At 71.1% G+C, this 56,006-nt stretch carries 52 protein-coding genes and 1 pseudogene (1 of these 53 running past the window's edge); 21 read left to right on the forward strand and 32 right to left on the reverse strand.

The window, feature by feature from the left end:
• Nucleotides 1-108: 108 nt before the first annotated feature.
• Both ACWC21_RS36240 and ACWC21_RS36245 read right to left on the reverse strand, forming a co-directional pair.
• On the reverse strand, nt 109-660 hold the full coding sequence (locus ACWC21_RS36240; RefSeq protein ID WP_450888321.1) for a hypothetical protein: 552 nt from the start codon (nt 658-660) through the stop codon (nt 109-111).
• A 209-nt stretch (nt 661-869) separates the two neighbouring features.
• Nucleotides 870-2,141, reverse strand: a complete 1,272-nt coding sequence (locus ACWC21_RS36245) for an MFS transporter (protein ID WP_450888323.1) — start codon at nt 2,139-2,141, stop codon at nt 870-872.
• Between the two features lie 46 nt (nt 2,142-2,187).
• On the opposite strand from ACWC21_RS36245, the gene ACWC21_RS36250 reads away from it, so the two are divergent.
• From ACWC21_RS36250 to ACWC21_RS36260, 3 genes are all read left to right on the forward strand, one after another.
• The gene (locus ACWC21_RS36250) at nt 2,188-2,586 is read left to right on the forward strand and encodes a MerR family transcriptional regulator (protein ID WP_450888324.1); all 399 of its coding nucleotides are present in this window, start codon (nt 2,188-2,190) and stop codon (nt 2,584-2,586) included.
• 76 nt (nt 2,587-2,662) lie between these two features.
• Nucleotides 2,663-2,860, forward strand: coding sequence for a DUF4236 domain-containing protein (locus tag ACWC21_RS36255; protein ID WP_450888326.1), 198 nt, complete (start codon nt 2,663-2,665; stop codon nt 2,858-2,860).
• Between the two features lie 64 nt (nt 2,861-2,924).
• Entirely contained in the window at nt 2,925-4,454 is a 1,530-nt protein-coding gene (locus ACWC21_RS36260; protein ID WP_450888328.1) for a helix-turn-helix domain-containing protein, read from the forward strand.
• Between the two features lie 166 nt (nt 4,455-4,620).
• Here the strand turns inward: ACWC21_RS36260 and ACWC21_RS36265 are convergent, their stop codons facing one another.
• From ACWC21_RS36265 to ACWC21_RS36275, 3 genes are all read right to left on the reverse strand, one after another.
• Nucleotides 4,621-5,223, reverse strand: a complete 603-nt coding sequence (locus ACWC21_RS36265; protein WP_450888329.1) for a DUF4291 domain-containing protein — start codon at nt 5,221-5,223, stop codon at nt 4,621-4,623.
• Nucleotides 5,220-5,678 (reverse strand): hypothetical protein, encoded by a 459-nt coding sequence (locus tag ACWC21_RS36270; RefSeq protein ID WP_450888331.1) that lies wholly within the window; start codon nt 5,676-5,678, stop codon nt 5,220-5,222. Before ACWC21_RS36270 ends, ACWC21_RS36265 begins: the two co-directional genes overlap by 4 nt.
• 107 nt (nt 5,679-5,785) lie before the next feature.
• A complete protein-coding gene (locus tag ACWC21_RS36275; protein WP_450888415.1) occupies nt 5,786-6,007 on the reverse strand; it encodes a hypothetical protein in 222 nt (73 codons plus the stop codon).
• Here ACWC21_RS36275 and ACWC21_RS36280 point away from each other — a divergent pair.
• A pseudogene (locus ACWC21_RS36280) lies at nt 5,967-6,273 on the forward strand (UDP-N-acetylglucosamine 1-carboxyvinyltransferase); the annotation flags it as partial. The gene ACWC21_RS36275 and the pseudogene ACWC21_RS36280 sit on opposite strands and share 41 nt — an antisense overlap.
• An 85-nt stretch (nt 6,274-6,358) precedes the next feature.
• On the opposite strand, the gene ACWC21_RS36285 reads toward ACWC21_RS36280, so the two are convergent.
• The gene (locus tag ACWC21_RS36285; protein WP_450888333.1) at nt 6,359-7,693 is read right to left on the reverse strand and encodes a glycoside hydrolase family 68 protein; all 1,335 of its coding nucleotides are present in this window, start codon (nt 7,691-7,693) and stop codon (nt 6,359-6,361) included.
• A gap of 498 nt (nt 7,694-8,191) precedes the next feature.
• Between ACWC21_RS36285 and ACWC21_RS36290 the strand changes: the two genes are divergently transcribed.
• Nucleotides 8,192-10,753, forward strand: coding sequence for a GH32 C-terminal domain-containing protein (locus tag ACWC21_RS36290; RefSeq protein ID WP_450888335.1), 2,562 nt, complete (start codon nt 8,192-8,194; stop codon nt 10,751-10,753).
• Nucleotides 10,754-10,766: 13 nt separating this feature from the next.
• Here the strand turns inward: ACWC21_RS36290 and ACWC21_RS36295 are convergent, their stop codons facing one another.
• The 3 genes from ACWC21_RS36295 to ACWC21_RS36305 all read right to left on the reverse strand — a co-directional run bounded on the left by ACWC21_RS36295 (nt 10,767) and on the right by ACWC21_RS36305 (nt 12,772).
• Entirely contained in the window at nt 10,767-11,594 is an 828-nt protein-coding gene (locus tag ACWC21_RS36295) for a class I SAM-dependent methyltransferase (protein WP_450888337.1), read from the reverse strand.
• A 90-nt stretch (nt 11,595-11,684) separates the two neighbouring features.
• Complete coding sequence (locus ACWC21_RS36300; protein WP_450888338.1) at nt 11,685-11,876, reverse strand: DUF397 domain-containing protein; 192 nt, start codon at nt 11,874-11,876, stop codon at nt 11,685-11,687.
• Nucleotides 11,873-12,772 carry a helix-turn-helix domain-containing protein gene (locus ACWC21_RS36305; RefSeq protein WP_450888339.1) on the reverse strand — a complete coding sequence of 300 codons (900 nt, stop codon included), beginning with the start codon at nt 12,770-12,772 and terminating at the stop codon, nt 11,873-11,875. The genes ACWC21_RS36300 and ACWC21_RS36305 overlap by 4 nt, the downstream gene beginning before the upstream one ends.
• A gap of 173 nt (nt 12,773-12,945) precedes the next feature.
• On the opposite strand from ACWC21_RS36305, the gene ACWC21_RS36310 reads away from it, so the two are divergent.
• Nucleotides 12,946-13,395: an ATP-binding protein gene (locus ACWC21_RS36310; RefSeq protein WP_450888341.1), complete on the forward strand. Its 450-nt coding sequence runs from the start codon at nt 12,946-12,948 to the stop codon at nt 13,393-13,395.
• Nucleotides 13,392-13,529: a hypothetical protein gene (locus tag ACWC21_RS36315; RefSeq protein ID WP_450888417.1), complete on the forward strand. Its 138-nt coding sequence runs from the start codon at nt 13,392-13,394 to the stop codon at nt 13,527-13,529. Before ACWC21_RS36310 ends, ACWC21_RS36315 begins: the two co-directional genes overlap by 4 nt.
• Nucleotides 13,530-13,560: 31 nt before the next feature.
• On the opposite strand, the gene ACWC21_RS36320 is transcribed toward ACWC21_RS36315, so the two are convergent.
• The 4 genes from ACWC21_RS36320 to ACWC21_RS36335 all read right to left on the reverse strand — a co-directional run bounded on the left by ACWC21_RS36320 (nt 13,561) and on the right by ACWC21_RS36335 (nt 17,269).
• Nucleotides 13,561-14,928: a hypothetical protein gene (locus ACWC21_RS36320; RefSeq protein WP_450888343.1), complete on the reverse strand. Its 1,368-nt coding sequence runs from the start codon at nt 14,926-14,928 to the stop codon at nt 13,561-13,563.
• A gap of 273 nt (nt 14,929-15,201) precedes the next feature.
• Nucleotides 15,202-15,630, reverse strand: a complete 429-nt coding sequence (locus ACWC21_RS36325) for a DUF6299 family protein (RefSeq protein WP_450888344.1) — start codon at nt 15,628-15,630, stop codon at nt 15,202-15,204.
• A 116-nt stretch (nt 15,631-15,746) separates the two neighbouring features.
• Nucleotides 15,747-16,145, reverse strand: coding sequence for a RidA family protein (locus tag ACWC21_RS36330; RefSeq protein ID WP_450888346.1), 399 nt, complete (start codon nt 16,143-16,145; stop codon nt 15,747-15,749).
• Nucleotides 16,142-17,269, reverse strand: coding sequence for an acyl-CoA dehydrogenase family protein (locus ACWC21_RS36335; protein WP_450888348.1), 1,128 nt, complete (start codon nt 17,267-17,269; stop codon nt 16,142-16,144). The genes ACWC21_RS36330 and ACWC21_RS36335 overlap by 4 nt, the downstream gene beginning before the upstream one ends.
• A gap of 143 nt (nt 17,270-17,412) precedes the next feature.
• On the opposite strand from ACWC21_RS36335, the gene ACWC21_RS36340 reads away from it, so the two are divergent.
• Nucleotides 17,413-19,014: an AMP-binding protein gene (locus tag ACWC21_RS36340; RefSeq protein ID WP_450888350.1), complete on the forward strand. Its 1,602-nt coding sequence runs from the start codon at nt 17,413-17,415 to the stop codon at nt 19,012-19,014.
• 15 nt (nt 19,015-19,029) lie between these two features.
• Nucleotides 19,030-19,875, forward strand: a complete 846-nt coding sequence (locus ACWC21_RS36345) for a PaaX family transcriptional regulator (RefSeq protein WP_450888352.1) — start codon at nt 19,030-19,032, stop codon at nt 19,873-19,875.
• A 13-nt stretch (nt 19,876-19,888) separates the two neighbouring features.
• Here ACWC21_RS36345 and ACWC21_RS36350 read toward each other — a convergent pair whose 3' ends face one another.
• Together ACWC21_RS36350 and ACWC21_RS36355 are read right to left on the reverse strand one after the other, a co-directional pair.
• Nucleotides 19,889-22,210, reverse strand: a complete 2,322-nt coding sequence (locus ACWC21_RS36350; protein ID WP_450888354.1) for a bifunctional salicylyl-CoA 5-hydroxylase/oxidoreductase — start codon at nt 22,208-22,210, stop codon at nt 19,889-19,891.
• A gap of 1 nt (nt 22,211) precedes the next feature.
• Entirely contained in the window at nt 22,212-23,039 is an 828-nt protein-coding gene (locus ACWC21_RS36355) for an enoyl-CoA hydratase family protein (protein ID WP_450888356.1), read from the reverse strand.
• A gap of 308 nt (nt 23,040-23,347) precedes the next feature.
• Between ACWC21_RS36355 and ACWC21_RS36360 the strand changes: the two genes are divergently transcribed.
• Nucleotides 23,348-23,800, forward strand: a complete 453-nt coding sequence (locus ACWC21_RS36360; RefSeq protein WP_450888358.1) for an ATP-binding protein — start codon at nt 23,348-23,350, stop codon at nt 23,798-23,800.
• On the opposite strand, the gene ACWC21_RS36365 is transcribed toward ACWC21_RS36360, so the two are convergent.
• The 3 genes from ACWC21_RS36365 to ACWC21_RS36375 form a co-directional block, all read right to left on the reverse strand.
• A complete protein-coding gene (locus ACWC21_RS36365; RefSeq protein WP_450888360.1) occupies nt 23,760-25,199 on the reverse strand; it encodes an amino acid permease in 1,440 nt (479 codons plus the stop codon). The genes ACWC21_RS36360 and ACWC21_RS36365 overlap by 41 nt on opposite strands.
• Nucleotides 25,200-25,333: 134 nt before the next feature.
• A complete protein-coding gene (gene argF, locus ACWC21_RS36370; RefSeq protein ID WP_450888362.1) occupies nt 25,334-26,341 on the reverse strand; it encodes an ornithine carbamoyltransferase in 1,008 nt (335 codons plus the stop codon).
• A gap of 129 nt (nt 26,342-26,470) precedes the next feature.
• A complete protein-coding gene (locus tag ACWC21_RS36375) occupies nt 26,471-27,694 on the reverse strand; it encodes an arginine deiminase (RefSeq protein WP_450888364.1) in 1,224 nt (407 codons plus the stop codon).
• A 124-nt stretch (nt 27,695-27,818) separates the two neighbouring features.
• Between ACWC21_RS36375 and ACWC21_RS36380 the strand changes: the two genes are divergently transcribed.
• Together ACWC21_RS36380 and ACWC21_RS36385 are read left to right on the forward strand one after the other, a co-directional pair.
• Complete coding sequence (locus ACWC21_RS36380) at nt 27,819-28,856, forward strand: SPFH domain-containing protein (protein ID WP_389149199.1); 1,038 nt, start codon at nt 27,819-27,821, stop codon at nt 28,854-28,856.
• On the forward strand, nt 28,853-29,752 hold the full coding sequence (locus ACWC21_RS36385; RefSeq protein WP_450888366.1) for a hypothetical protein: 900 nt from the start codon (nt 28,853-28,855) through the stop codon (nt 29,750-29,752). Before ACWC21_RS36380 ends, ACWC21_RS36385 begins: the two co-directional genes overlap by 4 nt.
• Nucleotides 29,753-29,758: 6 nt before the next feature.
• Here ACWC21_RS36385 and ACWC21_RS36390 read toward each other — a convergent pair whose 3' ends face one another.
• Together ACWC21_RS36390 and ACWC21_RS36395 are read right to left on the reverse strand one after the other, a co-directional pair.
• Nucleotides 29,759-30,301, reverse strand: coding sequence for a DUF5825 family protein (locus tag ACWC21_RS36390; protein ID WP_450888368.1), 543 nt, complete (start codon nt 30,299-30,301; stop codon nt 29,759-29,761).
• Nucleotides 30,298-32,181: a RiPP maturation radical SAM C-methyltransferase gene (locus ACWC21_RS36395; protein ID WP_450888370.1), complete on the reverse strand. Its 1,884-nt coding sequence runs from the start codon at nt 32,179-32,181 to the stop codon at nt 30,298-30,300. The genes ACWC21_RS36390 and ACWC21_RS36395 overlap by 4 nt, the downstream gene beginning before the upstream one ends.
• Before the next feature lie 329 nt (nt 32,182-32,510).
• Here ACWC21_RS36395 and ACWC21_RS36400 point away from each other — a divergent pair, with 329 nt between their 5' ends.
• Nucleotides 32,511-33,185 (forward strand): hypothetical protein, encoded by a 675-nt coding sequence (locus ACWC21_RS36400; protein ID WP_450888372.1) that lies wholly within the window; start codon nt 32,511-32,513, stop codon nt 33,183-33,185.
• 6 nt (nt 33,186-33,191) lie between these two features.
• Here ACWC21_RS36400 and ACWC21_RS36405 read toward each other — a convergent pair whose 3' ends face one another.
• The 4 genes from ACWC21_RS36405 to ACWC21_RS36420 form a co-directional block, all read right to left on the reverse strand.
• On the reverse strand, nt 33,192-35,762 hold the full coding sequence (locus ACWC21_RS36405; protein ID WP_450888374.1) for a polynucleotide kinase-phosphatase: 2,571 nt from the start codon (nt 35,760-35,762) through the stop codon (nt 33,192-33,194).
• The gene (locus tag ACWC21_RS36410; RefSeq protein ID WP_450888411.1) at nt 35,759-37,234 is read right to left on the reverse strand and encodes a 3' terminal RNA ribose 2'-O-methyltransferase Hen1; all 1,476 of its coding nucleotides are present in this window, start codon (nt 37,232-37,234) and stop codon (nt 35,759-35,761) included. The genes ACWC21_RS36405 and ACWC21_RS36410 overlap by 4 nt, the downstream gene beginning before the upstream one ends.
• Nucleotides 37,235-37,296: 62 nt before the next feature.
• Nucleotides 37,297-38,166: a hypothetical protein gene (locus ACWC21_RS36415; RefSeq protein ID WP_450888375.1), complete on the reverse strand. Its 870-nt coding sequence runs from the start codon at nt 38,164-38,166 to the stop codon at nt 37,297-37,299.
• A 50-nt stretch (nt 38,167-38,216) separates the two neighbouring features.
• The gene (locus tag ACWC21_RS36420; protein ID WP_450888377.1) at nt 38,217-39,377 is read right to left on the reverse strand and encodes a glycoside hydrolase family 16 protein; all 1,161 of its coding nucleotides are present in this window, start codon (nt 39,375-39,377) and stop codon (nt 38,217-38,219) included.
• A gap of 160 nt (nt 39,378-39,537) precedes the next feature.
• Between ACWC21_RS36420 and ACWC21_RS36425 the strand changes: the two genes are divergently transcribed.
• The gene (locus ACWC21_RS36425; protein WP_450888379.1) at nt 39,538-39,777 is read left to right on the forward strand and encodes a hypothetical protein; all 240 of its coding nucleotides are present in this window, start codon (nt 39,538-39,540) and stop codon (nt 39,775-39,777) included.
• Nucleotides 39,778-39,934: 157 nt separating this feature from the next.
• Here ACWC21_RS36425 and ACWC21_RS36430 read toward each other — a convergent pair whose 3' ends face one another.
• The 3 genes from ACWC21_RS36430 to ACWC21_RS36440 form a co-directional block, all read right to left on the reverse strand.
• Nucleotides 39,935-40,855: an LLM class F420-dependent oxidoreductase gene (locus ACWC21_RS36430; protein ID WP_450888381.1), complete on the reverse strand. Its 921-nt coding sequence runs from the start codon at nt 40,853-40,855 to the stop codon at nt 39,935-39,937.
• 280 nt (nt 40,856-41,135) lie between these two features.
• Entirely contained in the window at nt 41,136-41,870 is a 735-nt protein-coding gene (locus tag ACWC21_RS36435) for an SDR family oxidoreductase (protein ID WP_450888383.1), read from the reverse strand.
• The gene (locus ACWC21_RS36440) at nt 41,867-42,133 is read right to left on the reverse strand and encodes an Atu4866 domain-containing protein (protein WP_450888385.1); all 267 of its coding nucleotides are present in this window, start codon (nt 42,131-42,133) and stop codon (nt 41,867-41,869) included. Before ACWC21_RS36440 ends, ACWC21_RS36435 begins: the two co-directional genes overlap by 4 nt.
• Before the next feature lie 141 nt (nt 42,134-42,274).
• On the opposite strand from ACWC21_RS36440, the gene ACWC21_RS36445 reads away from it, so the two are divergent.
• Nucleotides 42,275-43,108: a helix-turn-helix transcriptional regulator gene (locus ACWC21_RS36445; RefSeq protein ID WP_450888387.1), complete on the forward strand. Its 834-nt coding sequence runs from the start codon at nt 42,275-42,277 to the stop codon at nt 43,106-43,108.
• Between the two features lie 404 nt (nt 43,109-43,512).
• On the opposite strand, the gene ACWC21_RS36450 is transcribed toward ACWC21_RS36445, so the two are convergent.
• The 4 genes from ACWC21_RS36450 to ACWC21_RS36465 all read right to left on the reverse strand — a co-directional run bounded on the left by ACWC21_RS36450 (nt 43,513) and on the right by ACWC21_RS36465 (nt 46,728).
• Complete coding sequence (locus ACWC21_RS36450; protein WP_450888388.1) at nt 43,513-43,983, reverse strand: DUF6099 family protein; 471 nt, start codon at nt 43,981-43,983, stop codon at nt 43,513-43,515.
• A gap of 254 nt (nt 43,984-44,237) precedes the next feature.
• On the reverse strand, nt 44,238-44,579 hold the full coding sequence (locus ACWC21_RS36455) for a nucleotide pyrophosphohydrolase (protein WP_450888390.1): 342 nt from the start codon (nt 44,577-44,579) through the stop codon (nt 44,238-44,240).
• Nucleotides 44,576-45,793, reverse strand: a complete 1,218-nt coding sequence (locus ACWC21_RS36460; RefSeq protein WP_450888392.1) for an AAA family ATPase — start codon at nt 45,791-45,793, stop codon at nt 44,576-44,578. Before ACWC21_RS36460 ends, ACWC21_RS36455 begins: the two co-directional genes overlap by 4 nt.
• Nucleotides 45,794-46,341: 548 nt before the next feature.
• Complete coding sequence (locus tag ACWC21_RS36465) at nt 46,342-46,728, reverse strand: cell division protein SepF (protein ID WP_389149147.1); 387 nt, start codon at nt 46,726-46,728, stop codon at nt 46,342-46,344.
• Between the two features lie 313 nt (nt 46,729-47,041).
• On the opposite strand from ACWC21_RS36465, the gene ACWC21_RS36470 reads away from it, so the two are divergent.
• A complete protein-coding gene (locus tag ACWC21_RS36470; RefSeq protein ID WP_450888412.1) occupies nt 47,042-48,730 on the forward strand; it encodes a hypothetical protein in 1,689 nt (562 codons plus the stop codon).
• Nucleotides 48,731-48,740: 10 nt separating this feature from the next.
• Here ACWC21_RS36470 and ACWC21_RS36475 read toward each other — a convergent pair whose 3' ends face one another.
• Complete coding sequence (locus ACWC21_RS36475; RefSeq protein ID WP_450888394.1) at nt 48,741-49,256, reverse strand: YceI family protein; 516 nt, start codon at nt 49,254-49,256, stop codon at nt 48,741-48,743.
• 101 nt (nt 49,257-49,357) lie between these two features.
• Here ACWC21_RS36475 and ACWC21_RS36480 point away from each other — a divergent pair, with 101 nt between their 5' ends.
• The 5 genes from ACWC21_RS36480 to ACWC21_RS36500 all read left to right on the forward strand — a co-directional run.
• Nucleotides 49,358-49,852 carry a MarR family winged helix-turn-helix transcriptional regulator gene (locus ACWC21_RS36480; RefSeq protein WP_450888396.1) on the forward strand — a complete coding sequence of 165 codons (495 nt, stop codon included), beginning with the start codon at nt 49,358-49,360 and terminating at the stop codon, nt 49,850-49,852.
• Nucleotides 49,853-49,966: 114 nt separating this feature from the next.
• On the forward strand, nt 49,967-51,775 hold the full coding sequence (locus ACWC21_RS36485; RefSeq protein WP_450888398.1) for a methylmalonyl-CoA mutase family protein: 1,809 nt from the start codon (nt 49,967-49,969) through the stop codon (nt 51,773-51,775).
• The gene (gene scpA / locus ACWC21_RS36490) at nt 51,775-53,949 is read left to right on the forward strand and encodes a methylmalonyl-CoA mutase (RefSeq protein ID WP_450888399.1); all 2,175 of its coding nucleotides are present in this window, start codon (nt 51,775-51,777) and stop codon (nt 53,947-53,949) included. Before ACWC21_RS36485 ends, scpA begins: the two co-directional genes overlap by 1 nt.
• Before the next feature lie 5 nt (nt 53,950-53,954).
• Entirely contained in the window at nt 53,955-54,950 is a 996-nt protein-coding gene (gene meaB / locus ACWC21_RS36495; protein ID WP_450888401.1) for a methylmalonyl Co-A mutase-associated GTPase MeaB, read from the forward strand.
• A 146-nt stretch (nt 54,951-55,096) separates the two neighbouring features.
• On the forward strand, nt 55,097-56,006 hold the 5' portion of the coding sequence (locus tag ACWC21_RS36500) for a PP2C family protein-serine/threonine phosphatase (protein WP_450888403.1). It continues 425 nt past the right edge of the window; only the first 910 of its 1,335 coding nucleotides appear in the window; the start codon lies at nt 55,097-55,099; its stop codon lies beyond the right edge, outside the window.

Below are 56,006 nucleotides of genomic sequence, written 5' to 3' on the forward strand. Positions count from 1 at the left end.
CCTGATGATCACCGGTCTCGTGCCTGTGCTGTTGCCGCGTCAACTCCCGCTCAACGCGGACGATCCACCCAATCCCGGAACTTGAAACCGCCCTGCACCCGCCCTGGATCAGCCCAAGAGAGAGGTGGCCTCGAGTATCGCCCACCCCCAGTCCGACCGTGATTCGGTTACTTCCACTGCTTGCTCGAACGGCAGCCCCTGAAAGTACTCCCGACTCACACAGTTCACGCCAGGGACAGCACGGATTTCCTGCAACAGATTCGCTTCAACCCTCTCCGGCTGCTGAATCGGAACGGACACCCATGCATCAACCAGGGCGCAGCCGTGCACGGCAGCGATGCTCTCGTGGTGCCGGATGCGCTTCAGCCACTGATCCGGGCCGGCGGGTGAACGGCCGGAGCCAACCCGCCCCACCTTCACATACTGGTCGACACCCTGAAACTCCACCAGGTAGATGCGGCTTCCTCGCAACCAGCGACCATCAGCTGAGACCGCCTCCTTCAGCACCCTTTGGCTCATATTTTGCATGTATTGAGGGAAGGGCGGCCTGATGGGCCCCTTGCGCAGACGGACTACCGCCCGCTTCTTCAGAGCGGCTCGGCGTTCTCGATACGTGGCGGGCATCGCGCCTGGCACGCAGTCACGGATGGTCGAATGCATGGACACAGTGTCGCGGATGATCCCGACAACCAGTGCTCACTACGGTCTTCGGCCGATCTAACGGTCTCAACGAAAATAGTCCGACCAGGTCAGCGGTCGAGGATCGACTCACTTCGTTGAGACAGGACACCCGCTGTCACCCTGTCTCCGTGACAGTGGCCTTCCCGCCGGCACCTCGCCGACGTCACGGAACCGAAGGTCGAGGCCGCTCAAGTCTCCTCAGCGACAGGTCTCGCATACGCCCGGCGCTTCCCCCAGGTCCGTACTCCGGCGGCGACGACGGCGAGAGTGATGGTTGCGAGCCCCGAGGCGGCCAGCACCTGCCGGGGCCCCATGGCGGCGCTGAGAGGGCCGCCGAGCGCGGTGCCCACCGGGGAGGCGGTGAGAAGGGCGGCACCCCGGACGGCCAGGACCGTGGTCAGCCAAGCCGCCGGGGTGCGGTCCTGGAACAAGGTGTAGGACAGTGCGGTGAAGGGTCCGTAGATCATGCCGCCGAGCGCAAAGCACACCAGGGAGATTCCGGCCGACACACCCAGGCCGAAGGGCACGAGCACCAGACCCCAGCCCGCGACGATGCCCAGGGTGACCGGCCACAGCGGAAGCCTGCCCAAAGCACCGGCCGTCAGTCCGCCAAGGACGGCACCCGACCCGAACAGGGTCCAGTACAACCCGAGAAGGCTCGCGCCCGAATGAAGGTCATCGGTGACGTGCAAGGGAAGCGCGACCTCCACCGGCCCGTAGAGGAAGTTGAAGAACCACGTCAACGCGAGAACCCCGAGAAGCTCGGGCTGCCTGCGCAGCAAGTGCAGGCCGGCGGCCGATCGGCCGGTGCCGGCCGGCGCAGGTGCCTCCACCGCCTCGGCCACGTCGGCCGTCCGACCGACCTGGACGGCGAGGACGGCGAAGGACAAGGCGTCGAGGCCGATGATCCAGGCCGGCCCGACGGCCGCCGCCAGGAATCCGGCGAGTGCGGGCCCCACGATGACGGACGCCGAGGAACTCGAACTGACCAGCGCGTTCGCCGCCAGGCGCTGATCCGGCGGAAGCATCCGGGAGAGCAGGGCGTACTTCCCGGCACCACCCCAGGCATGCAGCACCGACGACCCGGCCAGCAGTACGACATAGACGACCGGGTGCAACACTCCGGCCGCCCAGGCCAACGGCACGCACCCGAGAAGCGACGCACGGAGCCAACTGTCCGCGGCCAGTAACCGCCGAGGAGCCAGGCGCCTCAGCCAACGGCCGAAGACCAGCGCTCCAGCGGCCCCCGGAAGGGCATGGGCGGCGACCGCGGCACCGACGACCAGCCCCGACCGGCCAGGAGGCGCGATCACGACGGCCAACCACGCCACGGCGACCACACTCATCCCGTCACCGAGGTCGGAGGCCGCCAGGGCCGGCAAGATCCGCCGGAACCCGGCGTGGGCGAACAACGGCCGATACGTCGGCGGCAACAAGCGGGTTGTCGTGGAAAGAGGCACCGCGTCAGACTCGTGGTTCAAGCGCGCTTGAAGTCAAGGGGGAGCAGTGCGAGAACTGGGCATCGGTGATCTCGCGCGGCAGGTCGGGATGCGGCCCTCGGCGTTGCGCTACTACGAGAGCGTCGGCCTGCTGCCACCCGCCCGGCGCGTCACAGGCCGGCGCGTCTATCCGGCCAACACCCTGCGGCGGATCGCCCTGATCAAAATGGCGCAGCGGGCCGGATTCACCCTCGCCGAGATCCGCCAGTTGCTGGACACCGACGCCAACCGAGGCGCCACCAGGCAATGGCGCACTCTCGCCGAGCGCAAGATCCCCGAACTGGACCGGTTCATCCAGGAGACGCAAGCCCTGCGCAACGCCGTCGCCGACTGCCTCGTCTGCGGGTGCATGAACTTCGACAGCTGTCAGCTGCTCTCGCCCGGCACGCCGGAAGACGACGCCTGAGACCGGCTTCCGGCGACACAGGCGGGGTATCCGGGTTGAGCGGCACTCAGACCGGTGAGCACAGAAGGAGGCAGACATGCCGCTCACGTTCCGCAAGAGCTTCCGGATCCTGCCCGGCGTCCGGCTGAACATCAACCGGCACTCCTGGTCCATCACGACCGGCGGCAGGCACGGCCCGCGCCACACCCACAGCAGTACCGGACGTAATACGACATCCATGGATTTGCCGGGTCCTTTCGGGTGGCGTCGCACCCGCTCGACCAGGGGTGATTGACGGGACATCACCCGAACGGACCCCCCAACGGGCGCCATCTCATATCTGAGATAACCTCAACCCCATGGCAGACGACTACCTCGTACGCATCGGCAAGCTCATCCGTGACGCGCGGCACCACCGAGGCTGGACGCAGGCACAGCTCGCGGAGGCGCTCGGCACCAGCCAGAGCGCCGTCAATCGCATCGAGCGCGGCAACCAGAACATCAGCCTTGAGATGATCGCCCGAATCGGTGAAGCCCTGGACAGCGAGATCGTGTCGCTGGGCTACGCGGGCCCGATGCATCTGCGCGTGGTCGGCGGACGCCGGCTCTCGGGCGCCATCGACGTCAAGACCAGCAAGAACGCCTGCGTAGCGCTGCTGTGCGCCTCGCTGCTCAACAAGGGGCGCACGGTGCTGCGCCGGGTGGCGCGCATCGAGGAGGTGTACCGCCTTCTGGAGGTGCTCAACTCCATCGGGGTCCGCAGCCGCTGGATCAACGACGGTGTCGACCTGGAACTGGTGCCGCCGGCCGAGCTGGACATCGCGGCGATCGACGCGGAGGCGGCGGTCCGCACCCGGTCCATCATCATGTTCTTCGGCCCCCTGCTGCACCGCATGGACCGCTTCAAGCTGCCGTACGCCGGCGGCTGCGACCTGGGCACGCGGACGATCGAGCCGCACATGATCGCGCTGCGCAGGTTCGGGCTGGACATCGCGGCGACCGAGGGTCAGTACCACGCGGTGGTGGACCGCTCGGTGCGGCCGGTCCGGCCGATCGTGCTGACCGAACGCGGAGACACCGTCACCGAGAACGCGCTGCTGGCCGCCGCCCGGCACGACGGCGTCACGGTCATCCGCAACGCCTCCTCCAACTACATGGTCCAGGACCTCTGCTTCTTCCTGGAGGCGCTGGGAGTCAAGGTCGAGGGCATCGGCACCACCACACTCACCGTGCACGGTGTACCGGACATCGACGTCGACGTGGACTACTCCCCCTCGGAGGACCCGGTCGAGGCGATGAGCCTGGTGGCCGCCGCCGTGGTCACCGAGTCGGAGCTGACGGTGCGTCGGGTGCCGATCGAGTTCCTGGAGATCGAGCTGGCCGTCCTGGAGGAGATGGGCCTCGACCACGACCGCAGCCCGGAGTACGTCGCCGACAACGCCCGCACCCGGCTGGTGGACCTCACCGTCCGGCCCTCCAAGCTGGAGGCGCCGATCGACAAGATCCACCCCATGCCGTTCCCCGGGCTGAACATCGACAACGTCCCGTTCTTCGCGGCGATCGCCGCGTCCGCCCAGGGCCAGACGCTGATTCACGACTGGGTCTACGACAACCGCGCGATCTACCTGACCGACCTCAACCGCCTCGGTGGACGGCTCCAGTTGCTCGACCCGCACCGCGTCCTGGTGGAGGGCCCGACCCGCTGGCGCGCCGCCGAGATGATGTGCCCGCCCGCGCTGCGGCCCGCCGTGGTCGTCCTGCTGGCGATGATGGCCGCCGAGGGCACGTCGGTGCTGCGCAACGTGTACGTCATCAACCGGGGGTACGAGGACCTCGCCGAACGGCTGAACTCGATCGGGGCGCAGATCGAGATCTTCCGGGACATCTGAGGATCCTCGGAAAACGCGTCGCCAGTCCCCTGATGACCTGTGAAACGCGGGTGTGGAGGGGACGTGGCGGCGCCTCCGGGACTTTCCCGGGACCATGGGCCCACCTTGAGGACACGTACGGACCGAGCGGAAAGGCCGCCCGACGACGGCGACCTGTCCCGCTCACTCATCGTCGGCCGATCCGGCCCACGAGGTCGTCGGTCAGCGGGTACGGTCGTTCAGCGGGAAGAAGCCCCCGTGCCGCGTCTTCGTCACCTGCGACGACCGCCGCATGCACCGCTTGGGCGAGTGGCGTCACATCCCGGATCGACGTGATCCAGTCGTCCACGTACCGGTCCACGGCCTCGCCCGACAGCCCGATCTGGATGGCACGATGGGGCAGCGGATTCAGCCCGAAGTCACGCTCGGGATCCCATTGGACCCGGACGGGACTGGTCCGCAGCGCTTCCCGCCAAGCCGCTTCCGTGGCGAAGCGGGTGCGGTCGAAATGGCTGAGGCAGGCGTTCGCGAGGGCCCACTCGAAACCCTCTCTCGTGATGTCGATGGCGAGGACCCGCTCCTGGCCGGGCTTGGTCGCCCAACCGCAGCGGTACATCATCCAGAGGAACGACGGCTTGATCCACGTCATGCGCGCCCGTTTGAACGGATCGACGAAGGTGCCAGCCCGAAGGGCGGGCGCGGCGATGCTGTCGGCATACGCCTGGTAGACGGTGATGACCTCGTCGTCGAAGACCGCCCGGACCTGGTGCGAGGGCGTCGTGTCGCTCATGCGGACTGTTCCTGCGCCCAGGAATCGGACTTGGTCACCACCGGGTCGGCGAGGGACTCCGCGCCACAGGTGTACAGGAGCCAGCGCAGTTCCTCCCAGGAGAACGGCTCGCCCCACGTGTCCAGCCATACGTTCAGCCGCCCACTGCCGTCGGCAGAGTGCGTGAGATCCCAGAATGCCCAGCCCCTCGCCTCCAGTTCGGGGTCGAAGCGGGAGAGCCAGTCCTGGATCTCCCAGGGCCCGTCACCGGTCCGCTCGGTGTAACGCTCCCGTCCGTCGACGGCGAACGGGTCGGCGGCAGCACCGCCCTCGCAAATCTGCACGAACCAGCCGGGAAGGGTGTCCACACGCAGCTCGTCCTCGTCGAAGTCCGCGTGCGCGGCAAGGGCGAACACCGCGGCGAAGACACCGCGCCACCTGTTGGCGTACGCCTCGGGATCACCATTCGGTTTCACCGCGACATGGGCGAGGACAGGGGTGTCAGGGTCACTTTCGGGCCGTCCGGAAACCCGGGCGAATTCTCGCTCCACACCCTCGATCCCGTGCAGCACATCTCCTACTTTCACCCGAAATCCTGAACAATTTTACCAGACCCGGGAATGACGACCTTGCGCATTTTGTCGATCACTTCCCCAGGCAGTCCATACAGGTCAGGCCCCATTGTGGGGTCCGATATCTCCGGGTAATACTTCTTCAGCTGCTTCCACTCCTGCTTGGTGAAGCCCCGATCTGGCCGAACGGGTTCGATGCTCAGACGGCCGGCGGTCGACAAGATCCAGCCCATGCCGTTCCCCGGCCTGAACATCGACAACGTCCCGTTCTTCACGGCGATCGCCGCGTCCGCCCGGGGCCAGACACTGATCCACGACTGGGTCTACGACAACCGCGCGATCTACCTGACCGACCCCAACCGCCTCGGCGGACGGCTCCAGTTGCTCGCCCCGCACCGCGTCCTGGTCGAGGGCCCGACCCGCTGGCGTGCCGCCGAGGGACCTCGCCGAACGGCTGAACTCGATCGGGGCGCAGATCGAGATCTTCCGGGACATCTGAAAGCTGCGGGATTCGGTGCTTCGAACGGCCGTGGCGGGCCACGATGGACGTGGCCCGCCACGCGGGTTGCTGGACTGTGGATCGGTTACGGGATGAAGCCGTAGTCCAACTGCTTGACGAGGCTGGTCCTGTCGCCTTTCAGGGACAGCAGGAGCGTGCGGGCCAGGGTGCCGCCGAAGCGGGTCCCGCCGTCGGCGGTCGGGACCGTGTCGATGAAGCTCTCCACCAGCCCGTTGGGCATCACGTAGTGCGAGTACTGCTGCGTCGGGGCGTCCTCCGGGTTGCCCAGGACCAGTGCGCTGTCATTGAGCGGCTTGTAGTCGCTGCGCAGGGACGGACCGGCGAACCCGTAGAGGCCGTCCCAGCCGCTCAGCCCCGGCGCGAACGTGAACTTGTGGCTGATGGTGAACAGGTAGTACTTGCCGTGGCGGATGACCAGGTGAGGCCGTTCGGTCTGCTGGTTCACACAGTTGGCCGACAGCAGCGGGGGCTGCAGCCGCCACTTGCCCATGCTGTCGCTGTCAGCCGTGGCCAGCCCGATGTTGCCCGTGTAGTACTTCGCGTTCTCCGGCACCTCATGGCCGGGCGGGACGTCACCTATGTCGCGCCTGGTGCACCGGTAGCTGCCGGCGACACCGGCCGTATTGCCCTCGAACAAGATGTGGATCTTGCGGTCCCTCGGGTCCCGGAAGACGAACGGGTCGCGGAAGGCGTAGATGATCGGGCCCGCCTGGGACTGTTGCATGGTCTGGTACAGCTTGCCGTCGGCCTCGGCGATGATGCGGTGGTTGCGGAACCCGTCGAACCACACGTGGGTCCTGTCCGCGTGGATCCGGCCGCTCGCCATCGCCAGGCGCTGCAGGGGATCGTTGGGGTCGACCCCACCGTTGTCGCGTCCGGAGGCAGTGTAGAAGGAGTACACCTTGTCGCCGACGAGCGCCGCCGAGCCGGCCCACTGACGTGAGCCGAACGCGGTGCCGGGCTGGAACAGGTCGCCGCCGTACTTCCAGCTCTTGGCGTCACGCGAGTAGTAGTAGCCGATCTTCGCGTACCAGTGCCGGTCACCGAAGGGGACCGAGCGCGGGGCCGTCAGCGCGAAGATGACGTGCCAGCCCTTGTAGGTGGCGGTCTTCGTGTCGAGCCTTGTCAGCGGCCAGGTGTCCCACTGCCACACCTTGTCGCTGATCACCGGAAAGTCGGGCGACACACGGGGGGCGGTGTTGGTCTTGTCCTGCCGGAGCTTCAACGCGTCCGCGCGGGACCAGACGGCGGTGTAGTCGTCGTCCGCGCCGTACTGCCGCGTTCCCGTCCGGGACGAGGCCGGTGTGTCGGCGGAAGCCGGTGTCGCCACACCGCCCAGCGCCGCGATGGCCACTAAAGCCGTGGCCACCCGGAGCAGCACTCTTCGTGCTCTGCGCATGCGTCGTCCTTCCCCAAGAGGGTGGTCGAATGGAACAGAACCGGAAGCGATCGAATGCGCGGTTACCCCCCTTCTCGCGAGGCACTCCCCCCACCTCTCGCCCTCGTCGATGAACTTCCGGTTCCGGGGAGCTGACAGGCAGGCAACTTCCCGACAGGGCAATCACGGGACGGCGTGGAACTGGTTCGACTGCCGACGATCAGGCCCCGGTGGTGGTCGTGCGGCGAGGCACGACCACCAGCCAGGCGCCTTCCGCTTTCCGCACGTGATCGTTTGATTCGGTTCGGCCGGGCTGGGCGGGCCGCGCCGGGCAATTCCGCCTGAACCGTTGACGCGTGGCGGGATCCCGCGCATCATCGGGCCACTCGATGTCATCGTTGACACCAGTCAACGATGACACTCCTGGTCGGCTGCGTGGACGCCGACCGGGTGTCACTTCCGGTCGGTCCGCGCCGAGTTCCAGGCTCGGCACAGTGGAGCCACAGCACAGGAGGCACCATGAGCTCTGGACATGTGTCCCGGGAGGCCTGCGTGCGGATGCTGGCGGCGGTGGCGACCGTCTGCGCCCTGTCCGCCACTCCGCTCACCCCTCAGGAGCTCGCCGCCGACATCCCGCCGTACTCCGAGACCTACCGGCCCCAGTTCCACTTCACCCCGGAGAAGAACTGGATGAACGACCCCAACGGCCTTGTGTACTACGAGGGCGAGTATCACCTCTTCTACCAGTACAACCCCAACGGCAACTCCTGGGGTGACATGTCCTGGGGCCACGCGGTGAGCACGGACCTCGTGCACTGGAAGCAGTTGCCACTCGCCCTGTCGTACGACGACAACGAGATGGTGTTCTCCGGCAGCGCGGTCGTCGACTGGGACAACACCACCGGGTTCGGCACGAAGACGAACCCGCCCATGGTCGCGATCTACACCAGTCACAACAAGAGCACAGGCATCCAGGCACAGTCGATCGCCTACAGCACCGACCGCGGCCGTACCTGGACCAAGTACCAGGGCAATACCGTCATCGACATCGGTTCCAAGGACTTCCGCGACCCCAAGGTCCAGTGGTACGAGCCGACGAAGAGCTGGCTCATGACGGTGTCGCTGTCCGCCGAGCACAAGGTGCGGTTCTACTCGTCGAAGAACCTCAAGGACTGGGAGTTGCAGAGCGAGTTCGGGCCGGCCGGCGCGACGGGCGGCGTGTGGGAGTGCCCCGACCTGTTCCCCCTCGCGGTCGACGGGGACCCGAACAAGGTCAAGTGGGTCCTGATCGTCAACATCAACCCCGGTGGTATCGCGGGCGGTTCGGCCGCCCAGTACTTCGTCGGCGACTACGACGGCAAGAAGTTCACCCCCGAGGACGAGGGCGCCTACACCCCTCCCACCGGCACGGTGGTGCAGGACTTCGAGAGCACGGACTTCGGGTCGTGGACGACCACCGGCACCGCCTTCGGCACGGCGCCGGCAGCCGGGACGCTGGACGGACAGGGGACCGTCTCCGGCTACGACGGCAAGGGCCTCGCCAACAGCTTCCACTCGGGCGACGGCACCACCGGCGCCCTGACCTCGCCCTCCTTCACCGTCGACAGCAAGTACCTGAACTTCAAGGTCGGCGGTGGTCGGCACCCGCACGTGGACGGAACCGTCATGGAGCAGGGCCCGCCACCCGCGGGTCCGGTCCTCGCCGACTTCGAGGGCGGCACCTACGGTGGTTGGACGGCCACCGGGGACGCCTTCGGCACCGCACCGGCCACCGGCACCCTTCCCAGCCAGCAGGAAGTCTCCGGCTTCCTGGGAAGCGGCCTGGTCAACAGCTACCGGAACGGCGACTCCACCACCGGCGCCCTCACCTCACCCGAGTTCACCATAGACAAGGACTACGTCAACTTCCTGGTCGGCGGCGGCAACCACCCCGTCGGCTCCGACAACCCGACCGCCGTCGAACTCCTCGTCGACGGCCAGGTGGTCCGCAGCACCACCGGACAGGACCGCGAGGCACTCGACTGGGCCTCCTGGGACGTCAAGGACCTCGTCGGCAAGAAGGCTCAGATCAAGGTCGTCGACGACAACAGCGGCGGCTGGGGCCACCTCAACGTCGACCACATCATGCTCTCGGACGCCCAGGCCCATCCTGTCTCCCAGGAGACGTCCGTCAATCTGATCGTCGACGGCAAGGTCGTCCGCAGCGCCACCGGCGCCAACAGCGAGACCCTGGACTGGACCTCCTTCGACATGCGCCCCTACGCCGGCAAGAAGGCGCGGATCCAGATCGTCGACATGAACACCACCGGCTGGGGCCACATCCTCGCCGACCGGTTCACCGAAGCCGACGCTCCCGCGAAGTCCGTCGTCCAGCGCGCCAACTGGGCCGACTACGGCAAGGATTACTACGCGGCCGTTTCCTGGGAGAACGCGCCGGGCGGCAAGCGGTACATGATCGGCTGGATGAACAACTGGGACTACAGCGGCGCCATCCCCACCTCACCCTGGCGCGGCGCCCAGAGCATCCCCCGGGAGATGGCCCTGCGCACCGTCGACGGCCGCATCCGGCTGACCAGCCGGCCCGTGAACAGCGTCACGTCACTGCGGCAGGGACCCTCTGCGTCCGCGGTCGGCACCACTGTCAAGGACACCTCCAAGCCCCTGATCGGCGCAGCGGCCGAGGGCAAGGCCCTCGACATCGAGGCGACCTTCTCCCTCAAGGACGCCGAACGCTTCGGCCTGAAGGTGCGCACGGGTGCGAACGGCGAGGAGACCGTCATCGGCTACGACACCACGACACAGGAGCTGTACGTCGACCGCAGCCACTCCGGCGCAGTCGACTTCAACAGCACCTTCCCCGGCGTCCAGACAGCACCGCTGAAGGCGAAGGACGGCAAGGTGAGTCTTCGGATCCTCGTCGACTGGTCGTCCGTCGAGGTCTTCGGCGGCAGTGGCGAGGCCGTGATCACCGATCAGATCTTCCCCGACCCCGCAGGCCAAGGCGTGCAGGTGTTCGCCGAGAACGGCTCGGTGAAGCTGGACAAGGCCGTCGTCTGGCACCTCGACTCCGCCCACCAGTGATGGGTGACCCGCGTCAGTGGACCGCCAGCAGGCTGTACAGCAGGGGGATCCGGGGCTCGGGCAGCCGCCACCAGCCGGACGGTGTACGGACCATGTGCGGCCAGCGCGGCCACGGCAGCTCGTCGTGCTCCCGCAGTCGCCGGATGGTCATCCCCGCCTCTGTCACCGCGTTGACGGCCTCGTCGATGCCGTGCATCCATTCGTAGCTGTCCCGCACGCCCTCGATCGCGGGTCCGTCGGTGTACGTGTACGTCGCATCGCGGTGAACGGGTCCACGGCCGCCGAGGTAGTCGTGGCGCAGCAGTAGCTCGGGTCCCTCACCCGGTGCGGGCTTCAGGCCGAGGGCGTTGAGGAGCGGATGGAATTCGACGACGTACAACCGGCCGCCAGGACGCAGCAGGCGGCTGACGGTATGCGCCCACCGGGGGAGGTCAGGGAGATAGCACAGGGCTCCCTTGCCGGTGTAGACGACGTCGAAGCGCTGCTCACCGAGAGTCTCGACGGCGTCGTAGACGTTCGCCTGTACGTACGTCACGTCGAGCCCCGCCTGCTCCGCGACGGCGCGGGCCGCCACCACGGACGCCGAGGAGAAGTCGAGCCCCGTGGCCCGCGCTCCTCGTTGTGCGAAGGCGATCGTCTCTGTGCCGAGATGGCACTGGAGGTGCAGGACGTCACGTCCGTCAAGGTCCCCGAGATCGTCCCACTCGAAGGGGGCGAACCAGCGGGCGGGGTCAAGGGCCTGGTCGAGGCCGTAGAACCGGCTGGCCACGTGCACCGGGGTGCGCGCGTCCCAGTTCTCCTGGTTGGTGCGCATCAGCCGCTCGTGCTCATCGATGCTCATGGACTCCATCCAAGCGCGAACAGCCGGTGTCAGGCAGTCAATGGGTGGCCAGCGCCCGGGCGTGCCGGCCGCATCCCGGCACGCCACCGCTCAGCGTTCCGAAGCGAACCGCACGAACCGTCCCCAGCCCTCCCGGCCCACCGCGAGGGCGGGGCGGGACACGTCCTTGGAGTCCCTTACGTGGACGGCCTGTTCGGCGATCGCGACCTCCACGCAACTGTCGCCCTGGCTGCCGCTGTAGCTGGACTTGAACCAGGCGAGTTCCGTCGTACCGCTGCTCATAGCTCTCCTCGCAGTCGCTCCAGCAGGGCCCGCGATTCGTTGGGGCTCAGGGCCTGCGAGCGCAGTGTTTCATAGCGCTGGCAGAGCACACTCACCTGTTTCGGGTCGGAGATGAGCCGTCCGTTCTCCTGGCCCTCGGAGTACGCGAGCCGTCGCCCCTCCGGGGTCTCCAGAACCTGCACGGGCCCATCCAGGCACGCGTGCAACCCCGCCTCCAGCGGCACCACCTGAAGCGTCACGTTGCGCGGAGCGCTCCGCTCCAGCACATGGTCCAGCAGCTCACGCATCACCTCGGCGTCACCGAACCGCCGCCGGAACACGTGCTCCTCGACGATGAAGCTGAACGGCACGGTGGGGCGCTCCCGCATCATCGCCTGCCGTTCCATGCGCGCGGTGAGCTGTGCCTCCAACTCCTCGTCGGTGCGCAGCGGGATCGTGCCCTCGAACACCGCCCGTGCGTACGCCTCCGACTGCAACAGCCCCGGCACCAACCGGCATTCGTACGTGCACAGGCTCACCGCCTCCCGTTCCAGCCGGGCCCAGCGCCGGAACCAGGCCGCGAGGCCCGCCTCACCCCGGGTGAGGTGCCGGGCGGCCTTACGCAGCGCGCCGGTGTTGCCGAGGGCCTCCTCGGCGCGCTCCACGAACGCCTGGTCCGGCATCCGGCGGCCCAACTCCACCGACTCCACGGTGTGTTTGGAGTACTGGACCCGGGTACTGAGGTCGACCCGGCTGAGTCCCGCGTGTTCGCGTAACGCCTGGACGACCGCGCCGAACGTGCGCAGACTGTCGGACGGGTGGGGTTCCCGCTCCCAGTCCCCCGCCGGAGCCGACCGCACGCCGACGCTTCCGGTTCCGCGCTCGGCCCCGGCCGCGCCCCCTTCGACGATGTCCATCCGCCGCCCTTTCTCCGTACGGGACCGCGACGACTCGTCCTCTCGGCCCCTTTGTGCACCGATCAGCGTGTCGCAACGCCTTGCGTACTGTCCACCCAGAGTGCCCGTACGCTCACTCCGCGTACGGGGCGCCGCACTCCCCCCGCCCCTCCGCCAACCGCCACGCTGACGCCATGAACCAAGCGTCTGCGCAGCTCAACGCGCCGCCCCGCACCTTCACGCAGCTGCTGTCCGTCACACGGCGCGGCGCCCGGCTCGCCCGGCTGCTCGCCGTGACCGAGCTGGGCTCCTGGGGCGTCCCGCAGGACCTCACGGAGCGCGCCGAGGCCGTGGTCGCGGAGCTCGCCGCCAACGCCGTGACCCATGGCCGTGTCCCCGGCCGCTGTTTCCGGCTCACGCTCGCCTTCGACCCATCGGCGGGCCGTCTCCGTGTGGAGGTCACCGACGCCCGCGGGGATCTCCGCCCGCGGATCGCGACGGGCACCGGCGACCCCGATGCGCTCCCCCTCGGCGGGCGCGGTCTGACGCTCGTCGCCGCACTCGCCGACCACTGGGACTTCGTCCCCCACCCGCCTGGCGGCAAGACCGTACGGGCGGTGCTCTCCACGCCGGCCCGCGGATGATCGCCCTGTCCGGCCCCCGGAGCCCGCCCCACCAACGCCTCCAGCAGCAGGGCCCGCCCGAGGAGATCGCCGCCACCCGCATACTGCAGACCTTCGTGGAGGGGCGGCGCGTCCACGCGGCCGCCGAGGCGTGACCGACGCATGATCATGTATCGCGGGCGTCCATCACCCGCTCCAGCCGTGCCCGCCACCGCTGTGGAACAGGGCCATGACCGCGGTGACCACCACGAGGTACGCGGTGGCCCGGCCCTGGCGGTACATGGCCGCGAGCGCCCAGGCGAAAGCCGCGTACCAGGGCATCGACCACGGTGCCGTGAGGATCCACGCGAAGGCGAGCGCGAACGTCACGGCGGCGGCAGCGGGGGTGTCCGCCGGCACCCGGTGGCGCAGTGTCGCGGCGAGCGCCAGCATGAGGACGGGCCACAGCAGGCGGATGACGGTCGAGGCGGCACCGGGTCCCAGCGAGGCGGTGCCGAACCGGTCGAACACCTCCCACACCGAGGGTCTGGAGATCTGGTGCGTGGCCGCGGAGAGCGGGGCGAACGCGTGCGCTCCATAGACGCTGTAGACGCCGGCCAGTGTCAGTGCGGCGGCCGAAAGCTGCCGCAGGGCCCGTCGCCAGGCGCCGGAGTTCAGCAACGGCCAGGCCAGCCCGACGCCGAGCAGGGCGGCGCTGATCTTGACCCCGCAGGCCAGGCCGACGAGCACGCCGACCGTCGCGTCGTGGTGCCGTCCGGTGGTCCGGGTGGCGAGGCCGACCGCACAGACGGCCAGACAGGCGACGATGGTGTCCAGGTGCCCGCCGACGACCATCAGGCCGATCAGGAGCGGGTTGGCGGTCCACAGCAGCCCGGCCCGGACGGGATCGTCGGCGGTGCGCATCAGCAGGTAGCCGGTGCCCAGGAACGCGGCCGCGTTGGCGAGCATCAGGACCGAGATCGTCAGCCAGGGCCGGTCGCCGCCGACGAACGCCGCGGCGGACTGCCACCAGGTCGCGACCGGCCCGTACACCGAGGGCGCGTCCCGCCAGGCGGCGCCCACGAGGTCGGCGTAGCCGCCGCCCAGCTGGGCGGGGGTGGTCAGATACGGATCGCCGCCGAGCGCGGTGATGCGGCCGTAGGCGGCGTAGCTGGCCGTGTCGGAGGAGCCGACGGGGGTGACGTTGGCCAGGACGACCGTGGCGAGGGCGCCGAGGTGGAAGAGGCGCCGGGGGTCGGGGCTCCAGCCGTCCCGGTGCGCCTTGAGGGTCAGGAGCGTTCCGAGGCAGGACAGCGTTATGGCTGCCAGCGTGGCCGCCATGCTGAGGACGCCGGGTATGGGGGGCAGCCGGAGGAGGCCCGTCGCCGCCCTCAGTGTGCTGTAGTTGGGGGCGCTCGCGCCGACCAGCCCGAACAGCACGACGCCCGCCACGGACATCGACAGGCCCGCGGGCGGAACGAACCGGGCGAGGACCGCCGACGGCCGCGAGGGGATGGTGCGAATCCCGCCCGAAGAGCGCGGAGCCCACTCGTTGTCGTCGGTTGTCCAGGTCACTGTCTGCCCTGAGCTGTCGGTGCTTCGGCCTTCCGCGGGGACAGGACGCCGACCCGGTCGGATGTCCCCTAGGCGGAACGCTACCGTCCGCCGAGTGGGCCGTGTGCCGCGGAGCTGCCGCACACCGACCCGCGACCTGAGCGTTCCTGCAGGTCACGGGCGCTGTACAGAGGTGGGGGGCACCGAATCCGGCGGGTTCGCCTCCGCAACATTCACCCGCGCACCACTTGTGACGGGCCCGGAGTTGCGGTGGCGGCCACCTGGCGCGTGCGGTCAGGGCCGGAGCAGGGTCACGTCCTGTTCGCGGTCGGCGTGGAAGTGCGGCACCGGGATGCCGTCATCCGGGCGCAGCTCCACGACGGTGGCCTCGACGCGCGCCGCGCCGGGCTCGAACCGGTCCTGGGTGACCCGGCCGGAGTTCTCCCAGTGGTGCTCGGCGCCGTCGCACTGGGCGCGGCTCCCGCCGATGCCGTGCCGGACCCCGGAGCCGTCCTGCCTCAGGGAGGCGCCGACGTAGACCGGACTCGTGCCGGTGACGCTGCAGCGGTAGGTGCCGGAGAGGGTGACGGTGCCGTCCGAGGCGACGCGGCCCGTGCGGTCGACGGTGAGGGTCTCGGACGGGCCGGCGGTCGCGGGGGTGACGGCCGCGAACAGAAGGGCGGCGGCGCCGGCGGTGGCGCCGAGGACGGGACGCAGGGGCATGGAGTACCTCCCGGATCATGGGGTGCGGCCTCCACCTGTACCGCCCGCGGGGCGCTCCCGGTGTGATCGTCACTCAATCGGTGGCGCGTCCCGCGTGCCGGCGGCCCGCCCCGGGGTCACGGCAGTACGGCGAACCCGTCGAGCTCGACCATCGCCTTCTCGTCCCACAGCCGGACCACCTCCACCACGGCCATCGCCGGATAGTCGCGGCCCGCCGACCCGCGCCAGATGCGGCCGAGTTCGGGCGCGTGGGCTCGGTAGGCGGCGACGTCGGTGGTGTAGACGGTGACGCGGGCGAGAGCGGCGGGTGTGCCGCCGGCCGCGTGCAGGGCGGTGAGGAGGTTGCCGAGGGCCTGCTCGAACTGTTCGGGGAGGGTGTCGCCGAGGACCTTGCCGTCGGGGTCGAGCGCGGTCTGGCCGGCGAGGAAGACGATCCGGCCGCCGGTGGCGACGACGGCGTGGGAGAAGCCGGTCGGCGGGGAGAGCTCGGGCGGGTTGACACGCTCGGCGGTCATCGGGCCTCCCCATGGGCGTACAGCTCCTTGGCGATGATGCCGCGCTGCACCTCGCTGGCGCCCTCGTAGACACGTGGGGCGCGCACCTCGCGGTAGAGGTGTTCGAGGAGGTGGCCGCGGCGCAGGGCGCGGGCGCCGTGCAGCTGGACCGCCGCGTCGACGACGTACTGCGCGGTCTCGGTGGCGAGCAGCTTCGCCATGGCCGAGCGCTTGGGGACGTCCGGGGCTCCCGCGTCGTACGCGGTGGCCGCCGCGTACACCATCAGGCGTGCCGCGTCGGTGCGCAGCGCCATCTCGGCGACCCGGTGGGCGACGGTCTGCAGGTCGCTCAGCCTGCCGCCGAAGGCGTCGCGCCGCGCGGTGTGGGCGAGGGTGGCGTCCAGCGCGGCCTGCGCCATGCCGACGGCGAAGGCGCCGACGCTGGGCCGGAAGAGGTTGAGGGTGCCCATGGCCACCCGGAAGCCGCGGTCCGTCCCGCCGAGGACGTCGTCCGCGGTGACGGGTACGGCGTCGAAGACGAGGCTGCCGATGGGGTGCGGGGAGAGCATCTCCAGGGCGGAGCCGGTGAGGCCGGGGCGCTCGGCGGGGACCAGGAAGGCGGTCACCCCGCGGGCGCCCGCTTCGGGGGTGGTGCGTGCGAACACGGTGTAGAAGTCGGCTTCGGGGGCGTTGGAGATCCAGCACTTCTCCCCGGTGAGCCGCCAGCGCCCGGGGCCGTCGGGTTCGGCCGTGAGGGAGAGCGCCGCCGCGTCCGATCCCGCTCCCGGCTCGCTCAGTGCGAAGGCGGCCACGGCGCTGCCGTCGGCCACCCGGGGCAGCCAGTGCCCGCGTTGGGCCGGGGTGCCGTGGACGTGGACGGGGTGGGCGCCCAGGCCCTGGAGGGCGAGGGCGGTCTCGGCCTCGGTGCAGGCGTACGCCAGGGACTCCCGCACGAGGCACAGGTCCAGCGCGCCGGAGGTGAACAGCCGGGCCGTCAGGCCCAGTCGGCCGAGTTCGGCGACGAGCGGGCGGTTGACGCGGCCCGGCTCACCCTTGTCGGCGATCGGGCGCAGTCGTTCGGCGGCCAGGGTGCGCAGTTCGGCGCACCGGGCGGCCTGTTCCGGTTCGAGCGAGAATGCGGACAACTCGCCGGTCTCCTCTCCCGTTTCTCCCCCGTGGCTCCCCCGCGCCCCGACGGTATCGCGTCCGGTTGACTGCCGTCACCAAGACGATACGCTCCTTGCGCGAGCCCACCATCAGCGCCAGTCCGGCAAGGGGGCGAACCGCCATGCATGTCTCGGCACACGTCGACACCTTCGCGCGCGACCACCTCCCGCCGCCCGGCGAATGGCCCGAGCTGCGCTTCGACCTGCCGGAGCTGCGCTACCCGGACCGGCTGAACTGCGCGGCCGAACTGCTGGACCACGCCGACCCGGGGCGCCCGGTGTTCCACACGCCCACCGGACCGTCCTGGACGTACGGCGACCTGCGCGCCCGCGTCGACCATGTGGCCCACGTGCTCACCCGCGACCTGGGGGTGGTCCCCGGCAACCGGGTCCTGCTGCGCGGCCCGACCACACCCTGGCTCGCGGCCTGCTGGCTGGCGGTGCTGAAGGCGGGCGCGGTCGCCGTGACCGTGCTGGCCCAGCAGCGCCCGCACGAGCTGGCGACGATGTGCGGGATCGCGCGGGTGGGGCACGCCCTGTGCGACGTCCGGGCCGTGGACGACCTGGTCAAGGCCGACGTACCGGGCCTGCGGATCACGACGTACGGCGGTGACGCGCCGGACGACCTCCTGGCCCTCGCGTCACCCGGCACCCCGTACCGGACGGTGGACACGGCGTCCGACGACGTGGCGCTGATCGCGTTCACCTCGGGCACCACCGGTCGCCCCAAGGGGTGCATGCACTTCCACCGGGACGTGCTGGCGATCGCGGACACCTTCTCCCGGCATGTGCTCGGGCCCCGGGCGGACGACGTCTTCACCGGCAGTCCCCCGCTGGGCTTCACCTTCGGCCTCGGCGGCCTGGTGATCTTCCCGCTGCGGGCCGGGGCCAGTGCCCTGCTCCTCGAACAGGCCGGTCCGAGACAGCTGTTGCCCGCGATCGCCGAGCACCGGGTGTCGGTGCTGTTCACGGCGCCGACCGCGTACCGGGCGATGCTCGGGGAACTCGAGGCAACCGCCGGCCACGACCTGTCGTCCCTGCGGCGCTGCGTCTCCGCCGGGGAGAACCTGCCCGCCGCGACCTGGCGGGCCTGGCACGAGCGCACCGGGCTGCGGGTGATCAACGGCATCGGCGCGACCGAGCTGCTGCACATCTTCGTCTCCGCCGCCGACGAGCACATCCGGCCCGGCACGACCGGCCTGCCGGTGCCCGGGTGGCAGGCGCGGGTGCAGGACGAGCACGGCGACCCGGTGCCCGACGGCGAGCCCGGTCTGCTGGCGGTGCGCGGTCCGGTCGGCTGCCGCTACCTGGCCGATCCCCGGCAACGGGAGTACGTGCGCGGCGGCTGGAACCTCACCGGGGACACGTATGTCAGGGAGTGCGACGGGTACCTCCGCTATGTGGCTCGCGCCGACGACATGATCATCTCCGCCGGGTACAACATCGCCGGCCCGGAGGTGGAGGACGCGCTGCTGCGTCACCCGGACGTGGTGGAGGCTGCGGTCGTCGGACGGCCCGACGAGGCGCGCGGGCAGGTCGTGGTGGCGTACGCCGTACTGAAGGAGGGCGCGGACCGGGACACCGAGGCGCTGCGCGCCCATCTCCGGTCGGAGCTGGCACCGTACAAGTGCCCGCGCGAGTTCGTCCTCCTCGACGCGCTGCCGCGCACCGCGACCGGCAAGCTCCAGCGCTTCCGTCTGCGTGACCAAGGTGACCAGCAGTGATGTCGAAGACTTAAAATGATCAACGTGTCCGACCAGCACGCCCCCCGATCCCTCATCGTCACGCTCTACGGCGCGTACGGCCGCTTCATGCCCGGCCCGATGCCCGTCGCCGAGCTGATCAGACTGCTGGCCGCGGTCGGCGTGGACGCGCCCTCCGTGCGCTCGTCGGTCTCCCGGCTGAAACGGCGCGGACTGCTGGTGCCGGCCCGTACCGCCGAGGGCGCGGCCGGGTACGAGCTCTCACCCGAGGCGCTGCAGTTGCTGGACGACGGCGACCGGCGCATCTACGCCACGGCGGCCCCCCGGGACGAGGGCTGGGTGCTCGCCGTGTTCTCGGTGCCGGAGTCGGAGCGGCAGAAACGGCACGTCCTGCGTTCCCGGCTGGCCGGCCTGGGCTTCGGCACGGCGGCCCCCGGTGTGTGGATCGCGCCGGCCCGGCTGCACGAGGAGACCCGGCACACCCTGGCCCGCCTCGGCCTCGATCCGTACGTCGACTTCTTCCGCGGTGAGCACCTGGGTTTCGCGCCCACCGTGGAGGCGGTCGCCCGCTGGTGGGACCTGACGGCGATCGCCAAGGCGCACGAGGCGTTCCTCGACGTGCACGCGCCTGTGCTGCACGCCTGGGAGCGGCGCGCGGACACCCCGCCGGAGGAGGCGTACCGCGACTACCTCCTCGCCCTGGACTCCTGGCGCCACCTGCCCTACACCGACCCCGGGCTGCCCGCCCGGCTGCTGCCCGCCGACTGGCCGGGGGTGCGCTCGGCCGCGGTGTTCCGGGGGCTGCACGAGCGGCTGCGGGACGCGGGGGCCGGGTTCGTGGCCGGTGTGAGCCAGTCCCTGTCCGACCAGCGCCGGACCTGAGGACGGGCGGAGGTCAGCTCCGCAAGGTGAGCCGGGGCTTGGGGGCGTCCGTGCGGCCGGTCTGCGGGCGGCGGCTGCCCGCCCGGTACGGCGCGGGCCAGACGACGCCCGGGCCCTCGTAGCCCTGCTCGGCCGCCGCGTGCAGCGTCCAGTGCGGGTCGTAGAGGTGCGGCCGGGCCAGCGCGCACAGATCCGTACGGCCCGCGAGGATCAGGGAGTTCACGTCGTCCCAGGAGGAGATCGCACCGACCGCGATCACCGGGACGCCCGCCGAGTTCCGGATGCGGTCGGCGAACGGCGTCTGGTACGACCGCCCGTACTCGGGGTGTTCCCCGGCGACCACCTGGCCGGTCGACACGTCGATCGCGTCGGCGCCGTGCGCGGCGAAGGCGCGGGCGATCTCCACGGCGTCCTCGGCGGTGTTGCCGCCCTCGGCCCAGTCCGTGGCGGAGATCCGCACGGTCATGGGCTTCTCCTCCGGCCACACCGCGCGTACGGCGTCGAAGACCTCCAGGGGGAAGCGGAGCCGTTTCCCCGGCGAGCCCCCGTAGGCGTCGGTCCGCAGGTTGGTGAGCGGGGAGAGGAACCCGGAGAGCAGATAGCCGTGGGCGCAGTGCAGTTCCAGCAGGTCGAAACCGGCGCGGGCGGCCCGACAGGCGGCGGCGGCGAACTGCTCGCGGATGTCCGTGAGCTGGGCGCGGGACAGCTCGCGCGGGACCTGGCTGCCCGGCCTGTACGGCAGTGGTGAGGCGGCCACGAGCGGCCAGTTGCCCTCGGGCAGCGGCTCGTCGATGCCCTCCCACATCAACCGCGTCGAGCCCTTGCGGCCGGCATGGCCGAGCTGCACGCCGACCGCCGTGCCGGGCGCCCGGGTGTGCACGAAGTCGGTGATCCGCCGCCAGGCCTCGGTCTGCCTGCCGGTCCAGAGCCCCGTGCAGCCGGGGGTGATCCGGCCCTCCTCGCTCACGCACACCATCTCGGTCATCACCAGCCCGGCGCCGCCGAGTGCCCGGGAGCCGAGATGCACGAGGTGGAAGTCACCGGGGACGCCGTCCGTCGCCGAGTACATGTCCATGGGCGAGACGACGACGCGGTTGCGCAGGGTCAGGCCGCGCAGCCGGAACGGGGTGAACATCGGGGGCGTACCGGGCGGGCAGCCGAACTCGCGCTCCACGGCCTCGGTGCAGCGGGGGTCACGCAGCCGCAGGTTGTCGTGGGTGACGCGGCGGCTGCGGGTGAGCAGGTTGAAGGCGAACCGGTGAGGCGGCTGGCCGAGGTACAGCGGGAGGTTCTCGAACCATTCGAGGCTGGCGCGGGCGGCCCGCTGGGTCGAGGCGACCACCGGCCTGCGCTCCGCCTCGTACGCGGCCAGCGCCTCGGCCGGGGTGGGCTGCTCCGCCAGGCAGGCGGCCAGGGCGAGGGCGTCCTCGACGGCGAGTTTGGTGCCGGAGCCGATGGAGAAGTGCGCGGTGTGGGCGGCGTCGCCGAGGAGGACGACGTTGCCGTGTACCCAGCGGTCGTTGACGACCGTACGGAAGGTGGTCCAGGCGGACCTGTTGGAGCGCAGCGGACGTCCGCCGAGCGCGTCGGCGAAGATCTTGGCGCAGCGCTCGAGGGATTCCTGCTCACCCAGCTCGTCGAACCCGGCGGCCCGCCACACCTCCTCGCGCATCTCCACGATCACGGTGGAGGCGCCGGACGGATGCTGTGGCCCGAAGGGCCCCGTTGAGGGGTGGTGGTCGGGTGACGGGCGGGCGTACGGGTAGCCGTGCAGCTGCATCACGCCGTGTTCGGTCTCGGCGATCTCGAAGCGGAAGGCGTCGAAGGGGAAGTCGGCGGCGAGCCATGTGTAGCGGCACCGGTGGGTGGCCACATGGGGCCGGAACACCGGGGCGTGGGCCTCGCGGGTGGTGCTGTGGACGCCGTCGGCGGCGATGACGAGGTCGTACGCCCTCGAGAGGGACGCCGGGTCGGGGGCCTCGCTGCGGAAGCGCAGTTCGACGCCGAGGTCGTCACACCGCTGGTGCAGGATCTCCAGGAGCCGCTTCCTGCCGAGCGCGGCGAATCCATGGCCGCCCGACCGGTGCCGTACGCCCCGGTGCACGATGTCGATGTCGTCCCAGCGTACGAAGTCCTTCCGCAGGGCCGCGTAGACCACCGGGTCGGCGTGCTCGATGCCGCCGAGGGTCTCGTCGGAGAGGACGACGCCGAAGCCGAAGGTGTCGTCGGGGGCGTTGCGTTCCCAGAGGGTGATCTCGCGGGCCGGGTCGAGGCGCTTGAGCAGCGCCGCGGCGTACAGGCCGCCGGGTCCGCCACCGATCACGGCGACTCTCATGTCACCTCCCCCGCCACTTGGGCGGCCGCTTCTCGGTGAACGCCGCGTGGAACTCGGCGTAGTCCTCGCCGTTCATCAGCAGCGCCTGTGTCGAGGCGTCCAGCTCGACCGCCGCCGACAGCGGCATGTCCAGCTCCGCGGTGAGCAGCGCCTTGGTCCGGTCGTGGGCCAGTGCCGGGCCGTCGGCCAGGCGGCGGGCCAGCTCGGCGGCGGCCCGGTCCGCGCCGCCCTCCTCGGTCAGCTCGCTGATCAGGCCGATCCGCTCGGCCTCCGGCGCCCGCACGGGCTCGCCCAGCATCAGCAGCCGGGTGGCGTGACCGAGGCCGACGACCCTGGGCAGCAGGTAGGCCGCGCCCATGTCGCCGCCGGACAGGCCGACCCGGGTGAAGAGGAAGGCGAAGCGGGCCGACGGATCGGCGACCCGGAAGTCGGCGGCCAGCGCGAGCACGGCTCCGGCTCCCGCCGCCACGCCGTGCACGGCCGCGATCACGGGGAACGGGCACTCGCGGACGGCGCGGACGACCTGCCCGGTCATCCGGTTGAAGTCGAGCAGCTGGGCGGTGTCCATGGCGAGGGTGGCGCCGATGATCTCGTCGACGTCGCCGCCGGAGCAGAAGCCGCGCCCCTCGCCGGCCAGCACCAGGGCCCGTACCGACCGCTCGCGGGACAGCTCGGCGAGCAGGTCGCGCAGGTCGGCGTAGGCGCCGAAGGTGAGGGCGTTGAGCTTCTCGGGGCGGGCGAGGGTCACGGTGGCGACCCCGTCGGCGAGGCCGACGCGCAGATGCTCCCAGCGCGGGGTGCGGGCGGCGGAGCCGGTGAAGGGACTCATGACGTGCGGCCTCCTGGAGGGCGGCGGTGCCTCACGTAGCTCTGCTGGCTCTACCCCAAGAAGCTATCACTCATTTGTGACTGTCGTCACGAGTACGCGACAGCCTTGGAGCGTCCACCCGGGTCCGGTCACGTCGGTCACGGGACGTCGACACTCCGGTAACAGCGGGGCCGGGAACGCGAGGCGAGCCGCCCACGTGGGTAAGCCGCCCGGTACCGGGGCCGAGGGCTCCGGATGCGGTGCCCGCCTCAGGAGCCTCGGGCCGGGCCCGTACCATTCATACGGTTGAAAGCAGGACAGCCTGCTCCATGAACGGACCCGCCTTGTACGAACGCCACTCAGCCCCCGCCTCCTGGCGCATCGCGCTGCCGCACACCGCCGCCGCGGTGCCCGTGGCCCGCGCGCTGGTCCGCACGGCGCTGGCCGAGCAGGAGCACGCGGCCGACTGCGACACCGCGGAGCTGCTCACGGCGGAGCTGGTCGCCAACGCGGTGGAGCACACCGCGGGCACCGGCCCGATCGAGCTGGTGGTGGAGGTGGCCTCGACCGGCTGCCGGGTCGAGGTCCATGACCCGGACCCGGCACCGCCCGGGAACCTCGCCCGGGCGGTGGTCGAGGCGCCCGATCCCTGGGACGAGGGCGGGCGGGGCCTGCTGCTGATCCAGGCCCTGAGCTCCTCGTGCGGGCACCGGCCCACCGGGGCGGGCAAGGCGGTGTGGTTCAGACTGCCTGTGGTGCCCGCTCAGCGGCGTCCGCTGTGACCTCCGCGCCGGCCAGCCGGGAGTTGCGGCGCCCGTAGCCGGCGTACACCCCGAGGCCCACGGCCAGGAACACCGCGAACTGGATCCAGGTCGCCCAGCCCGTCTCGTACATCAGGTACAGGCAGAAGCCGACGCCGAGCAGCGGGACGACCGGGTACAGCGGCACCCGGAAGGTGCGGGCGAGGCCCGGCTCGCGGCGGCGCAGGGCGATCACCGAGACGTTGACGACGGCCATGATGGCGAGCGTGCCGATGGTGCACAGGTTCATCACGGCGTCCAGCGAGGCGAAGGCCGCGGGGACCGCGAACACGAAGGCGACGATCAGGGTGCCGGCGACCGGGGTGGCGGTCTTCGGCGAGACCTTCTCGAAGACGCGCGGGATCAGCCCGTCCCGGGACATCGACATCAGGATGCGGGTCTGGCCGTACATGACCGCGAGCACCACGGAGGCGATGGCGACGACCGCGCCGAAGGCGATCACACCGCCGCCGATCGCCGACCCGGTGACCTCGTCGACCACGTACGACAGGGCGGCGGGCCGGCCGGCCACCTGGCCGCCGCCGATGGCGCCGGTCGCGGCCAGGGCGACCGCGCAGTACAGCAGGGTGACCACGCCCATGCAGACGAGGATCGCGAGCGGGATGTCCCGGCGGGGGTTCTTCGCCTCCTCGCCGGCGGTGGTGATCGCGTCGAAGCCGATGTAGGAGAAGAACGCGGCCGTGGTGCCGGCGCCGATGCCGCCGAGGCCGGCGGGCGCGAACGGGGTGAGGTTGCCGTCCTTGAAGGCGCTGAAGCCGATCGCGCAGAAGGCGACCAGGATGGCGAGCTTGACGGCGGCCATGGCGGCGGTGGCCCCGGCGCTCTCCCGGACCCCGCGGACGAGCAGTGCGCAGCCCATGGCGATGACGATCACCGCGGGCAGGTTGACCACCCCGCCGTCGCCCGGTCCCGCGCTGAGCGCGGCGGGCAGCCGCCATCCGGTGAGGCTGTGCAGCAGTTCGTTGACGTACTGGCTCCAGCCGACGGCGACGGCCGAGATGGAGATGCCGTACTCCAGCAGCAGGCACCAGCCGACCAGGAAGGCGGTGGACTCGCCGAGGCCGGCGTAGGCGAAGGAGTACGACGATCCGGAGACCGGGATCGCGCCGCCCAGCTCGGCGAAGGAGAGGGCGGTGAAGACGCAGGTGATCGCGGCGAGGACGAAGGAGACGACGACGGCCGGGCCGGCCTGGGCGACCGAGTCGGACAGGCCGACGAAGATGCCGGTGCCGACGATCGCGCCGACGCCGAAACAGATCAGCTGGAAGAGACCCATGGTGCGCCTGAGGCCGTGGCCTTCACGGTCGGCGCCGGACTCGGCGACGAGGAGCGCGGGGGGCTTGATGCGGGGAGCGGGCATGCGGGTGGTGCTCGTTTCTGGTGGTGCGGGGCGACCGGGGTCGGTCGTTGCGGCGGCCCCGGAAGGGGTGGTTCCGGGCCGCCGGTCAGGATAAAGCCTGGTGAGGCGGGTGGGGCAAGGCCTGGTGGAGCGGATCAGGCGAGGGTGGCGACGAGGACCGCCTTGATCGTGTGCAGCCGGTTCTCGGCCTCGTCGAAGACGACCGAGTGCTCCGACTCGAAGACCTCGTCCGTCACCTCCAGGGAGGTCAGGCCGTAGGTCTCGTGGATCTCCCGGCCGACCTTGGTGCCGAGGTCGTGGAAGGCGGGGAGGCAGTGCAGGAACTTCACGCCGGGGTTGCCGGTGGCACGCAGTACGTCCATGGTCACCGCGTACGGCGACAGCGCGGCGATGCGCTCCGCCCATACCTCCTTGGGCTCGCCCATGGAGACCCAGACGTCGGTGGCGACGAAGTCGGCGCCCTCGACGCCCTCGCGGATCTCCTCGGTCAGGGTGACGCGGGCGCCGCTGACCTCGGCGAGCTTGCGGGCGTGGGTGACGACGTCCTCGGCGGGCCAGTAGTCCCGCGGCGCGACGATCCGCACGTCCATGCCGAGCAGGGCGCCGGTGACCAGGTAGGAGTTGCCCATGTTGAAGCGGGCGTCACCGAGGTAGGCGAAGGCGGTCCCGCCGAGCGGCTTGGCGCAGTGCTCGGTCATGGTGAGCACGTCGGCGAGCATCTGCGTGGGGTGCCAGTCGTCGGTCAGGCCGTTGTAGACGGGCACTCCGGCGTACGCGGCGAGCTGCTCGACCTTCTCCTGGCTGTCCCCGCGGTACTCGATGCCGTCGTACATCCGGCCGAGCACGCGCGCGGTGTCCTTCACGGACTCCTTGTGCCCGATCTGCGAGCCCGACGGGTCGAGGTACGTCGTCGACGCGCCCTGGTCCGCGGCGGCGACCTCGAACGCGCAGCGGGTGCGGGTCGAGGTCTTCTCGAAGATCAGCGCGATGTTCTTCCCCCGCAGGTACCGCGTCTCGTCCCCGGCCTTCTTGGCGGCCTTCAGCTCGGCGGCCAGCGCGACCAGGCCGCGGAACTCCTCCGCGGTGAAGTCCAGCTCCTTGAGGAAGTGGCGGCCGGCGAGGGCGGTCGGGACTGTCGCCATGGGGGCGCTCCGGGGGGACGGGGGAAACGGGACAATGGAAGTCTATACGATGCTCCACATTTCTATACAGTCCCTCTGCGGTCCTGGGCGGTCCCGTGCGGCCTGCGCGTCCTGCGCGTCCTGCGCGTCCTATACAGCCGCCCGCTCCACGGGGCAGCTCATGCAGCGTGGCCCGCCCCTGCCCCGCCCCAGTTCGCTGCCGGGGATCTCGATCACCTCGATGCCCTGTTTGCGCAGGTGCGTGTTGGTGGTGGAGTTGCGCTCGTAGGCCACGACGACGCCCGGTTCCACCGCGAGCACGTTGCAGCCGTCGTCCCACTGCTCGCGCTCGGCCGCGTGCACGTCCTGGGTGGCGGTGAGCACCCGGATCTCGCTCAGGCCGAGGGCGGCGGCGATCGCCCGGTGCATGTGCTCGGCCGGATGGTCGGTGACCTTGAGCTCCTTGTCGTCGACGCCCGGTTCGATGGTGTACGAGCGGAGCATGCCGAGCCCGGCGTACTGGGTGAAGGTGTCGCCGTCGACCATGGTCATGACGGTGTCCAGGTGCATGAAGGCCCGCCGCTTCGGCATGTCCAGCGCCACGATGGTGCGCGCGGAGCCCGCCGCGAACAGCTTGTGCGCGAGCATCTCCACGGCCTGCGGGGTGGTGCGCTCGCTCATCCCGATGAGGACCGCGCCGTTGCCGATCACCAGGACGTCACCGCCCTCGATGGTGGACGGGTGGTCGGCCTGCCCCCGCGACCAGACGCGGAACGGCTCCTCGCGGAACAGCGGATGGTGCCGGTAGATCGCCTCGAAGTGCACCGTCTCCCGCTGCCGGGCGGGCAGCCGCATGGCGTTGATGGCGACCCCGTCGTAGATCCAGGCGGAGGTGTCACGGGTGAAGAGGTGGTTGGGCAGCGGGCGCAGCAGAAAGTCGTCCATTTCCATCACATGGAAGCGGACGGAGGTCGGCTCCGCGTGCGCCTCGAGGAACTCCCGTTTGGTCATGCCGCCCACCAGGGCCTCGGTCAGTTCCTGCGCGGGCATCGTCTCGAAGACGGCGCGGAGGTGGTCGGTGGCGAGGGGGCCGTACTCCTTCTCGTCGAAGACCCGGTCCAGGACGAGCGATCTGGCCTCGGGGACGTCCAGGGTCTCGGCGAGCAGGTCGCCGAAGAGGTGGACGGTGACCCCGCGGTCGCGCAGCACGTCGGCGAACCCGTCGTGCTCGGCGCGCGCCCGGCGCACCCACAGCACGTCGTCGAAGAGAAGGGCGTCCTTGTTGCTCGGGGTGAGCCTCTTGAGCTCGAGATCCGGCCGGTGGAGGATGACGCGGCGCAGCCGCCCGGCCTCGGAGTCGACATGGAATGCCATGCCTCCATCCTGACCACCGCCTTCCCTTTTCATCCTGCTATTGCAGATTCTTGTTCTCGTCCCATTGACGACAAGGGAACCCTCCAATTATCGTCTCTATGACGAGAAAGAGTGAGAGGGTTCCATGGCCGACATCACCCGGCGCCTGGGCTGGCGCCACCTGCGCGGCGCCCCGACGGCGCACATCCGGCACCACCGCTCCGGCACGCTGGTGCACGACGGCCCGGGGCTCAGCTTCTGGTACCGCTCGCTGACCGCGGCACTGTCCGAGGTGCCGGTCGACGACCGCGAGCTGGCGATGACCTTCCACGCCCGCACGGCCGACTTCCAGGACGTGGCGGTGCAGGCGACGGTGACCTACCGGATCAGCGACCCGGCCGTGGCCGCCGCCCGCCTGGACTTCTCCATCGACCCCGACACGGGAGTCTGGCGCGGCGCCCCGCTGGAGCAGCTGGGCACCCTGCTGACGGAGACGGCACAGCAGCACGCGTTGGACGTGCTGGCCCGCACCCCCCTGGCGGCCGCGCTGGTGGACGGTGTGGCGGCGGTGCGCGAGCGGATAGCGGCGGGCCTGGGCGCGGAACCCCGGCTGCCGTCGACCGGCATCGAGGTCGTCGCCGTCCGGGTCGTGGCGCTGCGGCCCGAGCCGGAGGTGGAGCGGGCGCTGCGGACGCCGGCGCGCGAGCAGATCCAGCAGGAGGCCGACCGGGCGACCTACGAACGGCGGGCGGTGGCCGTCGAGCGGGAACGGGCGATCGCCGAGAACGAACTCGCCAGCCAGATCGAACTCGCCCGCCGCGAGGAGCAGCTCGTCGAGCAGCGCGGCACCAACGCCCGCCGCGAGGCCGAGGAGCACGCGGCGGCGGACGCGGTACGGGCCCAGGCGGAGGCGACGCGCACGGTGAAGCTCGCGGAGGCGGAGGCCGCGCGGTCGGTACGGCTGGCCCGCGCCGAGGCCGAGGGCGCACGGGAGGTCGGTGCGGCGCGGGCCGAGGCGCAGGCCGCGTGGCTGCGGGTGCACGCCGAGGCGGACGTGGCGACGCTGCACGCGCTCACCGGGGCCCGCCTGGCCGAGAACCTGCCGCGGATCGACAGTGTGACGGTCTCGCCGGACGTACTCACGGGCCTGCTCGCGAAGCTGGGGACCGGGGAGCCGGCGTGAGCCTCGCCCCGCGCGCCGTGCTGGTCCACCGCACCACCGAGTACGAGGAGCTGCTGGCCCGGCACGGCACGCACGGGCAGGCCGCCTTCTTCCTCGCCTCCCGCGGCCGCGCCGTCGAGGAGGTGGCCGACCGCCACCACCGGACCCGGCGGGCGCTGGCCGAGGTCGCCTCGGCGGTGCCGCTGACCTGGCGCCGGACCACGGTCGAGCGAGGCGACCTGGACCGGTTCCTCTTCGCCCCCGAGGACGTGGTCGTGGTGGTCGGCCAGGACGGGCTGGTGGCGAACGTCGCCAAGTACCTGACGGGTCAGCCGGTGGTGGGCATCGACACCGACCCCGGCCGCAATCCGGGCGTGCTGGTGCGGCACCGGCCCGAGGACGCGGCCGGCCTGCTGCCCGCCGTCTGCGCCCGGGGCACCGGCACCGAGGAGCTCACGATGGTCGAGGCCGTCGCCGACGACACGCAGCGGCTGGTCGCGCTCAACGAGATCTACCTCGGTGCGGCCGGCCATCAGACGGCCCGCTACCGCCTGGGCCTCGACGGCGACGGGGGTGTCGTCGAGGCCCAGGCCTCCTCCGGGGTGCTGGTGGGTACGGGGACGGGGGCCACCGGTTGGCTGCGGTCGGTGTGGCAGGAACGGGGCAGCCGCCTGGCCCTGCCCGCGCCGGCCGAGGACCGTCTGGTGTGGTTCGTCCGGGAGGCCTGGCCGTCACCCGCCACAGGGACGTCCCTGGTCGCCGGGGAGCTGAGGGCATCCGCCGCCCTGACGGTCACCGTCGAGTCCGACCGCCTCGTCGCGTTCGGCGATGGCATCGAGAGCGACGCGCTGGAGCTCACCTGTGGCCAGACGGTCCGGGTGGGTGTGTGCGAGCGGCGGCTGCGTCTGACCGGCTGACTCCGGTCAGACGGCGGTGCAGGGGACGGGCCAGCGGCGGATGCGGGGCGGCAGGGTCACCGCCCACCCGTCGGTGACCAGCGCCAGCCGCTCGGCGGCGAGCAGTCCGGCGGCCGCCCGCTGCCCTGGGGTCAGTGTCTCCAGGGGTGCGGGGACCAGCAGTGTGTGGAAGGCGGCGAGCAGGTCGGGATGGTCGAGGGTGATCCGGGCGGCGGCGCCGGGTTGTCTGCGGTCCAGCACGCTGACGAAGTCCGGGCCGCGCCGGTGGTAGAGCAGTCCGTGGCGGTGGCCGGCCCGCCAGGCGGTCAGCTCTTCCGGTTCGTCGCGGTGTGGTGCCGGAGGCGGCAGGTGGCGCAGGTGCCGGACGTCGCAGGGGAGCTGCGCGTCGGCCGCCTCCCAGGCGACGGTGAGCCCCAGTCCCTGGCACTCGCGCAGGAACCGCACCGCCTCCGCCGTCTCCCGGCCTCCCGCGCCCAGCCGCAACGGCCCGGTCACCTCGACCCGGCGCCCGGTGGCGCGGTGCGGGACGACGGCGGGCAGCCCGGTCATCCGGTCACCGCCGCACCGTCGGGCAGACGGACCGGGGCGTCCCGGGTGGGCAGGGAGACGTACGTCCGGCCGTCGCGGAACAGCAGGCCGAGGGCGAGGACGCGGTGCAGCCAGGCCGTGAGCGTGCCGGTGGGGACGTCGTGGCCGTCGTCCGTCAGCAGCCGGTGCAGTGCCGGCTCGGTGCGGCCGTCCTCGAGGTGGCGCAGGGCGGCCGCGGCCCAGCCGGCGAAGCGGTGGGTGGTGTGCGGGCGGCCGTGCCGGCGGTCGTGGACCAGGAGGGCTCCCTCGCCCTCGGCGTCCGCCCCGTCCTCTTCGTATTCTTCGTATTCCAGCCGGGAGTGCGGGTGCCCGGCCCGCCACTGGGCGACCGCCTCCTTCAGGCGCCGCTCGACCGGGCCGCCGATGCCCGCGTCCTCGGTGTCGAACAGGTAGACCAGGTCGGCGAGTTCCTCCTCCGGCAGGTCGTAGACGTGGCCGTACATCGCGGCCGGGCGGCGCTTGCCGAAACCGAGGTCCGGGTCGGTGAAGTGCGGGCTGAACCGCTCCAGCTGGATGCGGTGGGCGCCGCTCGGCGGCTGGAGGTGGACGAGGGCGGGGAGCTGGTCGATCACCGGGTCGTAGTCCTCGGCGGTCTCCCCGGGGAAGCCGTAGAGGAGGTTCCAGGAGCAGGTGAGCGAGTGGTTCTCGCACTCCCTGAGAGTGCGCACGTTGCGGGCACCGGTGACACCCTTGTCCATCAGGTCGAGGACCCGGCTGCCCAGGCTCTCGATGCCGGGCTGGATGTGCACCGTGCCCGAGCGGCCGAGCAGGCCGAGCTGGTCGCGGGTGAGGTTGGACTTGACCTCGTAGTGCAGCCGCAGGTCCCAGCCGCTGTCGACGACGCGGGGCAGGAAGTCCCGGAAGTACGCCATGTCGATGATGTTGTCGACGGTGACGACGTCGAGGATGCGGTGGCGGCGGACGAGACGGTCGATCTCCTCCCACAGCCGTTCCCCCGGCTTGGCGCGGAAGGCCATGGACGAGCCGTTGAGCCCGCAGAACGTGCAGTGGTGCTTCTCGCCCCACCAGCAGCCCCGCGCCCCCTCCACGACCAGCTTCGGGTGCACGTACTCCACGACCGGGGACGTCTCGAGGGCGGTCTGCCACTGGTCGTAGTCCGGCGTGGGTATGTCGGCCGGTGCCACCGTGCGCCGGCTCTCCGGGTTGGCCCGGGACGTGTGGCCGTCCCACCAGCACAGGCCGGGGACGTCCACCGGCGGTGTGCCCTCGTCCAGGTGGCGCAGGAGGGCCGGGAAGGCGTACTCGCCCTCGCCTCGCACCACGTGGTCGACGAACGGGTGGTTGCGGTGCAGGGCGTGCCCCATGGGTCCGTCGCAGTTGCTGCCACCGAACACGACGGTCAGCCCCGGGCGTTGGCGCTTGAGCTCCCGCGCCAGGGCCAGCGAGGCGACGTTCTGCATGAAGGTGGTGGTGAACCCGACGACGTCGGGCTCGGCCGCCAGCACCTCGGTCGCGCACCGGGCGATGAACCCGGTCGCGAACGGCCGCATGGCGAGGGCGGTGTCGATGAAGACACCCCGCTCGGCGGCGTAGTCCCGCAGCGATGTGACCCCCCAGCCGGAATCGTCGTACAGGACGCCCGAGAAGACCCAGTCGCCCAGGCCGTGGAAGATCGAGTCGCTGCCGACCTCCACGTAGTCCGCGGGCCGCAGCCGTCCGCCGGAGCGTTCCAGCAGGAACTCCGCCCAGCGCAGCGAGCCGTGGAACTCCGTCACCTCGTCACACGGGCGGGCCTGCCGCACCAGTCGGTGCAGCAGGCCCAGTTGCAGTGAGGGAAGGTCGATCGGATGCCAGGGCATCGTCACGAGGTGCACTCTCATGCCCGTCCCCCGGTCAACGGGTCGGCCGTTTCTCCAGGATCGCCGGCCGGCGGCTGGTACTTCGGTCCTCCCGCACGACGACCTTCTTGATCTCCATGTCCACTCCCCAGGGACGTGTGATTTCGAACAGCCTTGCGCGTACGGGAGTCCACATTATGGACGGACGTCTGTGTGTCACAAGTGTGTTCCGGGACAAAGCTGACCCTTGATCCACTTGACCGGCACGTACCTATAGTGATCGCCGCGCCGGGCGGATCATGACCACTCCGTCGGCGCGCACGTCATCAGCGACCGGGGGAACCGTGTCGCCACGGGGAGGGTGTTCCGTCATGCCAAGAATTTCTTTGGGCAGGTCTCTCGTCAGCCGGCCCGTCGCCGCCGTCCTGGCCGTCGCCGGGATCGCCGCCGGTGTCCTGGTCGGCGGAACCGGTCTGACCACGGTGGTCGGCTGCGGGGTCGGCAGTGACCCGTACCCGTCCCAGACCGCCAAGGACTGGATCACCTACGCCGACCACGTCGCCGTGGCCACTCCGGTACGGGAGCGGGAGACCAACCGGCGTGACTACAGGAGGGGTCCCGTTCGCTACGACGTCGACCGCATGGTGACGTTCCGCACGGACGACCTCCTCTGGTCCAGCCGGCACCCCGCGAAAACGCTGGACAAGAGCTTCGACATGACCGCCCCGGGATGGCGGGTGTACACGAGCGGCAACCGCCTGAAGAGGACGGCCACGGACGCTCCACGGCTGGAGACCGGACACACCTATCTCCTCGCCCTCCACTGGACCGCCGACGGGTGGGTCCTCCTCGGGGAGGGCGCCGCCGTGCCCTTCGACGATCACACGGGCGACCAGGGCGAGTGGTGTGGACGCGTGCTGAGCAAGGAGGACGTCGCACGGGGTGAGCGCTTCTCCCGCTCGGACGACCACAGCATGGAGAAGGCGCTCCTCGGCCGGAACGAACAGGCCGTCACCCGTGAACTGCGGCGCGCCGGCCGGAGCTGACCGTGCTCACAGCCGGGGGTCCACCGGCTCCGACTCCAGCGCGAGCACCCCGAACACCGCCTCGTGCACCCGCCACAGCGGCTCACCGTCCGCGAGCCGGTCCAGGGCCTCCAGGCCCAGCGCGTACTCGCGGATCGCCAGCGACCGCTTGTGGTTCAGGAAACGGGTGCGCAGGCGCGCGAGGTTGTCGGGGCGTGTGTACTCGGGACCGTAGATGATCCGCAGGTACTCCCGTCCCCGGCACTTGACACCGGGCTGGACCAGCCGGCCCTCCGGGCTGCGGACCAGGGCGCCCAGCGGCTTGACGACCATGCCCTCACCACCGCGGCCGGTCATCTCCAGCCACCAGTCGACGCCCGCCCGCACCGACCCGGGGTCACCGGTGTCGACGTAGAGCCGACGGGTCGTCTGCAGCAGACCACTGCCGTCGTACTCCACCAGCCGGTCCAGCAGGGCGAGTTGCTCGTCGTGCGGCAGGGCGGCGAGGCTGCGGCCCTGGACGGCCAGGAGCTGGAACGGCGCCAGGCGTACGCCGTGCAGGCCCTCGGTCGTCCAGCAGTAGCGCCGGTAGGCGTCGGTGAACGCGGCTGCGGCCTCGGCACGTTCGCGCTGCCGGGCGAGCAGGTCGGCGACGTCGACACCGCGCGCCGCCGCACCCCGCAGAGCGGCCAGGGCGGGCGGGAACACCGCGCCGGAGGCGGCGCCCACGGCCGCGTACTGCGACCGCAGCAGCCCGGAGGCCTTCAGCGACCACGGCATCAGTTCGGCGTCCAGCAGCAGCCAGTCGGTGGCGAGTTCGTCCCAGAGGCCGGCCGCGTCGATCGCCGTGCGGAGCCGGCCGAGGATCTCCTCGGTGACCTCCTGGTCGTCGAAGAAGGGCCGCCCGGTGCGGGTGTAGAGCGAGCCCGTGGGACCGTCCACACCGAACCTGCTGCGCGCCGCGTCCGCGTCCCGGCACACCAGCGCCACCGCCCGGGAGCCCATGTGCTTCTCCTCGCACACGACCCGCTCGACGCCGTCCGCCGCGTACTGCGCGAAGGCCTCCGACGGGTGCTCCAGATAGTGCCCGTCAGCGGCTCCGCCGCGGGCCTCCACCCGGCTGGTGGCCGTCGGAGCCATGGTCGGCGGCAGGTACGGCAGCAGCCGCGGGTCGACGGCGAACCGGCTCATCACCTCCAGCGCCGCGGCAGCGTTCTCCTCGCGGACGGACACCCGGCCCGCGTGCCGGGTCTCGACCACCCGGCGGCCCTGCACGTCGCCGAGGCCGAGTGGCCGCCCGTCGTGTCCGCCCGGCGCCTCGGTCCGCAGCGGCCTGGCCGGCTCGTACCAGACCCGCTCGGCCGGTACGTCGGCCAGTTCGCGCTCCGGCCAGCGCAGCGCGGTCAGCTTGCCGCCGAAGACGGCGCCGGTGTCCAGGCAGATGGTGTTGTTGAGCCAGGTGGCCTCGGGGACCGGGGTGTGACCGTAGACGACCGCAGCCCGGCCCCGGTAGTCCTCCGCCCACGGGTAGCGCACCGGCAGCCCGAACTCGTCGGTCTCGCCGGTCGTCTCCCCGTACAGGGCGTGCGACCGGACCCGGCCGGAGGTACGGCCGTGGTACTTCTCCGGCAGACCCGCGTGGCAGACCACGAGCCGGCCGCCGTCCAGGACGTAGTGGCTGACGAGACCGTCGATGAACTCCCGTACCTCCTGCTTGAACTCCTCGCTCTCGCCGTCCATCTGCTCGATGGTCTCGGCGAGTCCGTGCGTGTGCTGGACCTTGCGGCCCTTCAGGTACCGTCCGTACTTGTTCTCGTGGTTGCCCGGCACGCACAGCGCGTTGCCCGACCGCACCATCGACATCACGCGGCGCAGCACACCCGGGCTGTCCGGGCCACGGTCGACGAGGTCGCCGACGAAGACGGCCGTGCGGCCCTCCGGGTGGACGCCGTCCGTGTACCCCAGCTTCTCGAGCAGCGACTCGAGTTCGCGCGAGCAGCCGTGGATGTCGCCGATGATGTCGAAGGGGCCGGTCAGGTGGGTGAGGTCGTTGAAGCGCTTCTCGCTGACGACGGTGGCGTGCTCGACGTCCTCGGCGCCCCGCAGGAGGTGCACCTTGCGGAAGCCCTCGCGCTCCAGGTGCCGCAGGGAGCGGCGGAGTTCGCGGACGTGCCGCTGGATGACCCGGCGCGGCATGCCGGCCCGGTCGGAGCGGGACGCGTTGCGCTCGGCGCAGACCTCCTCGGGGACGTCCAGCACGATGGCGATGGGCAGCACGTCGTACTTCTTGGCCAGGTCGATCAGCTGCCGGCGGGCGTCCTGCTGGACGCTGGTGGCGTCGACGACCGTGCGGCGGCCGGCGGCCAGCCGCTTGCCCGCGATGTAGTGCAGGACGTCGAAGGCGTCCTTCGTGGCGCTCTGGTCGTTCTCGTCGTCGGAGACCAGGCCCCGGCAGAAGTCGGAGGAGATCACCTCGGTCGGCGCGAAGTGCCGGCGGGCGAAGGTCGACTTGCCGGAGCCGGAGGCACCGACGAGCACGACGAGGGAGAGGTCGGTGACGGGGAGGACCCGTCCCCTGTGCTGTGCCGCCTCGGTCATGCCGCCTTCGCCTCCTTCTTGTCGCCGGTGCCGGTGCTCATTTCGAAGACCGCCATCTGGGTGGGCGGACCGACCTCGGGGTCGTCCGGCCCGACGGGCACGAACCGCACGCCGTAGCCGTGCCGTTCGGCCACCGTGCGCGCCCAGGAGCGGAACTCCTCGCGGGTCCACTCGAAGCGGTGGTCGCGGTGCCGCATCCGGCCGGCCGGGAGGGACTCCCAGCGGACGTTGTACTCGACGTTCGGGGTGGTCACGAGGACCGTGCGGGGGCGGGCCGCGCCGAACACCGCGTACTCCAGGGCGGACAGCCGGGGCAGGTCGACGTGTTCGATCACCTCGCTGAGCACGGCGGCGTCGTACCCCTTGAGGCGGTTGTCGGTGTACGCGAGCGAGCTCTGGAAGAGCTTGACGCGCGAGGCCTGCCGCTCCCCCATGCGGTCCAGCCCGAGGCGGCGGGAGGCGATGGTCAGCGCGCGCACCGACACGTCGACGCCGACGATCTCGGTGAACCGCGCGTCCTTCAGCAGCGCCTGCACCAACTGGCCCTGGCCGCAGCCGAGGTCGAGGACGCGGGCCGCGCCGGTCTCGCACAGCGCCGCGATGATCGTGTCCCGTCGCCGCACGGCGAGCGGGGTGGGCTTCTCCTCCGTCTCCGTGTCCTCGGCGACGGCGTTGTCGATCTCCTCGACCTCGCTGTCGTCGGTCTCGGCGAGCCGCACCAGCTCCAGTCGCTCCAGCGCCTCCCGGGTCAGCGACCAGCGGCGGGAGAGGTACCGGCTGGTGATCAGCTTCTGCTCCGGGTGGGCGGGCAGCCAGCCCTCCCCCGCCCGCAGCAGCTTGTCGACCTCGTCGGACGACACCCAGTAGTGCTTGGCGTCGTCGAGGACGGGGAGCAGCACGTAAAGGTGCCGCAGGGCCTCGGCGAGGGTCAGCCCGGAGCCCTCCAGCACGAGGCGCACGTACCGCGAGTCCCCCCACTGCGGGAACTCGGTGTCCAGGGCGACGGGTTCGGCGGTCACCGCCCAGCCGAGCGGCTCGAAGAGGCGCCGTACGAGGTCGGGGCCGCCCCGGGCGGGCAGCGCGGGCACCTCGATCCTGAGCGGAAGCGGCTCGGCGGCCCGCTCGGGCCGGGCGTTGCACACGCCGCGCAGCGCGCTGGAGAAGACACTGCTGAGCGCCACCGCGAGCAGTGAGGAGGCGGCGTACGGCCGGTCGTTGACGTACTGGCCGAGCGCCGCGTCGGGAGCCCCGCCGCGCCCCTTGCCCTTGCCGCGCCGCACCAGCGCCACCGCGTCCACCTCCAGCAGCAGCGCCGCCGTGCAGCGCTCGGCGTCCGCCTCGGGGTAGAGGACGTGCGCCGTGCCGTGGGAGAGCTTGGCCGAGTACGGGTTGTCAGGGTGCTTGTGGAGGAGGAACCCCAGGTCAGTGGCCGGGTGCTGATCGTTGCCGGTAGTCGAGATCGTCAGGAACACATGACCGAGTATGGGCGTCGGTGCGCCCACGGCGGTACTGGATTACCCGTCGGTGCGCGAGGCTAGGACGTGCCCCTGGTGTCCACGGAGAACCGGGCCACGTCGGTGGTGCCCAGCCGGGCGTAGGAGGTGCTGGGGATGCCGTTCTGCTTGTCCTCGGGGGCCTTGTTCTTCTGCTGTTCCAGGTAGTTCGTGAACCTCGTGTCCGCCGCTGGGGGCGTCATGACGATGGCGTACGGCCACACGTAGCCGGCGTTCTCGTAGGCCGCCGCTCCGAGTGCCGACGGTTCGGTCCGCCAGCACGTGTTGTCCCCGTACTCGGAGAACTCCTTCTGCGGCCAGTAGGCGTCACCGGGGACCTGATCGACATTGCGGTGCACGCTCCAGAGGCGGGCCGTGCGGATGAAGCCGGCGCGGGTGGAGATCCGGGCCACTATCTGGACGGTCAGTTTTTCGTGCGGCTGCCGGTCCAGGCGGTACCAGACCGCGGTCACCTGAGGATCGTCGGCACCGAGTCCTCGGGGCCGGTCGATGTCGGCCGGCTTCCACTCCTTCGATTGTGCCGCCCGTGCGCACCAGTTGCCCGGCGGTTCCGTTGTCGTCGTGGGCTGTGCGGTGGGTGGAGTGTTTGTGGGAGCCGCGGAATTACGGTCACCGGAGAAATCGAAAATCCCGGCGATGGAGCTGCCGGTGAGGATGATGACGAGTACGAAAATGAGGACGAGTACGAAGAGGAGTACGCAGACCGCGAGGAGTATCCGCGGCCAGCTCCGCATCGAGTCGGACCTCTTGAGATCGATTCTCCCCCTGAGGGGTGGTGGCAGCCGGATGTTGAAGTTCATATTGTCAGCGACGATGACCACGCCGACGATCGCCAGGACGACGATGATAAACGCTGCCGCGAAGACCAGCACGATCATGGAATGCTGCACGTTTCCCCCCTTTGACTCCCCGTCACCGGATTTCCCGTTCAGGCGGGCGATCAGGAAGGTGTCTTGTTGACCTGCTGGTTGGAGACGACCGGCGCTCCCAGCAGACTGTGGTGCCCACCGTCGGCAAAGGTGTTGGAGGGGTCCTGGATGCGCTTGAGAAGAGCCGGGGAGACGCTGATCAGGTAATAGGTCCGGGTGACCCCGGCCGTGGCTGTCACCCGCCAGGTCTGCGGATCGGGATTCTCCGTCGAGACGGGCTGTTTCGAGAGGTAGTACTCCCGGTGGCCGTGTCCGTCGGCGTTCTTGATGTCGGAGACGAGGACGACCTTGTTTCCCGCGGCCACCGGACAGTAGACCGACGCGCTGACCGGGAAGGTGGTGCTCGGGGGTGACTTGGGAGCCACCAGGGTGTCCCGGCACTTCGCCAGTACGCGGGCCGGAACCTTGTAGACCTTCACCCAGTCCACGTACATCAGGACGTTCTTCGGCGTGGTGGCGTCACGCCGGCAGTAGCCCGAACATCCCTCGTCGTTCTGCAGGGAGAGGGCGAACGGCGTGCCCGGGACCAGGTTCTTCTTCGGGTCTCGCTGCCGCTTCACCGTCCATGTGGCCTTGCCGTCGACGTAGTAGGTGATGCGGTCGGGCAGCCAGTCGACGGCCACGGTGTGCCACTTGGTGAAGTCGACCTTGAGATGAATTCCCTTCTGGTGGTTGTCCGACCCGTAGTGCAGGAACTCGATCTCGGTGTTCCGTTTTCCGTTGGGAATCTCGACCATGTCGATCTCGCCCTTGTCCGGCCACTTCCCCTTGGGCCACAGAAGGGACACGGGGTCATAGCCGTTCCCCACGTCGGCGCGCATGCGCACCTCCCACCGGCCGTAGGTGAGGAATTTCCTGCTCTGCACGCCTCCGGAGACGTCTCCGTGCACAGGATCCACATGACCGACGAATTCGAGCATGCCGTGACTCACCCGGGTCGCCGACCTGATCCGCTGCGGCTTGGAAGGTCTGACGGGGCCGGTGTCGTCGTAGATGTTCCAGTCGGCGGAGTTGAGGGATGTGCCGCTGAATCCGTCGGTGAAGTAGGGGCGCCCCCAGTCGGTCTCCGGCGCCTTGGCGGCAACGGCCCTGGCGTGCAGAGCGGGCGCGGAGCAGCCCGCGAATGCCGGCACGGCGGCCCCGAGTTGAATTACGGCAGCCAGGATTCGCATGCGGCGAAACATCATTGTCCCCCACCCTTTGCTTCCCCCGATCGCGCCGGAAGCAGGCGCGACTTGGCGGCGTCCACGGGCCCCGAACCCTGCGTGCCGCCCCATCGGTGAAATTCCCGCCCCCCTGACGGGTCAGATCCTTCTCTGCCCCGGTCCAGGGGTGACGAATCATTTCGGTGACCGGCCGCCGGAATTCGTTACCACCCCGACACTGCCGCCTCCGGTTCCGCGTTCCTCGCCACCACTGGCGGCCGCCGCCGCGACCGCGGTGGTACCGCTCGCCGCCCGGGCGCCGGTCGCGGGCAGGTCGTGGGCACCTCTGCCCGCCTCGCTCGCCATCGCCGCGCCCACGATCTGCCTGGTACTGGCGCTGCGCACCCGTCGCGGCCCGTCCGGCTGACCGCCGGGACCACGTGTGCGAAGCCGGCTGCCGCCCCGTCATGGCGGTCGCCCGGCCGGCACGCTCCGGTGAGCCCGCCCCGGGCCGGAAACAGAGCCGTGGCCCGGGGCGCGGGCGACCGGCGCCCCTCAGCCCGCGCGGACGCGGTGGGCGGGCCTCACCCGAGCTGCGACTGCACCTGCGCGGAGATCAGCTCGAGGTGGTCCAGGTCCGAGAGGTCGAGGATCTGAAGGTAGATACGCCGGGAGCCGATCTCGGCGTAACGGCCGATCTTGTCGACGACCTCGGCGGGGGTGCCGGCGAGGCCGTTGGCCTTCAGCTCGTCCACCTCGCGGCCGATCGCGGCGGCCCGGCGGGCGACCTCCTGGTCGTCCTTGCCGACGCAGACGACGAGGGCGTTGGAGTAGGTCAGCTCGTCGGCGCGGCCGGCCGCCTCGGCGGCGTCGCGGACCCGGCCGAACTGCCGCTCGCCGTCCTCGACCGATCCGAACGGCATGTTGAACTCGTCGGCGTACCGGGCGGCCAACTTCGGGGTGCGGGTGGCGCCCTGGCCGCCGATCAGCACCGGGACGCGCTGCTGGGCGGGCTTGGGCAGCGCGGGCGAGTCGGTGAGGTCGTAGTACTTGCCGTGGAAGTCGAAGGTGTCCCCGAGCTTGGTCTGCCACAGCCCGGTGACGATCGCCAGCTGCTCCTCGAGGCGGCCGATCTTCTCCTTCGGGAACGGGATGCCGTACGCCTTGTGCTCGTCCTCGTACCAGCCCGCGCCGAGGCCGAGTTCGACCCGGCCGCCGGACATCTGGTCGACCTGGGCGACCTGGATGGCGAGGACGCCGGGCAGCCGGAAGGTGCCGGCCGTCATCAGTGTGCCGAGCCGGATGCGCTTGGTCTCACGGGCGAGCCCGGCCAGGGTGATCCAGGCGTCGGTGGGTCCGGGCAGGCCGTCCACGTCGCCCATGTGGAGGTAGTGGTCCGAGCGGAAAAACGCGTCGAAGCCGAGCTCCTCGGTGGCCTTGGCGACGGCGAGCAAGGTGTCGTAGGTGGCCCCCTGCTGGGGCTCGGTGAAGATTCGAAGGTCCATGCACCCATCCTGCACGGCGGCGGGCCGTTCAGTCCTGCCCGGGGGTGGTGCGCCGCCTTCTCCGGGGGTAAGCGTGTGGCGCGGGGCGAGTGGAGACCGCAGGGCAGAAGGTAGCGTCACGCACGAGCCCAGGGCGGCAACCGCTGGCGACCAACGAGGGTGCACAGCTCGTTCCGCATGTCTCGTCGCGCTCGGACAGGAGTGCAGCCGAGCCTGAAATCCGTGCCGACGACCTCGAAAACGGACAGATCCCGACTACACCCTCTACTGCGATGAGCCGCTATTGGGCGCTTGCGGCGGGACGGACGACGAGTTCGTTGACGTCGACCTGCGAAGGCTGGGAGATGGCGTAGGCAATGGCCTCCGCGATGGCGGAGGCGGGCAGTGCCACGGCGCGGTAGATCTTCATGGCCTCCCTGGCAGCAGGGTCGGAGATGCTGTCGCCGAGTTCGGACTCGGTCACGCCCGGGGACACGAGGGTGACCCGAATGTTCCCGGTGGACTCCTGGCGCAGTCCCTCGGAGATCGCGCGGACGGCGAATTTGGTGGCGCAGTAGACGGCGGCGGTGGGAGAGACCTCGTAGGCACCGACGGAGGCGATGTTCACAAAGTGCCCGCCGCCCTGAGCTCGCATCGCGGGCAGGGCGGCGGCGATACCGTGCAGGACTCCCCGCACGTTGACGTCGATCATGCGGTCCCACTCGTCGGTCTTCAGCGCTTCCAACGGCGAGAGGGGCATCACTCCGGCGTTGTTGACCACCACGTCCACTCGGCCGTAGCGCTCGCGGCCGGCGGACACGAAGGCCCGGACGTCGTCGGCATCCGTGACGTCCAGCCGCTGGAACGCCGCAGTACCGCCTGCGGTGGTGATCTCCCTGGTCAGCGCATCGAGACGATCGGTGCGCCGCGCTCCAAGGAGCAAACGGTGGCCGTCTGCAGCAAGTCGGCGGGCGGTCGCCTCGCCGATCCCGCTGCTCGCTCCGGTGACTGCCACGACCTTGGCTGTGTCCGTCATGCCTGCTTTTCCTCTCGGTAGAGCACGAGGTGCTCGTGGTAGAGCACGCCATCGCGGATGTCGCCCGTCGCGTGGAACCCGGAGTCGTCGACGTAGTCGATGTGGCTGCCGGTCACGGTGTAGCGGCCCGTGTACGCGCTACGCCGGTTACCGCGGCCCTCGTCGTACCGGCCGTCCGCCCGCAACTCCTGGCGGATGTGACCGTCCGCGGTCACCCACATGCCGACTACGTCGGCATGGCTCTCCTCCGTGTTCCCTGTCATGACGGACTCCCCTCGTCCATGGGTGCGGATCTGTCCTGCCCGACCGAGTCTGGACAGGTCGGATGCCGCCGACCAGGACGTGTGCTGCCTGGGTGCACCGCACCCAGGCAGCACACCGCCCCTGCGCCCTAGCCTGAGGACATGACCGACAACCTCCTGGGAAAGTTCCTACGCGCACGCAGGGCGGGCCTACGGCCGCAGGACGTCGGCATGGCGAGCTACGGCGTGCGCAGGGTCACCGGACTGCGCCGTGAAGAGGTCGCGGTCCTGGCCGGGGTGAACGCGGATTACTACACCCGCCTGGAACAGGGGCGCGAACGCCACCCCTCGGCCCAAGTACTCGACGCGCTCGGCCGCGCCCTGCGCCTGGACCCCGACGCCCACGCGCACCTGCACCAGCTGGCCGGGACAGCGCCGAGCAACCAGTTCACCCACACCACGGACCGCGTCAGTCCCGCCCTTCGCCAGCTGATGGACGGCTACCCGGGCGCCCCGGCGTTCGTCATCAACCGGACCTTGGACGTCCTGGCGGGCAACGCCCTGGCCGGGGCCCTGCACTCACCCTTCGAGCAGCCGGACAATCTGGCCCGCATGACCTTCCTCGATCCGGCAGGCCGACAGTTCTACACCCGGTGGAGCCGCACGGCGCAGGCCACCGTGAGCCACCTGCGTCAGGCGGCCGGCCTCGACCCGGACAACCCACGGCTGCGGGAACTCGTCCGCGCCCTCACCGAGCACAGCGCGGACTTCACCCGCTTGTGGAACTCCCACGCCGTGCGTGGCAAGACCCAGGACGCCAAGCATTTCCTCCACCCGGACGTCGGGCCCCTGGCCCTCACCTACCAGGCCTTTGACGTACGCGACGCTCCGGGCCAGCAACTTGTCATCTACCAGGCCGAACCCGGCAGCCCCAGCGCCCAGGCCCTCAACCTACTCGGCTCCCTCCAGGCCACCTCGAATCAGGCCGCCCTGTAGCCGGAAGAGATGGCCGGGATCTGCCGAGCAATCGCCTCAGCCGGCGCTCGCGTTCGGATGCCGCTCGTGGGCGCCCCTGAAGCGCCGGGATCCCGCTCGATCGATCCGATCGGGCGGGATCTTGTCAACCACCCAGACCTGGCCTCGTGAACGGTCCGGGCAGTCTGCCGGGTCCGAGTCAGCGGCGTTGGTTCAGCGCTCTGGCCTCGGCGTACGCCTTCGTCGTGAGCTCGGCCCGGGTCCGACCGAACCGCAACTCCATGATCTGACGGTTGATGCAACAACGCGCCACGGAGCCACACCCCCGGAGAACGGGCCTCAGAAGATCAACTTACTGCCCCCGCACAACGTCACACCACACCGGGCCGGCCCCCCGGAGAAGGCGCCGGTGTCCGGTCGCCGCGTCAGCCCGCCTCCCGCTCCGGCAGCGCCGCCTCCCTCGCGGCCAGTTTTCTGAGCATCTCCAGGACGCGGTCCCGGGACTCGTCCGCCGCGTCGATGGCCTCCATGCACTGCCAGTACGTCGCCTCGTCGGCCGCGGCGCTGGCGATGCCGACGAGTGCGATGCCGACCTCGCCGAGCAGGCCGCCGAGGCAGAGCAGGGCCTCCCTGGCGTCGTCCAGCTCGGTGAGCCGTGCGGCCAGCAGGTCGGCGGGGTCCAGCGCGTACGCGTCCAGGACTCCGCAGCCCCGGCCCGCCAGCTCGGTCAGTCCCAGGGCCTCGCCCCGCAGTTCGGGCGGACCGGAGACCGCCAGACGGCTGCCGACCGCCTGGGCGAGGGCCTGCGCCTGCCACACCTCCGTCAGGATCTGCGCCGCCTCGCCGCCGACCGCCAAGGCGCGCCTGCTCATCACGATGAGTCGCACCGCGTCCATGCGCTGCCCCCGTCCGTCCGACGTGCTCTCACACGTCCGTCCGCCCGTACTCACCTTGTTCACTACCCAGAGTGAAGTGGGTTGAGACGAAAAGCCAGAGGAAGACGGAAATCTTCGGACAACAATTCGGATTCGAAGCGCTTTTTGGCTACAGAACGTAATAGCGGAAGATGACATTCCGTCGGATGGCACGGTGTCCGGCGGCACGTCGTGGACCTCGTTGGACGTTCCGTCCGGACGGGCCGGGCTTGGCCCTACGCGCCCCCGTCGCCCGGTGCCGGGAACCTCCGCTCGTTCCGGTCGATCTTGGCGGCCAGGGCGGTCAGCGGGTCGATGCCGAGCACCTCGCAGAGCTGGAGCAGATAGGCGAGCACGTCGGCGACCTCGTCGGTGACGCGGTGTGCGGTACCGGGGTCGTCCATGACGCGGGCCGACTCCTCGGGGGTCAGCCACTGGAAGATCTCCACCAGTTCGGAGGCCTCCACGCTGAGGGCGGCCACGAGGTTCTTGGGGGTGTGGTACGGCTGCCAGTTCCGGGCGGCCGCGAACTCGGCCAGCCGGTGCTGCAGTTTCGCCACGTCCAGGGGGTCCGTCACGGCTTCAGGTGTACCACCGTCACGCCCTCCGCCCCAGCGGCCCACGACGCGTCCCCGACCGTCCCGAGGAGTCGGATGTGCCCGGCCCCGCTCGTCCACGCCGCGAGCCGCAGCAGCTCCGCCCGCTGTCCGGCGTCCAGTGCCCGGTCCAGTCCGTCGGCGAGGACGGTGAGCGTGCGCAGGGCCGCGGGGACCTCGCCGGGCGGGTCGACGTCCAGGACGCCGGGGCCGGTGAGCAGGACCAGGGCCAGCGCCAGGAACCTGAGCTCGCCGTCGCCGAGCCGGCCGAGTTCCGTGACGAGGCCGTCACCCCGGTCCAGCACCGCGCGGACGGTTCCGTCGCCCAGCGGTTCGGCGAGCAGGTCGCGGACCGGGCCGGCGCATCCTGCGCGCACCGCAGCGACCAGCCGGGCGTGCCGCCGGCCGCACTCCGCGCGGGTGCGCCACAGTACGTCGGCGAGGTTGTCGCAGTGGGAAAGGAGCCGTCCGGGGCCCATGGGGACCGCGGTGCGCATCCGGTCGGGCCGGGGGTCGCAGGCGAAGACGGAGCGCAGGGCGACGACCATCTGCTCGGCGGCGGCGAGCACCCGGCGCTGTCCGTCCGTCCGGCCGGCCACCCGCAGCGGCAGGAGCGTCGTGCCGAGCCGGTCGTCGGGGAGCGGGGCGCGGGTCACCGGCGCGGAGCCCGCCGTGTGCCAGGCGGCCTGCACCGTCCTGCGTCCCGGATCGCGCAGCGCCGTCTCGAGCAGCACCAGCCCGCCGGCCGTCAGCCGTTCCCCCACGATGCGCAGTTCGGGTTCCGCCTGTACCGCGACGTCGAGCCGGACCGGGCCCTCGGCGCCGTCGGCCGTGCAGCCGATGCGGAAGCCGCGGCGCCGCTGGGCGTCGGGGCGGGCCCCCTCCGGCACACAGGCGTCCGGGTCCCGGAAGGCCTCCGGGAGGGTGGCGCCGCTCCCGAGCCGGGCCAACGCCTCGTAGGCCCGCAGCGCGGTCGACTTGCCGCTGCCGCTGGGCCCGGCGAAGAGAGTGAGCGGCCCGAGCGGGAACCCGGCCCGCCGGTGCCCCGCGAACGCGGAGAGCCGCAGCTCGGTGAGGTGCGGCCGCCCGACCGGACCGGGCCCGGCGGGGCGGGCGGACGCACCGGGGCCGACGGGCCGGGTGGACGCGGCGGGGTCGGCTGGGCCGGTGGGCTGTGCGAACGGGGTGGACGCCACGGACTCGCCAGGCCCGGCGGATGCCGCGGACCTGGCGGGCCGCGCGGCCTCAGCACGCACGTCAGGCCCGGCGGACCGAGCGGCCCTGCCAGACCGGGCGGAGGGCACGGGCCGGGCGGCCTCGGCGGACGCGGCAGGCCGGGACGACTCGGCAGACTCGACGGACTCGACGGACGCCACCGGCCCGACGACCCCAGCGGACACGGAAGGCCCGGCAGACTCGACGGACACGGCGGACGCCACCGGCCCGACGACCCCAGCGGACACGGAAGGCCCGGCAGACTCGACGGACACGGCGGACTCGGCAGGCCCGGCAGGCCCGGCCGGCTCGGCCGGCTCGGCCGGCACGGCCGGCACGGCCGGCACGGCCGGCACGGAGGACACGGAGGACACGGAGGACACGGAGGACACGGAGGACACGGAGGACACGGAGGACACGGAAGGCGTGGGGAATGCGGACACGTCCGGACCGTAGGGCCGCGCCGGTGCGGCGAACCGTTACCTCCCGTGGACCTTCCTACGATCGGGGGACGGGCGGGGTGAAACCCTCAGCCCGACACCCCCACGCCCTCCATCAGCCCGCTGACCTCGGTGCCGGGCGGGGTGAGGAGGAACACGTTCCGGTCGACGCGGTGCATGCCGCTGCCCAGGCCGAAGACCACGCCGGTGCTGAAGTCGAGGACGCGCTTGGCGACGTCCGTCTCGGCACCGGACAGGTCGAGCAGGACGGGTGCGCCCGCCATGACCGTCTCGGCCACGTCGCGCGCGTCCGCGAACACGTTGACGCGCAGCACCACGAACCGGCGGCGGGTCTCGGTCTCCGCCTCCGGCAGGGAGCGGTGGTTCACCGCGGACGGCCAGGCGTCGCGGCCCCTCAATGGCACGACCTGGGCGAGCCCCTCCCACTGTTCATCGGTGACGTCGTAATGGTTCACCGGTTGCCCCCGACCTGACTCGCACTCATTGCCTGCACCGGTCAATTCTTACGCCAAGTCACCCGTTCGGCCCAACAGCGACACGAAGCGCGACCGCCTCGCCCGCCCCGGCGTACCGCATTGCCGGACATATGCGAAATGACCGGGCGACGACCACTCCCCCCGGTTCCTGCCGGATCGGGGCTTCTTACCGCCCTCACACCGGACTCTTCACCTCCGCGGACGCCTCGCTCACCGCCTCCGATTACCGTCCGCTCTCGTGCACTTGGCAGAAACGCAACGAGTGACGCCCGGCCGGCGGATCCAGTCGGCGGTGTCCGTCGCCCCGGACCCACCCGCGCAGTGGCACCGTGTGCTGACCGTCCTCGCCGATGTGAGCCTCTTCATCGGCACCCGGACGGTGTGGACGCAGGCGGCCACGCACCGCCTGCTGGTCGCGGCCGTCATCTCCGTCTGCTACGCGTCGATCCTGGCGACCGGCGTGCTGGCGCTGACGGTGCGCCGGTCCCGCTCACTGGCGCGGCTGGACCTGCTGGTGCTGGTGACGGCGGTGACCCTCGCCCTGTGCACCTGGGCGATGAACCACGGCGGCGGCGACGAGGCGGCCCTGACCACCCAGGCCGCCAGGGAACTGGTCGACGGGCACGCGATGTACGGGCAGCCCTGGCCCTGGCTCTTCACCGGCCACAAGAACGTGGCCCTCACCCCGACGATAGACGGCGGCTACGACTTCACCTACGGCTATCCCCCGCTGGCCCCGCTGCTGACCGCGCCGCTGCTGTGGCTGGGGCACGGCGCCGCCGCCGCGACCGCGGCGAGCACGGGCGCGCTGATCGTCGGCACGGTCGTGCTGTGGCGGATGCTGCCGGTGCCGTGGCGGTCGGCGGCGACGATGGCGTGTCTGGGCTTCGGCTTCCTGCCGACGTACGCCCGGCTCGGCTATCCGGCGATCATCGCGCTGGTCCTGCTGATCCCCGTCGTGGTGCGCTGGCCGCGGATCGGACGGGGCGGGCGGCTCGGCGCGGCCGGGATCGCGCGGGCCGCGTGCCTGGGGGCCGCCTGCGCCGCGCAGCAACTGCCCTGGTTCCTCGCGCCGTTCCTGCTGGCCGGGATCTACGCGGTGCGCCGCGGCGAACTGGGCGGCCGGGCGGCGGCGCTGGTGGTGCTGCGGATCGCCGGGATCGCGGCCACCGTCTGGCTGCTGATCAACACGTACTTCGCCGTGCACGAGCCGGGCACCTGGCTGACCGGGATCGCGCTGCCGCTGACACAGGGCGCGGTGCTGCACGGGCAGGGCCTGGTGGGTGTCTCGCTGTACCTGACCGACGGCAGCGACCGGCTGGACTGGTACGGCCACGCGAGCGTGCTGCTGGCGGCGGCACTGCTCGCGCTGTTCATGCTGTTCGTCCGGCGGCTGGGGCCGGCGGCGACGGTCCTGCCCTGGTGCGCCTTCTACCTGGCGACCCGCTCGCAGGACGGCTACTACCTGATGATGACCCCGTTGTGGCTGGCGGCGGCGGTCACCACGCCCCTGTCGGACTTCGCCGGCGCGTGGCAGCCGTGGCCCCAGCGGCTGTCCGGGTCGCACCGGCGCACGGCCCGGATCGCGGCGGCCGGGCTGCTGCTCACCCCGGCCCTGGTCTGTGCGGCCGTGGCGGTGACCGGCACCCCGCCCCTGCGGATGGAGGTCACGTCGGCACGCCGGGTGTCGGCGCAGGCGGTGTCGGCGGTGACGGTGCGGGTGACCAACCGGGGGGACGATGCCCTGACCCCGCACTTCATGTTCACCACGGGCCAGGGGATGAGCCAGTACTGGACACTGGCGCGGGGTCCGGCCACGGTCCCCGCCCACGCCACGGCGACGGTCGAACTCCGGGCACCTCACGGGCGGTTCACCGTTCCCCGCCGGGCCACCCGCATCCGGCTGCGCGCCTTCACGGCGACCCCGCAGACGCTGTCCAGCCAGGATGTGCGGCTGGCCGGGACCGGCAAGGACGGCTGAGCACCCGCGGTCAGGCCCCGGCCCTGGTGAACCGGAGCGCGGCGGTCACCGTGGTCAGGCCGCGCATCATGCCCAACTGGTTCCAGCCCATGCCGAACGTGTCGCGGTCCACCGTGAACTCCGCCTCCAGGGTGAGCGCTTCGGCGTCCGCGGCGGCCAGGCGCGCGGTGAAGGACACCGGCCTGCTGATGCCCCGCACGGTCAGCTGCCCGGTGACCCGCACGGTGTCGCCGTCGAGGTGGTCGGCGCCGCGGACCGCGAAGGTGATCTCCGGGTGGTGGTCGGCGTCGAAGAAGTCGGCCGACCGCAGATGGGTGTCGCGCTTGGCGTGGCCCGTGTCCACGGAGGCGGCGTCCAGGGTCACCGTGCCGGTCGCGGAGCCGTCGGGCCGGACCTCCCCCCGCCCGCCGGTCGCGGCGAGCGTGCCCTTGACGGTGACCAGGCCCCAGAAGGTCTTCTGCCGTACGGCGACGGTGGAGGCGGTCGGTTCGAGCTCCCAGAGGCCTGTTTCGACGGCGACGGTCATGGTCGTACTCCTGTCATCACAGCGGTCACGCGGTGGTCCAAATTTGGATGAGCTCACGCTAGTCGATAATTCAAAATTGGACAACGGTTAGACTCGACCGTATGTCCGAGCCTTTCGACGACCCCGCCGACCAGCCCGAGTGCCCCTTCTCGCACGGCGGCGGGCTGCTCCCCGACGAGTTGCGCGCCTGGATGGTCCTGCTCGCGGCGACGGGCGCGGTGGAGCAGCGGCTGCGCTCGGTGGTGAAGGAGACCCTCGACGTCTCCCATGACGAGTTCCTGATCCTGTGCCTGCTCGCCGAGCAGCCGGAAGGCCTGCGGATGACCCGTGTCGCCGACCTCCTGGGCCGCCCCAAGACCCGCCTCACCTACCAGATCGCCTGCCTGCAGCACTCCGGTCTCGTCACCCGCAAGTCCGTGTGCGGCGACAAACGGGGTATCGAGGTCGCCCTCACCGAAAAGGGCCGGGGGCGACTGCGGGAGGCCTCCGCCCGGCTCTCCGAGACCGTCAGCCGGGCCCTCGCCGAGACCATCGGCCCGGCCCAGCGCGCGGCCCTCGGCTCGCTGGTGCCCAACCTCGCGGAGGAAGCCACCTGACCTCGGGAAACCGGCTTCCCTGCACCGACGAGGCACAGGTCACAGTCGACGCGAGGGCAACGTCACAACCCCTGCTCTGCTCTCGCTTAAGCCCCCTGCCCTAGCATCCGAGCCATGACGGTCCTGCCTGACGACGGGCTCTCACTGGCCGCCGAGTTCCCTGACGCGACACACGAGCAGTGGCAAGCCCTGGTCGAGGGCGTGCTGCGCAAGTCGGGCAAGGAAGTCTCGGGCGCGGCAGCTGAGGACGCCCTGTCCACGACGCTGGAGGACGGGCTGCGCACCCGGCCGCTGTACACCGCGCGCGACGGCGCGCCCGACCCCGGCCTGCCCGGCTTCGCCCCGTTCGTACGCGGCGGCCGCGCCGAGGGCGGCACCGCCGGCGGCTGGGACGTACGCCAGCGGTACGCGGCGGCCGGGGACGGCGCGGTCCTGACCGACCTGGAGAACGGCGTCACCTCGCTCTGGCTGGTGCTCGGCGAGGGCGGCATCCCGGTGGCCTCGCTCGGCAAGGTGCTCGACGGCGTCCACCTCGACCTGGCGCCGGTCGTGCTCGACGCCGGCCGGGACGTGGCGGCCGCGGCCGAGGCGCTGCTGCGGCTGTACGAGGAGCGGGGCGTGGACCCGAAGGCGGTGCGCGGCGGCCTGGGCGCCGATCCGCTCGGGTACGAGGCCCGCACCGGCTCCCCCCTGGACTTCGCGCCGGTCGCCGCGCTCGCCGTCCGCTGCGCCGAGTCGTATCCCGGGCTGCGCGCGCTGACCGTGGACGCGCTGCCGTACCACGAGGCAGGCGGCTCGGCCGCGCAGGAGCTGGGCCTGTCCCTGGCGACCGGCGTGGCCTGTCTGCGGGAGCTGACCGGGGCAGGCCTCACCGTCGAACAGGCCTTGGGACAGCTGGAGTTCCGGTACGCGGCCACCGCCGACCAGTTCCTGACCATCGCCAAGCTGCGCGCGGCCCGCCGGCTGTGGGCGCGGGTGGCCGAGGTGTGCGGGGCGCCGGGCGCGGGCGCGCAGGTGCAGCACGCCGTGACCTCGCCGGTGATGATGACCCGCCGCGACCCGTGGGTGAACATGCTGCGCACCACCGTGGCCACACTGGCCGCCGGGGTCGGCGGCGCCGACACCGTCACCGTGCTGCCGTTCGACCACGCGCTCGGCCTGCCGGACGCGTTCTCCCGCCGTATCGCCCGCAACACCTCCACGATCCTGGTCGAGGAGTCCCACCTGGCCCGGGTGATCGACCCGGCGGGCGGCTCCTGGTACGTGGAGCGGCTGACCGGCGAACTGGCCGAGGCGAGCTGGGCGTACTTCCGCTCGGTCGAGGGCGACGGGGGCCCGGCGGCCGCCCTGCGCTCCGGCCGGATCCGCACGGACCTGGCGACGACGTGGGCGGAGCGTTCCAAGAAGCTCGCCAAGCGGCGTGAACCGATCACCGGCGTCAGCGAGTTCCCGCTGCTGGCGGAGAAGCCGGTGGAGCGCGAGCCCGCCCCGGAGCCGCCGTCCGGCGGGCTGCCGCGGGTGCGCCGTGACGAGGCGTACGAGGAACTGCGCGCCCGTTCCGACGCCCACCTCGCGGCGACCGGCTGCCGTCCCCGGATCTTCCTGGCGACGATCGGTCCGGCCGCCGCGTACACCGCACGCTCGACCTTCGCCGCCAACCTCTTCCAGGCGGGCGGCATCGAGCCGGTCACCGAGGGCCGCTTCGAGGACAGCGGCGCCACCGAGGCGGTGCTGTGCTCCAGTGACGCGCTGTACGAGGAGCAGGCCGAGCGGACCGCGGAGTTCCTCAAGGCCTCGGGCGCCCGGCATGTGTTCCTCGCGGGGCGTCCCGCCGAGTACGCGGGCGTCGACAGTTACGTGTTCGCGGGCTGCGACGCCGTCGCCGTGCTGTCCGCGACCCTCGACCGCATGGGAGTGTCCTGATGGGAATCCCCGACTTCTCCGGCATCGAGCTGGGGACGCCGGCCGTCGACGGCAGTGCCGAGGAGTGGCGTACGGCCGTCAGGCGGGCGACCGGGAGCGAGGAACCGCTGTGGGAGACCCCGGAGGGCATCGGGGTCAAGCCGCTGTACACCGGGCGTGACCTGGAGGGCCTGGACTTCCTGGGGACGTACCCGGGCATCGCGCCGTACCTGCGCGGCCCGTACCCGACGATGTACGTCAACCAGCCCTGGACGATCCGCCAGTACGCGGGTTTCTCCACCGCCGAGGAGTCCAACGCGTTCTACCGGCGGAACCTGGCGGCCGGTCAGAAGGGCCTGTCGGTCGCGTTCGACCTGCCCACGCACCGGGGTTACGACAGCGACCACCCGCGGGTGACCGGTGACGTCGGCATGGCGGGTGTGGCGATCGACTCGATCTACGACATGCGGCAGCTGTTCGACGGCATTCCGCTCGACAAGATGACCGTGTCGATGACGATGAACGGCGCCGTGCTGCCGATCCTGGCGCTGTACATCGTGGCGGCGGAGGAACAGGGCGTACCGCCCGAGAAGTTGGCCGGGACCATCCAGAACGACATCCTCAAGGAGTTCATGGTCCGCAACACCTACATCTATCCGCCGAAGCCGTCGATGCGGATCATCTCCGACATCTTCGCGTACACCTCGCAGCGGATGCCCCGCTACAACTCCATCTCCATCTCCGGCTACCACATCCAGGAGGCCGGTGCGACGGCCGACCTGGAGCTGGCGTACACCCTCGCCGACGGGGTGGAGTACATCCGGGCGGGCCGGGATGCGGGTCTGGACGTGGACGCGTTCGCGCCGCGGCTGTCGTTCTTCTGGGCGATCGGCATGAACTTCTTCATGGAGATCGCGAAGCTCCGGGCGGCCCGTCTGCTGTGGGCCAAGCTGGTCGCGCAGTTCGAGCCGAAGAACTCCAAGTCCCTCTCCCTGCGCACCCATTCGCAGACCTCGGGCTGGTCGCTGACCGCGCAGGACGTGTTCAACAACGTCACGCGCACCTGTGTGGAGGCGATGGCGGCGACCCAGGGCCACACCCAGTCGCTGCACACCAACGCCCTCGACGAGGCCCTCGCGCTGCCCACCGACTTCTCGGCGCGCATCGCCCGCAACACCCAGCTGCTCATCCAGCAGGAGTCCGGCACCACCCGGGTCATCGACCCGTGGGGCGGCAGCGCGTACGTGGAGAAGCTGACCTACGACCTCGCCCGCAAGGCCTGGCAGCACATCCAGGAGGTCGAGCAGGCGGGCGGCATGGCGCAGGCCATCGACGCGGGCATCCCGAAGCTGCGTGTGGAGGAGGCGGCGGCCCGGACCCAGGCCCGGATCGACTCGGGACGGCAGCCGGTGATCGGCGTGAACAAGTACCGCGTCGACAGCGACGAGGCGATCGAGGTCCTGAAGGTCGACAACTCCTCCGTGCGGGCCCAGCAGATCGAGAAGCTGCGGCGGCTGCGCGCGGAGCGGGACGAGACCGCCTGCCGGGACGCCCTCGACGCGCTCACCCGGGCCGCCGACGGCGACGGCAACCTGCTGGAGCTCGCGGTGCACGCGGCCCGCGCCAAGGCGACCGTCGGTGAGATCTCCGACGCCCTGGAGAAGGTGTACGGCCGGCACGCGAGCCAGATCCGTACGATCTCCGGGGTGTACCGCAACGAAGCTGGGGAGTCCCCGAACGTGGACCGCACCCGTGCCCTGGTGGACGCCTTCGAGGAGGCCGAGGGGCGCCGGCCGCGCATCCTGGTCGCCAAGATGGGCCAGGACGGCCACGACCGCGGCCAGAAGGTGATCGCCACCGCCTTCGCCGACCTCGGCTTCGACGTCGACGTCGGCCCGCTGTTCCAGACCCCGGAGGAGGTCGCCCGCCAGGCGGTCGAGGCGGACGTGCACGTGGTCGGCGTGTCCTCGCTGGCCGCGGGTCACCTCACCCTCGTGCCGGCGCTGCGCGAGAAGCTCGCCGAGGAGGGCCGGGAGGACATCACCATCGTGGTCGGCGGGGTGATCCCGCCGCAGGACGTGCCGGTGCTGCTGGAGATGGGCGCGGCGGCCGTGTTCCTGCCCGGGACGGTGATCCCGGACGCGGCCCACGACCTGGTGCAGCGGCTGGCGGCCGACCTCGGCCACGAGCTGTAGGCCCCATGGCAGCGATCGATCTCGACACGTACGTGAAGGGTGTGCTCGACGGGAAGCGGGCGATCGTGGCCCGCGCGATCACGCTCGTCGAGTCCACCCGGCCGCAGCACCGGGCGCTGGCGCAGGAGTTGCTCACCGAGCTGCTCCCGCACAGCGGCCGGGCGCGGCGGATCGGCGTGAGCGGGGTGCCGGGCGTGGGCAAGTCGACGTTCATCGACGCCTTCGGCACGCAGCTGACCTCGCTGGGGCACCGGGTGGCGGTGCTCGCCGTGGACCCGTCCTCGACCCGCACCGGCGGCTCGATCCTGGGTGACAAGACCCGGATGGAGCGCCTGGCGGTGGATCCGAACGCGTTCGTGCGCCCCTCCCCCAGCGCGGGCACGCTGGGCGGCGTGGCGAAGGCCACCCGCGAGTCGATGGTGGTGATGGAGGCCGCCGGCTACGACGTGATCCTGGTGGAGACCGTCGGTGTCGGCCAGTCCGAGACCGCGGTCGCGAACATGGTCGACTCCTTTCTGCTGCTCACCCTGGCCCGCACCGGTGACCAGCTGCAGGGCATCAAGAAGGGCGTGCTGGAACTGGCCGACGTGATCGCCGTCAACAAGGCGGACGGCCCGCACGAGCGCGACGCCCGGGCCGCGGCCCGTGAACTGGCGGGTGCGCTGCGGCTGATGCACGGCAAGGACGCGTTCTGGACGCCGCCGGTGCTCAGCTGCAGCGCGCGTGAGTCGACCGGCCTGGACGTGGTGTGGGAGCGGCTGGAACAGCACCGCACCCTGCTGGACTCCACCGGGCGGCTCACCGCCAAACGGCGGGGCCAGCAGGTCGACTGGACGTGGTCGATGGTCCGCGACGAACTGCTGGGCCGCCTGCACGCCGACCCGGCGGTACGGGAGGTCGCACCGGCGCTGGAACAGGCGGTACGGGACGGCTCACTGACCGCGACATCGGCCGCGGAACGGATTCTGGAGGCGTTCCGGGGGACGGCCGGCTCCTCCTGACCGGAGGCCCGGGGCAGAAGATCGCAGCCGGTGTCCGGCGTCACCCCGGTGTGGCATGCTGAATCTCACGCATTGACCGTTTTGCCTGTTCTGCCGGAGTCCCCTGTGGTGACCGAGACCCGACATCCCAGCACCGGGCGACCGTGATGACGGGAAGGGAGGCGTGGCCGGCGTCGAAGGAACCGGACCTTCCCGAGCTGCACCTGCGCCTGCGCGCGGAGGTGGCCCGGATCGACGCGCAGCTGCACGCGATGCTGGCCGCCATGGACCGGCTGCAGGGCCTGCTGGACGCGGTGGTGACCATCAGCCGGGAGGTGGAGCTGCCCGCGGTGCTGCACCGCATCGTGACCACCGCCATGGACCTGGTCGGTGCCCGTTACGGGGCACTCGGCGTCCTCGACGCGCCCGGCGAGCGCCTGGAGCAGTTCATCACCGCCGGTCTGTCGGAGCAGGAGTACGCCGATCTGTCCGGGACCGGCCTGCCGCGCGGTCTGGGCGTCCTCGGGCACCTGATCCACCACCCCGAACCCCTGCGGGTCGACCACATCCGCACCCATCCGTCGTCCGTCGGGTTCCCGCCCGGCCACCCCCGCATGGGCACCCTGCTCGGGGTCGCCATCAGCGTGCGCGGCGAGATCTACGGCGACCTGTACCTGTCCGAGCGGCGTGACGGGCAGCCCTTCGACGCCCATGACGAGAACGTCGTCGTCGCCCTGGCCACCGCCGCCGGCATCGCCATCGAGAACGTCCGCCTGTTCGAGCAGGTACGCGTGGGAGCCGAGCAGTTCCAGCGGCTCCTGCTGCCGACGCTGCCCGATCTGCGGCCCTTCACGGCCGCCGCCATCTACCGGCCGGCCGCCGAGCCCAGCCAGCTGGGCGGGGACTGGTACGACGCCGTCCCGCTGCCCGGCGACGTCGTGGCGGTCGTCATCGGGGACGTGGTCGGCCACGACCTGAAGGCCGCCGCGGCCATGGCTTCCACCCGCAACATGCTGCGCGCCCTGCTGTTCGACGGGAGCAGTCCGCCCGGCACGGTCCTCGCCCAGCTCGACCACG

It is taken from the genome of Streptomyces sp. NPDC001348 (assembly GCF_053597535.1).

Coding starts and splice junctions, on each gene's coding strand:
- ACWC21_RS36240 (WP_450888321.1), bottom strand. CDS start 660: ATGCATTCGACCATCCGTGACTGCGTGCCAGGCGCGATGCCCGCCACG.
- ACWC21_RS36255 (WP_450888326.1), top strand. CDS start 2,663: ATGCCGCTCACGTTCCGCAAGAGCTTCCGGATCCTGCCCGGCGTCCGG.
- ACWC21_RS36260 (WP_450888328.1), top strand. CDS start 2,925: ATGGCAGACGACTACCTCGTACGCATCGGCAAGCTCATCCGTGACGCG.
- ACWC21_RS36265 (WP_450888329.1), bottom strand. CDS start 5,223: ATGAGCGACACGACGCCCTCGCACCAGGTCCGGGCGGTCTTCGACGAC.
- ACWC21_RS36275 (WP_450888415.1), bottom strand. CDS start 6,007: ATGGGCTGGATCTTGTCGACCGCCGGCCGTCTGAGCATCGAACCCGTT.
- ACWC21_RS36285 (WP_450888333.1), bottom strand. CDS start 7,693: ATGCGCAGAGCACGAAGAGTGCTGCTCCGGGTGGCCACGGCTTTAGTG.
- ACWC21_RS36290 (WP_450888335.1), top strand. CDS start 8,192: ATGAGCTCTGGACATGTGTCCCGGGAGGCCTGCGTGCGGATGCTGGCG.
- ACWC21_RS36295 (WP_450888337.1), bottom strand. CDS start 11,594: ATGAGCATCGATGAGCACGAGCGGCTGATGCGCACCAACCAGGAGAAC.
- ACWC21_RS36300 (WP_450888338.1), bottom strand. CDS start 11,876: ATGAGCAGCGGTACGACGGAACTCGCCTGGTTCAAGTCCAGCTACAGC.
- ACWC21_RS36305 (WP_450888339.1), bottom strand. CDS start 12,772: ATGGACATCGTCGAAGGGGGCGCGGCCGGGGCCGAGCGCGGAACCGGA.
- ACWC21_RS36310 (WP_450888341.1), top strand. CDS start 12,946: ATGAACCAAGCGTCTGCGCAGCTCAACGCGCCGCCCCGCACCTTCACG.
- ACWC21_RS36315 (WP_450888417.1), top strand. CDS start 13,392: ATGATCGCCCTGTCCGGCCCCCGGAGCCCGCCCCACCAACGCCTCCAG.
- ACWC21_RS36325 (WP_450888344.1), bottom strand. CDS start 15,630: ATGCCCCTGCGTCCCGTCCTCGGCGCCACCGCCGGCGCCGCCGCCCTT.
- ACWC21_RS36330 (WP_450888346.1), bottom strand. CDS start 16,145: ATGACCGCCGAGCGTGTCAACCCGCCCGAGCTCTCCCCGCCGACCGGC.
- ACWC21_RS36340 (WP_450888350.1), top strand. CDS start 17,413: ATGCATGTCTCGGCACACGTCGACACCTTCGCGCGCGACCACCTCCCG.
- ACWC21_RS36345 (WP_450888352.1), top strand. CDS start 19,030: ATGATCAACGTGTCCGACCAGCACGCCCCCCGATCCCTCATCGTCACG.
- ACWC21_RS36350 (WP_450888354.1), bottom strand. CDS start 22,210: ATGAGAGTCGCCGTGATCGGTGGCGGACCCGGCGGCCTGTACGCCGCG.
- ACWC21_RS36355 (WP_450888356.1), bottom strand. CDS start 23,039: ATGAGTCCCTTCACCGGCTCCGCCGCCCGCACCCCGCGCTGGGAGCAT.
- ACWC21_RS36360 (WP_450888358.1), top strand. CDS start 23,348: ATGAACGGACCCGCCTTGTACGAACGCCACTCAGCCCCCGCCTCCTGG.
- ACWC21_RS36365 (WP_450888360.1), bottom strand. CDS start 25,199: ATGCCCGCTCCCCGCATCAAGCCCCCCGCGCTCCTCGTCGCCGAGTCC.
- argF (WP_450888362.1), bottom strand. CDS start 26,341: ATGGCGACAGTCCCGACCGCCCTCGCCGGCCGCCACTTCCTCAAGGAG.
- ACWC21_RS36375 (WP_450888364.1), bottom strand. CDS start 27,694: ATGGCATTCCATGTCGACTCCGAGGCCGGGCGGCTGCGCCGCGTCATC.
- ACWC21_RS36380 (WP_389149199.1), top strand. CDS start 27,819: ATGGCCGACATCACCCGGCGCCTGGGCTGGCGCCACCTGCGCGGCGCC.
- ACWC21_RS36390 (WP_450888368.1), bottom strand. CDS start 30,301: ATGACCGGGCTGCCCGCCGTCGTCCCGCACCGCGCCACCGGGCGCCGG.
- ACWC21_RS36395 (WP_450888370.1), bottom strand. CDS start 32,181: ATGAGAGTGCACCTCGTGACGATGCCCTGGCATCCGATCGACCTTCCC.
- ACWC21_RS36400 (WP_450888372.1), top strand. CDS start 32,511: ATGCCAAGAATTTCTTTGGGCAGGTCTCTCGTCAGCCGGCCCGTCGCC.
- ACWC21_RS36405 (WP_450888374.1), bottom strand. CDS start 35,762: ATGACCGAGGCGGCACAGCACAGGGGACGGGTCCTCCCCGTCACCGAC.
- ACWC21_RS36420 (WP_450888377.1), bottom strand. CDS start 39,377: ATGCGAATCCTGGCTGCCGTAATTCAACTCGGGGCCGCCGTGCCGGCA.
- ACWC21_RS36430 (WP_450888381.1), bottom strand. CDS start 40,855: ATGGACCTTCGAATCTTCACCGAGCCCCAGCAGGGGGCCACCTACGAC.
- ACWC21_RS36435 (WP_450888383.1), bottom strand. CDS start 41,870: ATGACGGACACAGCCAAGGTCGTGGCAGTCACCGGAGCGAGCAGCGGG.
- ACWC21_RS36440 (WP_450888385.1), bottom strand. CDS start 42,133: ATGACAGGGAACACGGAGGAGAGCCATGCCGACGTAGTCGGCATGTGG.
- ACWC21_RS36445 (WP_450888387.1), top strand. CDS start 42,275: ATGACCGACAACCTCCTGGGAAAGTTCCTACGCGCACGCAGGGCGGGC.
- ACWC21_RS36450 (WP_450888388.1), bottom strand. CDS start 43,983: ATGGACGCGGTGCGACTCATCGTGATGAGCAGGCGCGCCTTGGCGGTC.
- ACWC21_RS36475 (WP_450888394.1), bottom strand. CDS start 49,256: ATGACCGTCGCCGTCGAAACAGGCCTCTGGGAGCTCGAACCGACCGCC.
- ACWC21_RS36480 (WP_450888396.1), top strand. CDS start 49,358: ATGTCCGAGCCTTTCGACGACCCCGCCGACCAGCCCGAGTGCCCCTTC.
- ACWC21_RS36485 (WP_450888398.1), top strand. CDS start 49,967: ATGACGGTCCTGCCTGACGACGGGCTCTCACTGGCCGCCGAGTTCCCT.
- scpA (WP_450888399.1), top strand. CDS start 51,775: ATGGGAATCCCCGACTTCTCCGGCATCGAGCTGGGGACGCCGGCCGTC.
- meaB (WP_450888401.1), top strand. CDS start 53,955: ATGGCAGCGATCGATCTCGACACGTACGTGAAGGGTGTGCTCGACGGG.